Raw genomic sequence first — 57,671 nt, 5'->3', positions numbered from 1 at the left:
CAGGACGAAGTCGGCTCCGTCCTTGAGCCGCAGTGCGTCGTCCGCGCGCCCGGCGCGGACGACCTGGTGGCCCAGACGGGCCAGCGCGGCGGTCAGGGCGGCCGCCAGCCGGTTGTCGTCTTCGACCAGGAGAACGTGCATGGGCGTAAGGGTAAGCGGCGGGCGGAGGGGTCACACAGAGGTCGTCTGCGGCTTCCCGGAGGGGGACCGGTCACCGGTCCGGCCCCGGGTGAGCGCGGTGTCCCGGGTCTCCCGCATGGTCAGGTAGACGACGAGCGAAACGGTGGCGCAGGCCGAGACATACCAGTAGAAACCGGACTCCATTCCGCTCTTCTTGAACCACAGCGCCACATACTCGGCGGTGCCCCCGAACAGCGCGTTGGCCAGCGCGTACGGCAGGGCCACCCCGAGGGCCCGGACATGGGTGGGGAACAGCTCGGCCTTCACCACGGCGTTGATGGAGGTGTAGCCGGTGACGATGACCAGAGCCGCCAGCGACAGCACCAGCGCACCGCCGAAGGTGTCGGCGTGGGACAGCGCGGTCATCAGGGGAACGGTGCCCAGCATGGAACCGATCCCAAAACTGATCAGCAGCGGCCGTCGCCCGATCCGGTCCGAAAGCGACCCGGCCACCGGCTGAAGCAGCATAAACAGGAACAGGGCACAGAAGCTCACCAGGGAGGCGTCGGACTTGCTCAGCCCGGCCGTGTTCGACAGGTACTTGGTGAGGTAGGTCGTGTAGGTGTAGTACGCGACCGTGCCGCCCATGGTCAGCGCGATGACAAGAGCGGCCTCCTTGCGGTGGCGCAGCAGCTCGCGGACGGTTCCGCGCTCGGCGCCGCGGTGGCTGTCCTCCTCGGTGTACGCCTCGGTCTCCAGCAGATTGCGCCGCAGCCAGAAGACGACGGCCGCGGCCACGGCACCGACGATGAACGGGATGCGCCAGCCCCAGGAGTGCAGCCCGTCCTCGGACATGGTGCGCTGGAGCACGATCTGGAGGCCGAGCCCGATCAGCTGTCCCGCCGTCATCGACACGTACTGGAAGCTGGAGACGAAGCCCCGGCGGCCCGGCTGGGACGCCTCGGTCAGATAGGTGGCGCTGGCCGCGTACTCACCGCCGACCGACAGCCCTTGCAGCAGCCGGGCCACCAGCAGCACGACCGCGCCGAAGTACCCGACCTGGTCGTAGGTGGGCGCGATGGCGATGAGCAGCGCGCTGGCCGACATCAGGGTCACGGTGAGGGTCAGCGCGGCCTTGCGTCCGCGCCGGTCGGCGAACCGGCCCAGCAGCCAGCCGCCGACCGGGCGCATGAAGAAGCCGACGGCGAAGATACCGGCGGTGTTGAGGAGTTGGGCGGTCTCGTTGCCTTTGGGGAAGAAGGCGCCGGCGAAGTAGGTGGCGAAGCTGGCGTAGACGAACCAGTCGAACCACTCGACGAGATTTCCGATCGAACCGCCGAGTACGGCTCGCCAGGATGTGCGGGCATGCTGCCGGGGAGCGCTGTCGGTCACGTGGCCTCCTAGTGAGCGGTGTCCGGCGGGCCCACGGGAAGGGCAACGCCGCCGCTCGTAGCGTCGGCAGCGGGGACCGCGGCGTACAGCTCCGGGACCGAGAGCTAACGTCCGGTTAACACGGCGGGCCGTCCAGGACCTGTCCTGCCGATCTTCGCGGGCCCGCGACGCGAAGATCGACAGGGCAGGGCCCGGTGCCGCGTCAGCCGAGGCTCGCCCGCTCGCCGCCCTGGCACGCTCCCCCGGCTACCGCTGGGAGGTGCCCCCTCTCGCTGCGCTGGCCGAAAGCCCGAGCAGGCCCCTCCGAGGGCTTCCCCGCCGCCTTGCGATCGCACGCACCACGACGCCTCGCCACCGGGGCGAACCTGGGCTGACGCGGCACTAGTAGGTGTTCCAGCGCTGCTCGGTGTCGGTGGTGAGCGGGGCGAAGGAGAGGAAGCCGGCCGCCTTGTCGTGGGGGACAATGGCGTGGTCCGAGGCGAGCTGGGGGCGCAGCCGTCCCCGCTCGTCGAAGAAGAACAGCAGATCGAGGGTGCGTTCGCAGTCCCGGATGCCGATTCCCCGGGAGATCCGGCCACGGGTGTCCAGGCAGAAGCCGGGTTCGGCGCGGTTGCGCAGCAGCCCGTCCGGGTCGAGCCGCCACTCCTGGGTGGCGGCGTCGGAACGGCATGCGGTGGTGATGACATCGGCGTCGTTGAAGAACGCCCCCTGGACATCCAGGCACTCTCCGGTCGCGGCATTGACGATGGGCATGAAGGGACCGGTGGGGATGGGCGAGGGGGATTCGGTGACGGGGTCGGACGGAGGGGTCCGAGAGGGCGTGGGCCCGGCGCTCCGCGACGGGGAGGGGGAGGAGGTCGCGGGCGGAAGGGAGGGCGCGGTGGGCGAAGGGGCCTGGGCCCGCCCCGGGCCGGAGCCGCCGGATCTCTCATGGGCGTACGCGGCGATCCCGGTGATGACCGCCGCCATCACCACACCGCTGCACACGGTCAGTGAGGCGGCGCGGGCGAGGGGACGCTGGAACGCCCGCCGGGCCGGGACGGGCGGTGGGGTCGCGGACCGCTCCGGCTCCGCGGTCCCGGTGGCTACGGGGACCAGGACGGTGGTGGCGGAAGCCGGGGTGTCCGGGAGATAGCGGTCGCTCGCCCACCCCAGCAGGGCCGCGGCCATCAGCGGCCGGGGCCGCTTCTCCAGGCCGACGAGTCCCGAGAGCACGGCGGCACAGCCGGGGCAGTCCGTGAGATGGCCGGGGAGGTTCTTGGTGCCCAGGGGGTCCGTGCGGCCGATGGCCGCCTCCAGGATCCGGCCGAATCCCCGGCACTCCTCGTCGGCGTCGCACTCCAGATGGAGGCGCAGGCATGTCTCGCGGTAGCTCTCCCGGGCCCGGTTGACCAGGCGCGGAATCTCCGCGGGCCTCCGGCCGGTGCAGCGGGCCACCGTGGCGTCGTCCTCCCGTTCGACCAGGGTGTGCCACAGCAGGGTCCGGGTGGCGGGCGGCAGCGCGGAGAAGCCGCGCACCAGGGGGAAGTGGCCGGGCTCGCCACCGTTGCCTTCCGCGAGATGGGCCACGTACGCGGGGTCGAGCCGGTCGCGGGAGCCGCCGGTCGCCCACTCACCGGCGGCCTCCTGAACGAGTGTCAGCAGACGATGGCGCCACGGAGCGTCGGGTTCGTGGGTCCGGAAGATCTGGAGCAACGCCAAAGCGAAGGCATGATCGGCCAGTTGGTCGGCCGACCACTCGTCACGACAGCAGAGGCGGGCGTAGTCCAGCACCCGGGGCAGATGGCGGCGGCGCAGTTCCTGCGCCGCCGGATGGGTGGGCGCACCGGCCCGGATGAACTCGACGAGCCGGGTGTCGGACAACTCGGCGTAAGTGGGGGGTGGTTCGGCAGAAGACAAGGGGGATCACCGGATCCATCGATCACGGGCAGGCGGGGTGCACTTATCGTGATCGATGGTCACGGAGACCGACAGTGTGTCTGTAGGTAACGTAGGGAAATTGCGCAGGATGCAACAGAGCCGGACAGGAACCATCCCCGTGCCGTCTCAGCCGTGTGGCTGGAGCATCGCCTCACCGCAGTCGGGCAGGCTCGGCGGCTCTCCCTTCCCGCTCGAGAGCTGACGGGGGATCTGGCGGGTCAGATGGAGGGGACGCCCGGGCGTCCCGGCCGCCCCGACGGTACCGATCGCCAGCCCCGGGCCGGCCGCCCCGACCACCTCGGAGTCCCCGGCCGTGTCGGCGACTTCGGCGGCTTCGTCCGTCCTGCCCGCCTCGTCCGTCCCCACCGTGTCCGTCGCCCCGACCGTGTCCGTCCGCTCGGCTTCCTCCCGCTCCCCGGCCACCTCGGCCACTCCGGCAACCTCGACCAGCTCGGCCACTTCGACCGCTTCGGTCTTCCCGGTGAACCCGGCCGCCCCGGCCCGCTCCGCTTCCGCCTCCGCGCCGTGCACCGTCAGCATCACCAGTCCGGTGCTCGCGACGAGCGCCGCCACCAGGGCCAGCAGGGTGCCCGGGGTGCCGAACCGGAAGTGTTCGCCCAGCGCGGCGATGCCCACGGCCGTGGCGACCACCGGATTGACCACGGTTGCCGTCGCCAGCGGCGAGGCCAGCCCGGCGCCGCGGTAGGACGCCTGGGACAGCAGCACCCCGCCCGACGCCAGCAGACCGATCATGACGAGGCTGGGCAGGGCGTCACCCAGCGAGTCCCAGTTCCACTCCACCGCCACGTTCTTGGTGAACACCGACGAGATGCCGAAGGCCGTGCCCGCCGCCGTGGCCAGCAGCACACTGCGGACACCGGGCAGCCTGATCCACCGCGCGGTCCCGGCCAGCAGCGCGATGGCGCCGACCGTCGCCACGGTCACGGCGATCCGCTCCTGGTCCGCCAGCGACTGCGCCCGTGCTGAACCGGTCAGCGAGAGCAGTCCGGCCAGCCCGGCGGTCGCCAGCACCGCGCCCCGCCAGCCCGCGGCGCCCACCCGGCGGCGTACGAACACCGCCGCCATCGGGAGCGCGAAGACGATGGTGAGGGCGCCCAGCGGCTGCACCACGCTCAACGGCCCGTAGGCCAGGGCGATCACATGGAGGACCGCCCCCGTCCCGTTCAGGGTCACCGCGGCCCACCAACTCCCGCGCCGCAGAGGTGCGGACGGGAAGCGCGGCGTCGTGGCCGCGACATACTCCTGGAGTATGGCTCCGGCGGCGTAGCACACCGCGGAGGCCAGGGCCAGCAGCACAGACAGCGCAAGGGAGGTCACGTCGTGGCCCCCTGGGCCGATCGGTCGTCGTCCATACCCTCCACCTTGGCGGGTGGAGGCCGCTCCCGTCGTCGTCCTTGAGCACAGACTTCCGCGTACTACCTGCGTAGTACGGAGCGCCACCAATGGGGGGCTTGTGCGGCCGCCGTGCGGGCCCGCTGGAGTAGTTCGTTCTGCGGCTCTGCGGGGCGGTAGACGGTCAGGGCCCCGGGCCGCTTGTCGAGCACCAGCGTCTGGGCGGGGGTGGGGGCCACCTCACCGTCGTAGGCGAGGGAGTCCACATCGTGCAGAGCCGACAGCCGCAGTGTGCGCACCCGGGCCGTCGAGTAGATGTGGGAGCGGCCCAGGGTGCCGGTGAGCGCGGCGATCAGCAGCCGGGTACGGGCGAGCCGCTGATCCCCGTCGATCGCCCGGACGTCCAGCAGCCCGTCGTCGAGCTGATCGCGGTAGGCGGGCGCGAAACCGTCGGGGGAGTAGCCGCCGTTGCCGACGAACAGCACCCACAGCCGTCGCTGGTGCCCGTTGACCTCGATCTCCATCGGCTTCGCGGTACGCAGCACCCGGGTGAGCGCGACGGCGGCCGCGGGCCACTTGCCCATCCGGTCCTGGAGGCTCTCCCGGATCCGCACCAGCTCGGGGTAGAAGCCGATGCTGAAGGTGTTGACGAAGTGCTTGGTCTCACCACCGCCCGCGAGCGGTGTGGCCCGGGCGAGGTCGACGGCCACGGCGTCGCCCTCGGTCACCGCGTGCGCGGTGTCCTCGAACGCCGGTACGCCCACGTCCAGGGCGAAGTGGTCGAGGGTGCCGCCCGCGAACACCGCCAGCGGCAGTCCGCGCTCGGCGGCGAGGGTGGCCGCGGCGTTGACACTGCCGTCGCCGCCGCAGATGCCCAGCGCCCCGGCCCGCTCGGCGACCCGCCGCCCGGCCTGCTGGAGCAGGGTCATGAAGTCGTCCTCGGGGCCGCATTCCAGGATCTCGGCGGCGGGCAGCAGCACCCGAAGCTGCTCGGCCACGCTGAGGCCGCCCGCCGCGGAGGCCGCGCCCGCCCGCTGGTTGACCACCAGGACCAGTCCCTCGCCCTTGGGCAGCGCGGGGGCGGAGACCCGGGGCCGGGCCTGCGCCGGGATCTCGGGGCGCGGCGGCCAGTAGCGGCAGGTGAGCGCGGCGGCGCCGACCCCGATCGCTACACCCGCCAGTACATCGCTCGGGTAGTGCACCCCCACGTACACCCGGGAGGCGGCGACCGCGGCGGCCAGCGGGGCGACCAGGAAGCCGTACCGGGAGGACTCGATGGCCACCCCGGTGGCGAACGCGGCGGCGGAGGCCGAGTGGCCCGAGGGGAAGGAGCTCGTCCACGGCTGCTTCTGCAGCCGCCGCACCAGAGGGACGCTGTCCATCACCGGACGGCGCCGTTCCACGGTCCACTTGACCACCAGGTTCGAGGCGAGCGACGCCGCTGCGAGCGAGCCGACCCCGCGCAACGCGGCCCGCCGCGCGGTGCGTCCGCCGACCGCCGCCAGGACACCGGCGGTACCGAACCACAGCCGTCCGTGGTTGGCCGCCCGGCTGAGCCGGGGCAGTGTGGGGTGCGCGCCGCGCAGCCGTCCGGCCGCGACCCGGGCGAACAGCCGGCGGTCGAGTTCACTGATGCGTCTCATGCGACATGGGTATCCCGGAACCGCCGTCGGCACGCGTCATCGGCTGCCGAGTGTGATCAAACCCGCGGTCGTCGGGCTCCCGGGTCCGGCCGCCGACGATGAGGCCGACGCCGTGCCCGAAGCGGTCCTCGAAGCCGCCGAAGTGCGGTACGGCCGCGGCGATTGCGGGATAGCGCTCGGGGGTGGCCGCCCGCCGCAGCGGCTCCGGGCTCCCGGCGCCGTCCGCCGCCTGTTCCCCCTGGACCAGGCCGAGGGTGAAGTCCACCAGGGCCCGGGTCCGCCACGCCGCTTCCGCCGGATCGTGGCCCCCGGCCAGGAACGCGCCCGTCAGGGCGTCGGCGAACCGGAGGGTGTTGTCCTCGGCCACATGCGTACCGGCCACCACCCGCGCCCCGTCCCGGTGGGAGAGCAGCGCCGAGCGATACCGTCCGGCCAGGGCGCGCGCCCGGTCCTCCCACGGTTCCGGAAGCGGGTCGCCGTACAGCGGTCGAGCATCGCATCGGCCATCAGCGCCCGGCCGTGGCGCCGGGGTGCGGTGTCCGGCCCGGCGGTGTAGCGTCCGCCGCACCGCATCCCCGGGGTGCTCCGGTGTGCGGCGGACGGTGTTGTCGATCTTCGCGGTCAGAGCGTGGGGTCGGTGGTGCGCACGCTCCGACGCGAGGCAGGCCGGCCGGGTGTCGCCCCGGGCCCCCGCCTGGGGTCCGTCACCCGTTCGGCGGCCTTGTGTCCGGACCCTTGGCATCCAGCTCAGCACGATTGGCGTCCCGCGGCCACCGGACGTACGGCCCCCGGGGGGCGGTGTCCATTCCTTGTCCACTCCGTGGAAATCGACGCGCGGAGCGTTCCCTTGCTGGTTAACCTGGCGACAGATCCGGTTCAGCCGACACAGGGAGTGTGCGGTGACCCCCGAACAGACACAGAGCGACGAGGCGCACGCAGAGGATGACGGGCGGTGCGCAGAGCCCTCGGAAGTGGGCAGTCTGGAGGTGTGGGCACGCTCCGCGCCGATCCGTCTCGCCGGTTACGAGGACGATCTGGCCGAGCCCCACATCCTCCAGAGCGTCGACTGAGGACTTTGCGGTCAATCGCTTCAATCTCGAATAATTCGGACGGCCATCTTTCAGTCGAATTCGGCAAGATCGAAGAGGGTGGCTCATTTCGGGCCACCCCGCCGGAGGAAGAGCTCCTCCTAATGGTATAGGCCAATGGCGCTACAGGTCATCACGGGGTGTCCGAATCTCACGGGTCTCTCGCATCTGTGAACCCGGCTGTTGGATGGTGTGTCCCAGAACGTTGATAACCGGCCAGGGCCGGTCCGTTCGATGACGGCTCATACGGTGATACGGCAGTCCATCCCCCCGGACATGCCGCACCATATGGTCTGCGCGGTTTCGGCTTCGGCCGCGCGGCCGGTGAGGACGGTGGTGTCCTCGACGGGCGATTCGGTACGGCGGTCGGGGAGGGGAGCCCCGACAGCGACCGGGGAGGGGAGCCCCGGCCGCGGTGAAGCCGTTTCTTGAGGATCACTCAACTCATCATGCATTCCGCGTGAACACCTGCCACACCGTGGCCTGTTCACGTGTGTCAATCACCGGTCGGCTACCGCGCCCTGCGCGGCTGCCCCTGGGGGGAGTTCACCATGGGTCGGATGCCCCGGCCTGCCGCGGAATGCGCCGCGGCGGTCCTGCTGTCGGCAATGGCACCGGCGATCGGCGCGAACGCCGAACCGACACCGAGGATCGACCTGCGGGTGCTGGTCCTGGACGACAAGGGCCCGGCCACCGCGGCGCTCACCGCCGAACTCAAGGGTTCGGGCACGCCCTGCACCACCGTCGACCTCACCGCCTCCAAGCGGTCGCGGATCGACGCCGCGTTCCTCAGCGACACCGCCGACGGGCGGCCGCGCGCCACGTACCAGGCAGTGGTAGTGCCCAATGACAATCCTTTCGGCGACGGCTCCGCCGAGAGGGCCGCCCTCGTCGCCTACGAGAAGCGCTTCGGCATCCGTCAGGTGGACGCCTACACCTACGCCCGTCCGGCCGTCGGCCTGGGTCACCCCCAGAACCCCGGTTACCTCGGCTCGCTGGACGGGCACACCGCGAAGGTGACGGCCGCCGGTGGCTCCGGCCCCTTCGGCTACCTCGGCGGCAGTGTGCCCTTCGAGGACAACGACCCCGATGCGGCCGAGAGCTACGGCTATCTTTCGGTCCCACTGGAGAACCAGGCCGACGGCGCCACCTTCACCCCGTACGTCGAGGTCCCGATCCCGGACAGCTCCGCCTGCGGTTCGCTGGTCGGCGACTACGCCCACGGCGGCCGCCGGGAGCTGGTCGTCGCCTTCGTCTACAACCAGTACCAGTACCAGAGCCAGTTCCGGCTGCTGGCCCGCGGCACCGTGGGGTGGGCCACCCAGGGCATCCACCTGGGCGCCGACCGCACCGAGCTGATCACCGGTGAGCACTCGGGTCTGAAGACCCTGCCGCAGCAGCCCTCCGACCACCCCAATCCGCCGTCCGCCCTCACCCTCACCGGGGTGACCTCGCTGGCCAGCGACGCCTCCCGGGAGCAGGAGCAGCGCACCCTCGGCCCCGCCACCACCGTGCCGCGCCACCCGATGAACATCTTCTACAACGCCGGACGCGCCGCCGAGCAGGTCGACGAGGACAACTGGGTCCCGCCGCCTTCCCGCCCGTCGCGCCGGAACCGGAGCTGCCCACCCTCAGCCGGGCCGGCCGGGTCGACCCACGTGCGGCACCCGGCCCGTTCCTGCTGCGCGGCGCGGTGTTCGCGCTGCCCGGTCTCGGCTACGCCGTGGGCGCGCCCTTTCTCACCGCCCTGACCGTACCGCTGTACCTCACCCACACCCTCTGGCCCACCGCGCCGCCCCTGGGCGCGGTCCGGCTGCTCGCCGTGCTCGCGCTCGGCGCCACCCTGTGGACCGGGCCGCTGCTCCAGGCGTTCGGCTCCGCGTGGACACCGGCGCTGGTGTGTCCGGCCGCCGCCGCGGCGGAAACCACCGCGCCGCTCGGGGAGGTCTCCCGGCCACCGGTGGTCCAGCTCGCGGTCTGCGGTGCGGCCTGGGCCGTACTGCTCGCCGCCGCCACCGCGCTGCTCGGCCGGATGACCACGCACCGCTGACCCGGCGCGCTCCGCCACCTGGTCCGTATCGCACCACCGCATCACACCACCGCACCTCAACAGCGATCTCATCTCACCGCACCGGCAGGGGAGTTCCCGCATGTCCCAGAACAGCTTCGCCACCGCCACCGCCACCGCCACCGCCACCGTCGCCGTCACCGGAGCGGAGGGTTTCATCGGCTCACACCTCGTCGAGGCGCTCGTGGCCACCGGCCACCGGGTGCGCGCGATGGTGCAGTACAACTCCTTCTCGTCCTTCGGCTGGCTGGAGACGCTGCCCAACGAGGTGATGGCCAACGTCGAAGTGGTCCTCGGAGACGTCCGCGACCCGGGATCGGTGAACGGACTCCTCCGGGGCACCGAGGCCGTCTATCATCTCGCCGCCCTGATCGCGATCCCGTACTCCTACCGGGCCCCGCACAGCTATGTCGAAACCAATGTGACCGGCACCCTCAACGTGCTGGAGGCGGTGCGCCACCTGGAGATCCCGCGGCTGGTGCACACCTCCACCAGTGAGACCTACGGAACCGCGCGGACCGTCCCGATCACCGAGGACCACCCCGTCAACACCCGGTCCCCGTACGCCGCTTCCAAGGCCGGAGGGGACCGACTGGCCGACAGCTACCACGCCAGTTTCGGCACCCCCGTGGTCACCCTGCGGCCGTTCAACACCTTCGGCCCGCGCCAGTCCATGCGCGCCGTGATCCCCACCGTCATCGGCCAGGTGGCGGCCGGGCGGACCACCATCACCCTCGGGGACCTGCGCCCCACCCGCGACTTCACCTTCGTCAAGGACACCGCGGCCGCCTTCCTCGCCGTCGGCACCGCCCCCGCAGCCGATGTGGTCGGCCACACCTTCAACGCGGGCACCGGCGGCGAGATCTCCGTCGGAGATCTGAGCGTCCTCGTCGGCAAGCTGATGGACACCGTGCTCGACGTCCGCGAGGACGCCCAGCGGGTACGGCCCGCCGACTCCGAGGTGATGCGACTGGTGTGCGACGCGTCCCGGCTGCGCGCCGCCACCGGCTGGACCCCCGCGCACACGCTCGAGGACGGCCTGGAGCACACCATCGCCTTCTTCCGCGACCCGGCGAACCTCGCCCGCTACAAGACGGACCTCTACAACGTCTGATCCCTCACCGCGGCATCACCCCTGAGCCATCCCACCGTCACTTCGGCCTGGCCGGAACCCTCGCCGTCCTCGACTCCCCGCTGGACGCCGTGGTGGTGCGGGTGTTCAAGCCGCTGGGCCCCGGCTCGCCCACCGCGGGACTGCCCGGACGGCTCGCCGCCGAACTGCGCCGGGCCGTGCCCCAGGGCCCGGAGGGCACGGTCCGAGTCGGCGATCTGTCCGCCCACCGCGAGCCCTCGCCGAGGGGCTGGTGCGGGAGAGCGGCTTCCGCGGACGGCCGGAGGAGAACGGCGACGGCTCGGGCCGCTCGGCCGCGGTCTCCTGGCAACAAGCGGACATCGCCGCCGCCGGGCGGGTGATCGGCTGGCAGCCCCGGCACACCTTCGCCGATTCGCTGGCCGGGCTGTGGGCGGCCAGCGCGGACCCGGCCGGGGCCCCCGCGCTGTGACCCACCCCCAGCGGCGGCTGCTGGTGCCGCTGTACGTCCACCCGGCGGTCGATCCGCACCCGTGGCGGGTGCTGGAACAGGCCGCCGGGCGGCTGTACGGCGTGATCCTCAACCTGGCCGACGGGCCGGGCCGCCGTCCCGACCCGGTGGTCGCCGCGGCGGCCGCACCGGTAATCGCCGCGGCGGCCGCACGGCTGCCCGCGGCGGGCGCGGCGCTGCTCGGCTACGTCGACACCGCGTACGGCCACCGCCGGACCGGGCCGGTGACGGCCGACGTCCGCCGGTACCGCCACTGGTACGGCGTGGACGGGGTGTTCCTCGACCGGACCGCGTCCCACGCCGCCCGACTTCCCCGGCCACCGGCGGCAGGTCCGGGCCGCCCGGATGCTCGGTGCCCGGACGGCCGTCCTCAACCCCGGCACCCATCCCGACCCCGGCTATGCCGTCCTCGGCGATCTGCTGGTCACCTTCGGGGGAGGCTGGGACACCTGTCGGCACACCGAGGTGCCCGGCTGGACCGCGGCGCATCCACCGGAGCGCTTGTGCCAGGTGGTGTACGCCGCGCCCCGCGGCCGGGGCGGCCGGGTGGCCGATACCGCGCGCGGGCGCGGCGCCGCCGTGCGCTGCGCGGTGCCGGGCCACGGCGCCAACCCCTGGCAGTCCGCCCCCGACGGACTGGAGAACGCCCCCGGCCACGGAGGGTGACCTGGGAGAAGGCATCACCGGTACCGGCAAACTGGCGGTTAAGTCAGATGTTTCCAGGCTCCGGGGCGGACTGGTGCGCCCTAGGCCTCCCATGGCAGGATGCCTCACGCGGCGTTGTCCGCCTTAACCAACCGTGAGTGCGTACCGCCGTGAACAGTTACAAAAGGGGGAGCGAATGGCCGTCGGGGACGACAGGTCACCGGATGACGCCGGCAGCCGGCTGGCGGACCGGCTCAACTACCTGTTCGCGACCATGCACCCGCCGGGCGCTCCCTACACCAACGCCCATGTCGCCGAGGAGATCAGCGGAAGCGAGGAGTACGGCAAGGCGGGACTGACCGAGCAGTATCTGTCGATGCTGCGCAACGGCAAGCGCACCAACCCGAGTCCGGACCTGCTGCGCGCACTGGCCAAGTTCTTCGCCGTGCCCGTCGGTTATCTGCTCGGCGACCTGTCGCCGTCGCAGGCGGAGCGGGTGGAGGAAGAGGTGCGGTTCCTGGTCGCGATGCGCGACAAGCGGGTCCGCGGCATCGCGCTGCGCTCCATGGGCCTCCCGCCGGAGGTCCAGGACAGCCTCACCGCCATCATCTCCCAGTTCCGGCAGCAGATGAACCTTCCGCCGGAACCGGCCGGACCCGAGGGACCCGCGGATCCGGACGGCGGGGCACCGCGTGACCGACGGTGACCGGCGGCCACTGTTCCGCTTCTGGCGGCGGACCGGAATCGAGGATGGTACAGGCATGCGAGTGGGCCGGATACGACGGCGGTGCAAGCGGCTCATCAAGGAGCTCGGGCTGCCCGCCTCGACCGATCTGCCGGGTCTGTGCGCGATCGTGACGGAACGGGTCGGACGCCCCGTCCATCTGGTGCCGATGAGCCTGGGCGGTGTGGTCTCGGGCATGACGGCCGCCACCGACGACGGGCTCTGGATCTTCTACGAGCTCAGGACGTCCCCGTGGCACCAGATCCACATCGTGCTGCACGAGATCGGCCATCTGCTGCTCGGACATGAGCAGGACCCGGCCGTCACCGAGGACGCGCTGCGCCTGTGGACCCCGTCCGTCGATGTCACCACCGCCATGCGGCGTCTGGGCATGACCCCGGGCTTCGCCCGCCACCACGCCTACGACAACCTCACCGAGCGCGAAACCGAGGTCCTGGGCACCCTGCTGATGGAGCGTGTGGTGCCCAGTTCGTCCGACCACGGACTGCCGCTCCGGGGGCGGGCCGCCGAACTGGCCGCCGCCCTCGGCCCGGCGCTGCGCCATGTGCGCGACGCGGACGGCACCCGGCCACCGCGGGAAGCCCCCGGCACCGGCGGCGGTGGGGCCCGTGTTTGACCTGGTGTACCTGTGCTTCGGCGCCGCCGCATGGGCACTGGCCGGATACAAGGCCCGCGCCTGGTTCCGCGACCGCGGCAACGCCGACCTGGGCCTCGCCTGTGTGATGACCGCCGCCGTGGCCAACGTCTTCCTGCTCTCTGCGCCCCGTGTCTACCGCTGGTTCGACCGGCTGGTGGGCGTGGCCAATCTGGCCATGGTCCTCCTCTACTCCTCGGTGGTGGTGTTCGCCACCGGCGCCCTGGTGCTGCTGCTGCGCTGGACGGGGTCGGCGATCCGGCCCCGTACCGTGGTGGCCGCGGTGGGCGCGGTGTGGGCCGTGGCGGTCACGGGCTTCGCCGTCGGCCGCCCGGACGCCGTGGAGCACCCCCGGGACTTCAGCACCGCCTATGCGCATGAGCCCGGAGTGGTCCTCTTCCTGGTGCTGTATTTGGCCATTTTCGGAAGTGGACTCGCGGGTCTTGGCGTCCTGTGCCCGCGCTATGCCGCGACCCTGCGCGGCTCCTGGCTCGCCCGGGGGCTGCGAGTGCTCGCCGCCGGGTGCTGGCTGGGCCTGGTGTACTGTGCCTGCAAGCTGATCGGCTTTGTCTTCTCCTGGGCGGGCCGCGATCTGTACTGGCTCTCCAACGGCGTGGCCCCGCTCACCGCTTCGGTCGCCGCCCTGCTCGTACTGGCCGGGTTCGCCATTCCGGCCGGGGGCCCCCGCGCCTCCGCGTGGCGCCGGTTCCGGCGGCTGCGGCCGCTGTGGCGGGAAGTCACCGCCCAGGCGCCCGAGGTCGCCATGGGCCACTCGCGCTGGGCCGGCTGGTGGCCACTGGCCGATCTGGAGTGGCGGGCCAACCGGCAGATGGCGGAGATCCGTGACGTCCAGCGCGGCGTACGACGCCATGTGGAGGCCGACGTTCTCGAGATCGCCCGTGTCAAGGGCCGGGCCGCGCGGTTCGACGATTGGCAACTTGCTGCCGTAGTGGAAGCAGCGGCGCTGAGACGCGGTTTGCTGAATCAAGCGCGCGGACACCTACCGGTGTCCGCCGCGGACAGCGTGGTGGTGACGACGAAAACCGAACTGGCCGACGAGCACGAGCACTTGGCCCGGGTCGCCGATGTCTACCGGCTGCCACTGGTGGACGAGGTGCTCGCGGAGCTGGGGGAGGGGACCGCCGCACCGCGGCGGTGACGCAGGGGGATCGAAGACGAGGTGGCCCTGGACGGGGGTCGGGGCCGCCCGTGGCGCAGGCGGCGCCGGGGAGATTCAGTCCCGGCGCCGCCTCCAGGCCAGCGCCGCGCCGTACACCCTCCCCACCGGCCGGGCCGCACCGTGGCCTTGGGCCCGGCCCGGACCGCACGATCCACAGACGATCTAGAGTCGGGAGCCATGACCGCGAACTCCACCCCCCGCGACACCACCGGGCTGCTGACCGATCCGTACGCCACCTGCGCCGCCCTCCGGGAGGAGGGCCCGGTCCACCGGATCAGCGGGCCCGACGGCAATCCGGCCTGGTTGGTCACCCGCTACGAGGACGTCCGGCGGGCGTTCGCCGACCCCCGGCTCTCGCTGGACAAGAGCAACGCCCTGCCCGGCAACTTCCGCGGCTTCGCCCTGCCGCCCGCCCTCGACGCCAACCTCCTCAACATGGACCCGCCGGACCACACCCGGGTCCGCCGACTGGTGGTCAAGGCGTTCACCGCGGGCCGGGTCGAGGCGATGCGGGAGGGGGTACGGCGGCTGGCGGACGAATTGCTGGACGCCGTGGAGTCCGCCGGACGCGCCGATCTGATCGCGGACTACGCCGGGCCGCTGCCCATCGTGGTGATCTGCGATCTGCTGGGTGTGCCGCAGCGCGACCGGCACGACTTCCGGGCCTGGACCGACACCCTGATCACCCCCGATCCCAACCGTCCGGAGCAGGCGAAGGAGGCGATCGGCAACATGCTGCGCTTCTACACCGGACTGATCGCCGCCAAGCGCGAGGAGCCCGGGGACGATCTGCTCTCCGGTCTGATCGCGGCCCGCGACGACGGCGAGGGCGGCCCCGGCGGGACGGACCGGCTGAGTGAGGACGAACTGACCTCACTCGCCTTTCTCCTCCTCTTCGCCGGATACGAAAATGTGGTCCATCTCATCGGGAATTCTGTATCCGGTCTGCTCGACCGCCCCGAACCGCTGCGCGCACTGCGCGAGAAACCGGACGGGATCCCGGCCGCGGTCGAGGAATTCGCCCGCCACGACGGACCGGCCCCGCTCTCGATCCGCCGCTTCCCGCTCGAGGACATCGAGATCGGCGGAGTGACCGTTCCCGCGGGGGAGACGGTGCTGCTCTCCATCGCCTCCGCCAACCGTGATCCCCACCACTTCGAGGATCCGGATCACTTCAATCCACATGTTGTCCGGTCCGGGCACCTTGCGTTCGGCCACGGCATCCACTACTGCCTCGGTGCGCCGCTGGCCCGGATGGAGGCCGAAGTGGCGCTGGAGGCCCTGTTGAGGCGCTTTCCGGGGCTGCGACTCGATGTTTCGAAGGAGGAGCTGCGATGGCGGCCATCGATCCGCACACGTGGCCTGATCTCGCTGCCCGTCGCATGGTGAGCGGGAAAGCGAACACGTTTGTGATGCATGACCCGGGCCCGATGCGGTAAAAAGGTCATCGAGCCCGCCCGGTGTGCATCCCCCGTCGCACCGGGCGGGTCTCGGTTCGCGCGGAGCCATCCCGCGGTGGGCTGGATATAGAGAGCAAGCTCACAGCCGATTCCTCTGCTCTGGCTTTAGAAGATCGCACTAGCCTCCGCTGTCATGACGGTCCTGCCTGACGGCCTTCCCCTAGCCGACGAATTCCCGGATGTGACGCGTGACGAATGGCGCCACCTCGTCGAAGGAGTGCTGCGTAAAAGCGGCACCTCGGACGCCGTAGGCGAACAGGCCGAAGCGGCCCTCGCGACCGCGCTCGAGGACGGGATCTCCGTCCGCCCGCTCTACACCGCCGAAGACGCCCCCCAGGACGCGGGTTTCCCCGGCTTCGCCCCGTTCGTCCGCGGCGGACGTCCCGAGGGCTCCGCGGTCTCCGGCTGGGACGTTCGCCAGCGCCACACCGACGCAGACCCGGCCCGCACCAACCGGGCCGTGCTGACCGACCTGGAGAACGGCGTCAGCTCGGTGTGGCTGGCGGTCGGCGAGGCCGGAGTGCCCGTCGAGGCGCTGCCCGAGGCGCTGAACGGCGTCTATCTCGACCTGGCCCCCGTGGTCCTCGACGCGGGCGCCGACTTCGAGGCCGCCGCCCGCGCCCTGCTGCGGCTCTACGGCGACCGCGAGGTCCCGCCGCACGCGGCGCTCGGCAATCTCGGCGCCGACCCGCTGGGCCTGGTGGCCCGCACCGGCCGGGACGCCGACCTGCCGGGGCACCTGGCCGCCGCCGCCGGCCTTGCGGCCCTCAGCCACCGCGACCACCCCGGCGTCCGGGCCCTCACCGTGGACGCGCTGCCGTACCACGAGGCCGGTGGCTCCGCCGCCCAGGAACTCGGCTGCTCGCTCGCCACGGGCGTGGCCTATCTGCGGACCCTGACCGCCGCCGGGCTGAGCGCCGAAGCCGCCTGCGGGGAACTGGAGTTCCGCTACGCGGCCACCGCCGACCAGTTCCTGACCATCGCCAAACTGCGCGCCGCCCGGCGGCTGTGGGCCCGGGTCGCGCAGGTGTGCGGCGCGGTCCCGGAGGCGGCCGCCCAGCGCCAGCACGCGGTGACCTCCCCGGTGATGATGACCCGGCGCGACCCCTGGGTGAACATGCTCCGCACCACCGTGGCGAGCCTGGCCGCCGGGGTCGGCGGCGCCGACGCCGTCACCGTGCTGCCCTTCGACAGCGCCATCGGCCGGCCCGACGACTTCGCCCGCCGCGTCGCCCGCAACACCTCCACCATCCTGCTCGAGGAATCGCACCTCGCCCGGGTGATCGACCCCGGCGGCGGCTCCTGGTACATCGAGCGGCTCACCGACGACGTGGCCCGCGCCGCCTGGGCCTGGTTCCAGGAGATCGAGCGCGCCGGCGGCCTCGCCGCCGCCCTCGCCTCCGGCCTGGTGCGCGACCGGCTGGCCGACACCTGGGCCCGCCGCTCCCGCGCCCTCGCCCGCCGCAAGGAGCCGATCACCGGCGTCAGCGAGTTCCCGAACCTCGCCGAGCAGCCCGTGGAGCGCGAGACCGCCCCCGCGACCCCCGGCGGCGGACTGCCGCGGGTGCGCCGCGACGAGGCGTACGAGGCGCTGCGCGCCCGGTCCGACGCCCACCAGGCCGCCGAGGGCACCCGGCCCCGGGTCTTCCTGGCCGCGCTCGGCCCCGCGGCCGCGCACACCGCGCGCGCCACCTTCGCCGCCAACCTCTTCCAGGCGGGCGGTGTCGAGGCGGTCACCGCGACGGGGGAGACGGTCTCCGTGACCGCCGAGACCGTCGCCGACGCCTTCGCCGCCAGCGGCGCCCGCGTGGCGTGCCTGTGCTCCAGCGACACGCTGTACGCGGAGGAGGCCGCGGGCGTCGCCGAGCGGCTGAAGGCCGCCGGTGCGCTCCAGGTGTATCTGGCCGGGCGGCCCGGGGATCGACAGGATGAGTACGAGCAAGCCGGGGTGGACGGATTCGTCTTCGCGGGCTGCGACGCGGTCGAGGTCCTCTCCTCGGCCCTGGACATCATGGGGGTGGCGTGATGACGGGCGGTCCGCAGGAAGCCGGAAAGATTCCGGACTTCTCGGGAATCGAGCTCGAAGCGCCCGGTGAGCACCACGCGGGCGGAACCGACGACTGGGCCGCCGCGCTGAGCGACAACGTCGGCAAGGGCGTTGAGGACCTGGTGTGGGACACCCCGGAGGGCATCGGGGTCAAACCGCTGTACACCGCCGAGGACCTGACCGGCCTGGACTTCCTGGGCACCTACCCCGGTGCCGCGCCCTATCTGCGCGGCCCGTACCCGACGATGTACGTCAACCAGCCCTGGACGATCCGGCAGTACGCGGGCTTCTCCACCGCCGAGGAGTCCAACGCCTTCTACCGCCGTAACCTGGCGGCCGGTCAGAAGGGCCTGTCGGTCGCGTTCGACCTGCCCACCCACCGCGGCTACGACAGCGATCACCCCCGGGTGACCGGCGACGTCGGCATGGCGGGCGTGGCCATCGACTCCATCTACGACATGCGTCAGCTCTTCGACGGCATCCCGCTGGACCGGATGAGCGTGTCGATGACGATGAACGGCGCGGTGCTGCCCGTGCTCGCGCTGTACATCGTGGCCGCCGAGGAGCAGGGAGTGCCGCCGGAGAAGCTGGCGGGGACCATCCAGAACGACATTCTCAAGGAGTTCATGGTCCGCAACACCTACATCTATCCGCCGCAGCCGTCGATGCGGATCATCTCCGACATCTTCGCGTTCACCTCGCAGCGGATGCCCCGCTACAACTCCATCTCCATCTCCGGCTACCACATCCAGGAGGCCGGAGCCACGGCCGATCTGGAGCTGGCGTACACCCTGGCCGACGGTGTGGAGTACCTGCGGGCCGGACTGGAGGCCGGGATGGACGTGGACGCGTTCGCACCGCGGCTGTCGTTCTTCTGGGCCATCGGCATGAACTTCTTCATGGAGATCGCCAAGTTGCGGGCGGCCCGGCTGCTGTGGGCCAAGCTGGTCAAGCAGTTCGACCCCAAGAACCCCAAGTCGCTGAGTCTGCGCACCCATTCGCAGACCTCCGGCTGGTCGCTCACCGCCCAGGACGTGTTCAACAACGTGGCGCGCACCTGCGTCGAGGCGATGGCCGCCACCCAGGGCCACACCCAGTCGCTGCACACCAACGCCCTGGACGAGGCGCTCGCGCTGCCCACCGACTTCTCCGCGCGCATCGCCCGTAACACCCAGATCCTGCTCCAGCAGGAGTCGGGCACCTGCCGGGTGATCGACCCCTGGGGCGGCAGCGCCTACGTCGAGAAGCTCACCCACGACCTGGCGCGGCGGGCCTGGCAGCACATCGAGGAGGTCGAGGCGGCCGGCGGGATGGCCAAGGCCATCGACGCGGGCATTCCCAAGCTGCGGGTCGAGGAGGCCGCGGCCCGCACCCAGGCGCGTATCGACTCCGGCCGCCAGCCGGTGATCGGCGTCAACAAGTACCGGGTGGACAGTGATGAGCAGATCGAGGTCCTCAAGGTCGACAACACCTCGGTGCGCGCCCAGCAGATCGACAAGCTGCGGCGGCTGCGCGCCGAGCGGGACGAGGCGGTGTGCCAGGACGCGCTGCGGCGGCTGACCGCCGCCGCCGAGTCCGGCCCGGGCACCGGTCTGGAGGGCAATCTGCTGGCCCTCGCCGTCGACGCGGCCCGCGCCAAGGCCACCGTGGGCGAGATCTCCGACGCACTGGAGAAGGTCTACGGGCGCCACTCGGGCCAGATCCGTACGATCTCCGGTGTGTACCGAGACGAGGCCGGACCGTCGTCCGGCGTGGACCGCACCCGCAAGCTGGTGGAGGAGTTCGAGCGCGCCGAAGGCCGCCGCCCCCGCATCCTGGTCGCCAAGATGGGCCAGGACGGGCACGACCGCGGCCAGAAGGTGATCGCCACCGCCTTCGCCGACCTCGGCTTCGACGTCGACGTCGGCCCGCTGTTCCAGACCCCGGAGGAGGTCGCGCGGCAGGCGGTGGAGGCCGATGTGCACATCGTCGGCGTCTCCTCGCTCGCGGCCGGCCACCTCACCCTGGTGCCCGCGCTGCGCGAGCAGCTGGCCGAGGCGGGGCGCGAGGACATCACCATCGTCGTGGGCGGGGTCATCCCGCCGCAGGACGTCCAGACCCTGCACGAGGCCGGGGCCGCCGCCGTCTTCCTGCCGGGCACGGTCATCCCCGACGCCGCCCACGACCTGGTCAGGTCGCTCGCCGCCGACCTCGGCCACGAGCTGTAGGCCCATGCGGTCAGTCAAGCGACCGGCGATCGACATCGACACCTACGCCAAGGGGGTGCTCGACGGATCGCGCGCGTACATCGCCCGCGCGATCACCCTCGTCGAGTCCACCCGGCCCGACCACCGCGATCTCGCCCAGCGGCTGCTGATCGAGCTGCTGCCGTACACCGGCGGGGCGCGGCGGGTCGGTATCAGCGGGGTGCCCGGGGTGGGCAAGTCCACCTTCATCGACGCCCTGGGCACCATGCTCACCGGACTCGGCCACCGGGTCGCGGTGCTCGCCGTCGACCCGTCCTCCAGCCGTACCGGCGGCTCCATCCTGGGCGACAAGACCCGGATGGAGCGGCTGTCCGTCGACCCGAACGCCTTCGTCCGCCCCTCGCCGAGCGCCGGAACGCTCGGCGGGGTCGCCCGCGCCACCCGCGAGTCCATGGTGGTCATGGAGGCCGCGGGCTATGACGTGGTGCTGGTGGAGACGGTCGGGGTCGGCCAGTCCGAGACCGCCGTGGCCAACATGGTCGACTCCTTCCTGCTGCTCTCCCTGGCCCGCACCGGCGATCAGCTCCAGGGCATCAAGAAGGGCGTACTGGAGCTGGCCGACGTCGTCACCATCAACAAGGCCGACGGACCGCACGCCCGCGACGCCAAGTCCGCGGCCCGTGAACTGGCGGGCGCGCTCCGGCTGTTGCAGCCCCCGGACGCACCCTGGAACCCGCCCGTCCTGACCTGTAGCGCCCGTGAGAACACCGGTCTTGATGTGGTGTGGGAGCGCCTGGAACAGCACCGGCGGGTGCTGGAGGCCACCGGTGCGCTGGACACCAAGCGCCGCGACCAGCAGGTCGACTGGACCTGGTCGATGGTGCGCGACCAGCTGCTGGCCCGGCTGCACGCCCACCCCGGGGTACGCCGCCTCGGACCGCTGCTGGAACAGGAGGTCCGCGACGGCACGCTGACCGCGACACTGGCCGCGGACCGGCTGCTGGAGACGTTCCGGGCGACGGACGACACTTGACCCGTGAGCGGCGAAGGCGACGAAGGCGACGAAGGAACCCCTCCGAACGGCGACGCGGCGGCGGCGATGCCGCGCGAGGCCGCCGCGGTGGGTCCGTTCTTCGCCCTGCGCACCGGGGGTGTCGCGGTCGGCGACGCCGGACCGGGCGCCGAGGGGTACGTACCCCTCGGCGCGGTCTACCGGACCGTCGGCGGCCGGGCCGCGCCCCCGCTGCTCTCCCGGCTCGACACCGTCTCCGCCACCCTGCGCACCGACGAGCGCCGGGTCGCGGCCTCCCTGGTCTTCCAGGGGCTCGCGGCCCGGCTGTGGTCCCTCGCACTGGCCCCGGCCGCGCTCCACGGCCGGGTGCCGGATCTGCGTCCCGACACCCTGTGGTGGAACCCGGCGCGGATGGCGCCCGACGATCTGTGGCACCCCGGCCCCTGGCGGGTGCACGGCGAACCCGCCGGGCTCGCCGGACAGCTGAGCCACACCGGGTATGCGCATCTGCTGCCGCTGCACCACGCCATCCGCGCCGCCTGCCCGGTCTCCGGACGGCTGCTGTGGGGCAACGCGGCCTCGGCGCTGGCCGGTTCGCTGCGGGTGCTGCACGACTGGTGCCGGACCCGGGGCCGGGAGGACGCGGCGGACCGTGCCACCGCGCTGGTCAGCGCCCTGCTCCGGACCCCGCCCCTGAAGGCCGCCGGCACCCTGACCACCGCACCGCTCGCCTTCCGGCGCCGCACCTGCTGCCTCTACTACCGGGTGCCGGGCGGCGGGTTGTGCGGCGACTGCGCGCTCAGCCGCCTCCCGCGATCCGAACGCGGCGCAGGTCACAGCGGCGGGGGCTGATCGGGCGACCACGCGGTCGGTACGGTGAGCGGGTGCCGATGAACGAGAACGTGTTCTCATCCTGGGCGGCCTGGCGCCGCCGTACCGCGTCCCGTCTGGTCCACCGCGGGTCGCGCTGGGTGCGGCGGGTGGGCGCGGTGACCCGGGACCGCCCCGGACCGTACCGCTTCGGTGCCATCGGCATCGGCACCCGGCTGGCCTTCCCCCAGGGCACCGTCTTCGGAGAGCCGTGGATCCACCTCGGCGACCACTGCATCATCGGCGAGCAGGTGACCCTCACCGCGGGCATGATGCCCGGCCTCGACCTCGGTCCGGATCCCGTACTGCGGCTGGGCAACGGGGTGGTGCTGGGCCGGGGCAGCCATGTGATCGCCTCCCGGACCGTGGAGTTCGGAGACGATGTGTTCTGCGGTCCGTACGTCTACGTGACCAGCGACAACCACTCCTATGACGACCCCCACCAGCCCATCGGACGGCAGTGGCCCCGCTCCGCGCCGGTGTCCATCGGCACCGGAAGCTGGCTGGGCGCCGGGGCGGTGATCCTCCCGGGGGCACGACTCGGCCGCAATGTGGTGGTGGCGGCGGGCGCGATCGTCCGCGGCGAGGTGCCCGACCACGCGGTGGTCGCCGGAGCGCCCGCCCGGCTCATCCGGCGCTGGGCCCCCGACGCGGGCTGGCAGCCGCCGCTGCGCACACCCCCGCCGAAACCGGTCCCCGCGGGGATGACGGCCGAGCAACTGATGGCGCTCGCCGCGCTGGAGCCGGACGACGAGCCGGACGACGAGCCGGCCGGCGAACCGGAGCCGGAGCGGCAGCGGCCGGAGCAGATGCCGGGGCAACGGGTGGCAGACGGCTGACCGGACCCGGGGGCAGGATGCGTCGTAGCAGGTCAGTAGAGTTCCGCTGTGCGCCGTCCCGCCGCACATCTCGCCGTCCGTCCCCTCCGGACTCCCCGAACGACGTGAGGTAGCGCCGTGAGCCCCGCCCGACTCCCCGTGACCGTCGTCGGCATCGGTGCCGACGGCTGGGACGGCCTCACCACCGCGGGACAGGACGCGCTGCGGGCGGCCGAAGTGGTCATCGGCGGCCCCCGTCAGCTGGCGCTGCTGCCACCGGAGTGCCGCGCCGAGCGGCTGCCCTGGCCGTCACCGCTGCGCCCCGCCGTCCCCGGGCTGTTCGCCGCGCACGCCGAGCGCCGGATCTGTGTACTCGCCAGCGGCGACCCGATGTTCTTCGGGATCGGCCGCACCCTGGCCGAGGAACTGGGCGCCGACCGGCTGCGGGTGCTGCCCCATCCGTCGTCCGTCTCGTACGCGTGTGCCCGGCTCGGCCGGCCGCTGGAGGAGACCGAGGTGATCAGCCTCGTGGGCCGCCCGTCGGCCGCCCTGGCCCGGTCCCTGTACCCGGGGCGGCCGCTGCTGGTGCTCAGCGCGGGCGCGGACACCCCGGCCGAGGTCGCCGGGCTGCTCCGGGACCGCGGCTTCGGCCCGAGCCGGATGCGGGTGCTGGAGCAACTCGGCGGCGAGCGCGAACGCACCGTGGAGGGAACGGCCGACACCTGGGCCCATCCGCCCGGTGACCCCCTCAACGTCATCGCCGTCGACTGCGTCCCCGCGGCCGGGACACCGCGGCTCTCGGTGGTCCCGGGGCTGCCGGACACGGCGTACGAACACGACGGCCAGCTGACCAAGCGTCATGTGCGGGCGGCCACCCTCGCCGCGCTCGCCCCCGCCCCCGGTGAACTGCTCTGGGACATCGGCGGCGGCTCCGGCTCCATCGCCGTGGAGTGGCTGCGCGCCCACCGCACCTGCCGGGCGTTCTCCGTCGAACGCGACCCGGTACGGGCCGAGCGCATCGGCCGCAACGCCGCCGCGCTCGGTGTGCCGGGCCTCGGTGTGGTCACCGGCACCGCTCCCGACGCCCTGGCCGGGCTGCCCACCCCCGACGCGGTGTTCATCGGCGGCGGTGCCACCGCGCCCGGACTGCTGGCGGCGTGCTGGTCGGCGCTGCCACCGGGCGGACGGCTGGTCGCCAACACCGTGACGCTCGAATCCGAGGCCCTGCTCGCCGACTGGTACCGCCGCCACGGCGGGGAACTGGTCCGGATCGCCGTCGCCCACGCCGTCCCGGTCGGCGGTTTCACCGGATGGCGGCAGGCCATGCCGGTCACCCAGTGGTCCGCGGTCAAACCGGTCGGCCGGCCGGCCGCATCCGCTCCAGGAGAGACACGATGACGGTGCACTTCATCGGCGCGGGCCCCGGCGCCGCCGACCTGATCACGCTGCGCGGCGCCCGTATCCTGGCCCGCTGCCGGGTGTGTCTGTACGCGGGCAGCCTCGTACCGCGCGAACTGCTCGCCGAATGCCCGCCGGACGCGCGCCTCGTCGACACCTCCCGGCTCGACCTGGACCGGATCACCGCCGAGCTGGTGACGGCCCATGAGGCGGGTGAGGACGTGGCCCGGCTGCACTCCGGTGATCCGTCGGTCTTCAGCGCCGTCGCCGAGCAGATGCGCCGTCTCGACGCGGCCGGTGTGCCCTACGAGGTGGTGCCCGGTGTACCCGCGTTCGCGGCCGCCGCGGCCGCGCTGAAGCGGGAGCTGACCGTGCCGACGGTCGGCCAGACCGTCATCCTCACCCGTATCGCCCAGCAGGCCACCCCCATGCCCGAGGGGGAGGACCTCGCGACCCTCGGCCGCAGCCGCGCCCTGCTGGTGCTGCACCTCGCCGCGCGCTACGTGGACCGTGTGGTGGCCGAACTCCTTCCGCACTACGGCACCGACTGCCCGGCCGCGGTGGTCGCCATGGCCAGCCGCCCGGACGAGCTGGTGCTGCGCGGCACACTGGGCGAGATCGCCGACCGGGTGAAGGCGGCGGGTGTGGTCCGTACGGCCGTCATCATGGTGGGCCGCACCCTGGGCGCCGAGCAGTTCCGCGACAGCCACCTCTACTCCCCGGAGCGCGAGCGCCCGCACGAGTCGTGCGACGCCGACCGCGGCTGACGCCCGTTGACGCACTTCGCCGCGGGCCGATGAGTTCCGGGCGGCCCGGCGGTCTCCCCTTCCGTAGCCTCAAGGCGAGGCGAGCGAGGAAGAGGAGCCAGTCCCGTGCGTATCGTGATCACTGAATTCATGAGTCTGGACGGCGTCGTACAGGCGCCCGGGGGCCCGGACGAGGACACCGACGGCGGCTTCGCCCACGGCGGCTGGACGCACCCGTACTTCGACCCGGAGGTGGTCGGCGGTGCCTTCGACGACGCGCTGGCCAAGGCCGAGGCGCTGCTGTTCGGCCGCCGCACCTGGCAGGTGATGGCCGCCGCATGGCCCGAGCGGAAGGACGACCCGTTCGCCGACCGGATGAACGCCATTCCGAAGTACGTGGTGTCCACCACGCTCGGCGACAAGGAGCTGACGTGGCAGAACACCAGCCTTGTCCCCGGTGACCACGGCGTGGCGCGCATCCGCGAGCTGCGCGCGAGCGAGGGTGGCGATCTGCTGGTGATGGGCAGCTCCACGCTCGCCCGCACCCTGCTGCACGAGGACATGGTCGACGAGCTCCGGCTCATCCTCATGCCGGTGATCCTCGGCGGCGGTAAAACGATCTTCCCCGGCGACGGTGCGCGGCGCCCGCTCGAACTGGTCTCCACGGTCACCAGCACCACGGGGGTGCAGGTGTGCACCTTCCGGCCCGCCGCGGAGGGACGGCCCGCCACGTCCTGAGCCCACCGCTGCCGCACGGCGCACAGCTCACCTGCACCCTTCGGCGGGCCGGGGTTCGGCTCAGCCGTCGCGTGGGCCGCGTTCGGCGGCGCGGCCCACGACCCTGCCCGCGCGGTCGATGCAGATGACGTCCACCGCGACCGGCGCGCCGCGCAGCACACCGAGCGCGGTGTCCCGGGCCGCCACGGCCACCAGATCGCCGAGCCGCACTCCACGGGCCGCGCACAACTGGAGCGCTTCCAGACCGGTGTTGGCCGTGGCCACCGCCGCCGACAGCTCCTCGTCCGCACCACCCCGGCGGGCCAGCTCCGCCAGGAAGCCCTTGTCCACCTGGGAGCGCGCGGAGTGCAGATCCAGGTGGCCGGCCGCCAGTTTGGAGAGCTTGGCGAAGCCGCCGGCGACCGTCAGCCGGTCCACCGGGTGGCGGCGCAGATACTTGAGCACCGCCCCGGCGAAGTCGCCCATGTCCAGCAGCGCGTCCTCCGGCAGCCCGTGCACCGCCACCGCCACCTTCTCCGAGGTCGAGCCGGTGCAGCCCGCCACATGCCGCCGCCCCGCCGCCCGGGCGACATCCACTCCGCGCCGGATGCTGTCGATCCACGCGGAGCAGGAGTACGGCACCACGATGCCCGTCGTCCCCAGGATGGACAGACCGCCGAGGATGCCGAGACGCGGATTCCACGTACTGCGGGCGATCTCCTCGCCGTGGTCCACCGAGATCTCCACCTCGACATCACCGGTCCCGCCGCACCGGGCCGCGACCGACGCGATGTGGTCGCGCATCATCTGGCGCGGCACCGGGTTGATGGCCGGTTCGCCGACCTCGAGCGGCAGTCCGGGGCGGGTGACGGTGCCCACCCCCGGCCCGGCCCGGAAGACCACCCCGGCGCCGGGCGGCAGCGCCCGTACCGTGGATCGGACCAGCGCGCCGTGGGTCACATCGGGGTCGTCCCCGGCGTCCTTCACCACCGCGGCCGTCGCCCGCCCCCCGGCCAGTTCCTCGGCCGCCAGCGCGAACGCGGGCCGCTGCCCCTTCGGCAGCTCGATCGTCACCGGGTCCGGGAACTCACCGGTGAGCAGCGCGGTGTACGCGGCGGTGGTGGCGGCCGTCGCGCACGCCCCGGTGGTCCAGCCGTGGCGCAGCCCGGTCCGCTCCAGCTGCGCGCTGCGGCCACCGGCCTGCTGGGCCTCAGCCACGGCCCACCCGCCGCGCATACGATGACGGGCGCACGCACGACCGCACGCACGACCGCACACACCGCCGCACGTACGGCCCCGCGCAGGACGGAAGGCACCCGATGAACAGCGCTCCGGCGCGCCACGTACTCATCCTCGGCGGCACCACCGAGGCCCGCCGCCTCGCCGAAGAGCTGGACGGCGATCCCGCGCTGTGTGTCACCAGCTCCCTCGCGGGACGGGTCGCCGAGCCGCGGCTGCCCGCGGGGCGGGTGCGGATCGGCGGGTTCGGGGGTGCCGGGGGCATGGCCCGCTGGCTCCGTGAACACCAGGTGGACGCGCTCATCGACGCCACCCATCCTTTCGCCGACACCATCAGTCTCAACGCGGCCCGGGCCGCCGCGTCCGTCCATGTTCCCCTGCTCGCGCTGCGCCGTCCCGGCTGGGTGGCGGGCCCGGGGGACCGCTGGCACCCGGCGGCGTCCCTGGCCGAGGCCGCACGGCTGCTGCCCGGGCTCGGGGAGCGGGTCTTCCTCACCACCGGACGGATGGGGCTGGCCGCCTTCGCCGAGCTGTCCGGGCAGTGGTTCCTGATCCGTTCGGTCGACGCCCCGGAACCGCCCGTCCCGCCACGCGCCGAGGTGATCCTTGACCGGGGGCCCTTCACACTCGAGGGCGAGGCGGAGCTGCTGCGCCGCCACCGTATCGATGTGGTGGTGACCAAGGACAGCGGGGGCCACGCCACCGCCGCCAAGCTCACCGCGGCACGCGAGGCCGGGCTCCCCGTGGTCGTGGTCCGTCGTCCGCCCGCCCCGGACGGCGTCGCGGTGGCCGGGGCACCGGACGAGGCCATCGCCTGGCTGCGCACGACCCTCGCCCGACCCGCGCGGGCCGGGCCGGGGACCCGGCCCGCCACCGGTCAGTCCTCCGGGTAGCGCCTCGGGGTCCAGACGATCTCGGTGCCGTCGCCGCGGCGCACCGTGCGGGTCCGGGACGAGCCGATCAGCAGGATGGTGCGCATGTCCACCTGGGCCGGGTCCAGGTCGGCCAGGCGCACGATACGGACCCGCTCCTCCGGACCGCCCACGTCGCGGCCCAGCACCACCGGCGTGTCGGGCGCGCGATGCTCCAGGAGGAGTTCGCGCGCCTTGCCGACCTGCCACACCCGGCTGCGCGAACCGGGGTTGTACAGGGCGAGCACCAGGTCGGCCGCGGCCGCCGCGCGCAGCCGTTCGGCGATGACCTCCCACGGCTTGAGCCGGTCGGACAGTGAGACCACCGCGTAGTCGTGGCCGAGCGGCGCGCCCGCGCGGGCGGCGGCCGCGTGGGCGGCCGTCATCCCGGGGAGCACCCGCACCGGCACCTCGCGGTAGGGGTCCTCGGACGCGGCCTCCAGCACGGCGGTGGCCATGGCGAACACACCGGGGTCACCCGACGACACCACAGCGACCCGCCGTCCGCGCCGGGCCAGCTCCAGGGCGAATTCGGCGCGCTCGGCCTCCACCTTGTTGTCGGAGGCGTGCCGCCGCTGACCGGGTCGTACCGGCACCCGGTCCAGATAGGTGGTGTAGCCGACCAGGTCCTCGGCGGCGGCCAGTTCACCGCGGGCCTCGGGGGTGAGCCACAGCGGACCCGCCGGACCGAGGCCGACCACCACGACCTCACCCGGCCCGGCCGCGCCCGCCTCGCCGGCCCCGCCTGCCTCCTCCGCCACGGACGTCGCGGCGCCGACGCGGCTCGGCAGCACCGCCACCGAGAAGTACGGCACCGTCGCGGGGTCGACCTCGGCCAGCGGCGCGGTGCGCTCCGCGCCCATCGTGGCCCGCTCGACGTACCGCGCGTCCGCCAGCCGCCCCGAGCGCTCCAGGGCCCGCCGTACCGTCGGGAAGGTGCGGCCGAGCTTCATCACGGCCGCGGCGTCCGCCGTGGCGAGCCGCGCCGTCAACTCCTCCTCCGGCAGGGTGCCGGGGAGGACCGTCAGCACCTCCTCGCCCTCCACCAGCGGGGCCCCGATCCGCGCCGCCGCCGCGCTCACCGAGGTGACCCCGGGGATCACCTCGGTGGGGTAGCGGTCGGCCAGGCGCTTGTGCATGTGCATATAGGAGCCGTAGAAGAGCGGATCGCCCTCCGCGAGCACCGCGACCGTGCGCCCCGCGTCCAGATGGGCCGCGAGCCGGGCCGCCGCGTCGGCGTAGAACTCCTCCATCGCGCCCCGGTAGCCGCCCGGGTGATCGGTGGTCCCGGTGGTGACCGGGTAGACCAGCCGCTCCTCGATGTGGTCGGGCCGCAGATGCCGTTCGGCGATGGAACGCGCGATGCTCCGGCCGTGCCGGGCGCTGTGGTACGCCACGACATCGGCCTCGGCGATGACCTCCACGGCCCGTACCGTCATCAGGGACGGGTCGCCGGGGCCGAGCCCCACACCGTAGAGCCGGCCCTTCTGCTGCTCGCTCACTCTGCCTCGCTCGCTATCGCGTTGATCGCGGCCGCGGCCATGGCGCTGCCGCCGCGTCGGCCGCGCACCACCAGGTGGTCAAGCGCCGCCGGATGTTCCGCCAGCGCCTCCTTGGACTCGGCCGCGCCGATGAAACCGACCGGCACACCGATGACGGCGGCCGGGCGGGGCGCGCCGGCCCCACCCTCTTCGATCATCTCCAGCAGCCGGAAGAGCGCGGTGGGAGCGTTGCCGACCGCCACGACCGCACCCTCCAGCCGGTCCCGCCACAGCTCCAGCGCGGCGGCGCTGCGCGTGGTGCCCATCCGCCGCGCCAACTCCGGTACGGACGGGTCCGACAGGGTGCACACCACCTCGTTGTCGGCGGGCAGCCGCTTGCGGGTGACCCCGCTGGCGACCATCTGCGCGTCGCACAGGACCGGCGCACCGGCGCGCAGCGCGGCGCGGGCACGGGAGACCACCTCGGGCGAGTACACGAGGTCCTGGACCAGGTCGACCATGCCGCAGGCGTGGATCATCCGCACCGCGACCTGGCTGACATCGGCGGGGAGACCACCGAGATCCGCCTCGGCGCGGATGGTGGCAAAGGAGGCGCGGTAGATGGCCGCCCCGTCCTTCTCGTAGTCGAACACTGTGCCCTCGATCATCTCGTTCCGCGGGCCGCCGCCACGGCGTCGGCCACCTGCTCTGCTGTCACGTCCACGCCTTCCGGGCCCTCGGGCGCCCCCGCCGTTTCCGGTTCGCCCCGTACGGTGATCCGGTAGCCTGCGCCGGTCGCCAGCGCGTCCACCCAGCGGCCGCCGGGATGGCCGCAGCGCCGCTCACAGCCCGAGAAGTACACCGGCAGCGGAACGGTACGGGGCCCGCCGCTCACCGGACGCGCCACCGTCCGCCCGGCGTCGGCGCGCACGTCGGCCAGCGACTTCGCGCAGCCGGGCAGCCCGGTGCATGCGCCGACCCCCAGCCACGGTGAGTCCGGGTCGGTCACCAGCCCGGCTTCGGCGAGTTCGGCCGCCGCGGCCCGGCCGCCCTCCGGGGTGAACCCCGGGAGCACCACGCCGCGCCAGGGTGTCACACGCAGCTCATCCGACCCGCCCCGGGAGGCGAGCGCGGCGAGCAGCCGCCACTGCGCGGCGCTCATCCGGCCGAGCGGTACGGCCACGGACACCGCGTGGCGTCCGTCCGGCCCGGCCACCGGCCCCGGTGCGGGGGGCCCGACCGGGCCCGGCGCGGGTGGGCCGTGTCCCGTGTCCGGTCCGACGCCGGTTACCGTGTCCGGTCCGGCGACGACGCCCGTGGCCGGTCCGAGTGCGATGCCCGTGGCCGGTCCGAGTGCGATGCCCGCGTCGGCGAGTCGCGCCGCCAATCCCTCGGCCGTCACGGCGTGTTGCCGTGGGAGCTCCGGCACCCGCCAGGCCCGGATGCCGCTTTCCTCCGCTCGCGTCAGGAATTCCAGGGCCGCCAGCGCGGCGGCGCGCGGCGCGTCCCCGGCCACCGCGACCCGCACCACGGGGCCGGTCCCACCCGCGGGGCCTGCGGGTCCCATCCGCAGCACGGCCCCGCCGTCCGGTGTTGCGATCAATGTCACATCCGCGCCCAGTGCGGCCACATCGCCCCGGCCGTCGTCCAGCGCGAACAGAAACCGCCCCGACAATCCCGACAATCCCGTCGGTTCCGTCGACTCGCCGGGCCCTGCCGCACACAGCAGCGCGTCCAACTCCCGTGCCCACCCGGGCACATCGGCGTACCCGGTGCCGTCCAGGCCGCTCAGCGGTGACGCCACGATGTTGCGCACCCGGTCATGTGCGTCCGACGGCAGCAGTCCGGCCGTCCGCAGCCGCTCCGCCAGCGGCGCGCCGCACTCCGCGGCCAGGCCCCGCAGCTGGAGATTCCCCCGTGAGGTGAGGTCCATCCGGCCGTCGCCCAGCTCCTCCGCCACCCCCGCCAGCACGTCGGCCTGACGTCCCGTCAACAGGCCGCCGGGCAGCCGGACACGGGCCAGTGCGCCATCGTGCGCCGGGTGAAGCCGCAGTGCGCCGGGGCATGCGTCATCGCGCCCACCGCGGTCCGCGGAGACCGCGCGGTCCCCGGCGGAGCGGGCCCGGACACCGGCGGCGGGCGTTTGATCCCCAGGTGGGACGGTTGTCGGGGGGAGGGGCATGGCCGCGAGCATACCGACGATTCCCCGGCCCTCTCCGTCCCGTGGCAGGTCAGCAACGCTTACTATGCTCTGCGGCGGGTCGTCCCGGCCCGCCGGACGCAACTGACGGCGTCAGGGGAGGAAGCCGGTGCGATTCCGGCGCGGTCCCGCCACTGTGAGCACGGCAGCAGCCGCGCGAGCCAGGAACTCCCGCCGTCTTCAACCCGCCCGGGGCGCGGACCCCGAGGAAGGCGCTGAGCCATGATTCTGCTGCTGTCGACGTCCGACACCGACCTGCTCAGTGCCCGTGCCGCCACGGGCCCGGTGCCGTACCGCCTGGCCAACCCGGCCCGGCTCGCCCTCGACGACCTTCCCGGCCTTCTCGAGGGCGTCGAGCTCGTCGTCGTACGGCTGCTCGGCGGCGTCCGCGCCTGGCAGGAGGGGCTCGACACCCTGCTCGCGGGCGACCGCCCCGTCGTTGTCCTCACCGGTGAACAGGCCCCCGACGCCCAGCTCATGGAGGCGTCCACGGTCCCGGTCGGCATCGCCGCCGAGGCCCACGCCTACCTCGCCCACGGCGGCCCCGGCAACCTGGCCCAGCTGGCCCGATTCCTCTCCGACACCGTGCTGCTCACCGGCCATGGCTTCGAACCGCCCGCACCCGCGCCCACCTGGGGCCCGCTGGAGCGCACCGCGCGCACGGCCACCGGCCCCACCATCGCGGTGCTCTACTACCGCGCGCACCACATGAGCGGCAACACGGCCTTCGTCGAAGCCCTGTGCCAGGCCGTGGAGGATGCCGGGGGCCGCCCGCTCCCGCTGTTCGTCGCCTCGCTGCGCGCCCCCGAGACCGAGCTGATCGAGGCCCTCGGCGCGGCCGACGCGGTCGTCACCACCGTGCTCGCGGCCGGCGGCACCCGGCCCGCCGACGCCTCCGCCGGCGGCGACGACGAGGCGTGGGACGCGGGCGCGCTCGCCGGGCTCGACGTCCCCGTGCTCCAGGCGCTGTGCCTGACCGGTTCGCGCACCGCCTGGGAGGAGAACGACGAGGGGCTCTCACCGCTGGACGCCGCGACCCAGGTCGCCGTCCCCGAGTTCGACGGCCGCCTGATCACCGTCCCGTTCTCCTTCAAGGAGGTCGACGAGGACGGCCTGCCGGTCTACGCCGCCGACCCCGAGCGCGCCGCGCGTGTCGCCGGAATCGCGGTACGACACGCCCGGCTGCGCCACATACCCGCGGCCGACAAGCGCCTTGCGCTGGTGCTCTCCGCCTACCCGACCAAGCACTCCCGGATCGGCAACGCCGTCGGCCTCGACACCCCCGCCAGCGCCGTCGCCCTGCTGCGGCGGCTGCGGGCCGAGGGGTACGACCTCGGCCCCGAGGAAGGGCCGGACGCCGTCCCGGGCCTGATCTCCGGTGACGGCGACGAACTGATCCGCGCCCTCATCGACGCGGGCGGCCACGACCAGGAGTGGCTGACCGAGGAGCAGCTCGCCGCCAATCCGGTCCGCGTCCCCGCCGCCGACTACCGCCGCTGGTACGCCACCCTGCCCAAGGAGCTGCGCGACGCGGTCGAGGAGCACTGGGGCCCGCCGCCCGGCGAGATGTTCGTCGACACCAGCCGCAACCCGGACGGCGACATCGTCCTGGCCGCGCTGCGTCACGGCAACCTCCTGATCGTCATCCAGCCGCCGCGCGGCTTCGGCGAGAACCCCATCGCCATCTACCACGACCCCGATCTGCCGCCCTCCCACCACTACCTGGCCGCCTATCGGTGGATGGCCACCCCGCGGGCCGACGGCGGCTTCGGCGCCGACGCCATGGTGCACCTGGGCAAGCACGGCAACCTGGAGTGGCTGCCGGGGAAGAACGCGGGCCTGTCCGCCGCCTGCGGCCCCGACGCCGCACTCGGCGATCTGCCGCTGATCTACCCGTTCCTGGTGAACGACCCGGGCGAGGGCACCCAGGCCAAGCGCCGGGTCCACGCGACCCTGGTCGACCATCTGGTGCCGCCGATGGCCCGCGCCGACTCCTACGGCGACATCGCGCGCCTGGAGCAGCTGCTCGACGAGTACGCCGCCATCTCCTCGATGGACCCGGCCAAGCTGCCCGCCATCCGCGCCCAGATCTGGACCCTGATCCAGGCCGCCAAGCTGGACCACGACCTCGGGCTCGAGGACCGCCCCGACGACGACGGCTTCGACGACTTCCTGCTCCATGTCGACGGCTGGCTGTGCGAGGTCAAGGACGCCCAGATCCGCGACGGCCTGCATGTCCTCGGCTCCGCCCCGACCGGCCCCGAGCGCGTCAACCTGGTGCTGGCCATCCTGCGCGCCCGCCAGATCTGGGGCGGCACCACGGCGCTCCCCGGGCTGCGCGAGGCGCTCGGCCTGGACGAGGCAGCCGCCACCCGCACCGGTGCGGACGAGGCCGAGGAGCGCGCCCGGGCGCTGGTCCAGGCGATGGAGGACGCGGACTGGGCCCCGGACGCGGTCGAGAAGGCTGTCCTCGGACTGCCCGACGAGCAGCGCGCCGCGGTCACCCCGATCCTCGACTTCGCCGCCCGCGAGGTGGTGCCCAGGCTGGCCGCCACCACCGACGAGATCGACCACGCCGTGCACGCGCTCGGCGGCGGCTTCGTCCCGGCGGGCCCGTCCGGCTCCCCGCTGCGCGGCCTGGTCAATGTGCTGCCGACCGGCCGCAACTTCTACTCCGTCGACCCCAAGGCCGTGCCCAGCCGACTGGCCTGGGAGACCGGCCAGGCGCTCGCCGACTCGCTCCTGGAGCGCTACCGCGCCGACAACGACGGCCAGTGGCCGACCTCCGTCGGGCTGTCGCTGTGGGGCACGAGCGCGATGCGCACCTCCGGCGACGACGTGGCCGAGGCGCTGGCGCTGCTGGGCATCCGCCCGGTGTGGGACGACGCCTCGCGGCGGGTGACCGGGCTCGAGCCCGTCGCGATCGAGCAGCTGGGCCGTCCGCGGATCGATGTCACCCTGCGCATCAGCGGCTTCTTCCGGGACGCCTTCCCGCATGTGGTCGGGCTGCTGGACGACGCCGTCCGGCTCGCCGCCTCCCTCGACGAGGCCGACGAGGACAACTACGTACGGGCACACACCCGGGCCGACCTCGCGACCCACGGCGACGAGCGCCGCGCCACCACCCGTATCTTCGGCTCCCGCCCCGGCACCTACGGGGCCGGGCTGCTCCAGCTGATCGACAGCCGTGACTGGCGCACCGACGCCGACCTCGCCGAGGTGTACACGGTGTGGGGCGGCTACGCCTACGGGCGCGGGCTGGAAGGGCGTCCGGCCCGCGAGGAGATGGAGAGCGCCTACCGCCGGATCGCGGTCGCGGCGAAGAACACCGACACCCGCGAGCACGACATCGCCGACTCCGACGACTACTTCCAGTACCACGGCGGCATGGTGGCCACCGTGCGCGCGCTCAAGGGCAGCGCGCCCGCCGCGTACATCGGCGACTCCACCCGTCCCGAGACGGTCCGTACCCGCACCCTCCACGAGGAGACGTCCCGGGTCTTCCGCGCCCGGGTGGTCAACCCCCGCTGGATCGAAGCGATGCGCCGGCACGGCTACAAGGGTGCGTTCGAACTGGCCGCGACCGTCGACTACCTCTTCGGCTACGACGCCACCACCGGGGTGGTCGCCGACTGGATGTACGACAAGCTGGCGCAGAGCTATCTGCTCGACCCGGAGAACCGCGCCTTCCTGGAGGAGGCCAACCCCTGGGCGCTGCACGGCATGGCCGAGCGGCTGCTCGAGGCCGAGAGCCGCGGCCTGTGGGCGGAGCCCGACCCGGAGGTGCTGGAGCGGGTGCGCGAGCTCTACCTCGAGACCGAGGGCGGTCTCGAGGGCGGCGACGACTGAGCCGTGCGCGGGGCGGCCGAGCCGTGTCCGCGGAGGACCGCGGGGGTGCCCGGCGGGACCGCGTCAGGCACGGCGGGGGCCGGTTCACGGGGACCGGCCCCCGCCGTGCGGCGGATGCGGCCCGGGGCGGTGCGCCCGGGGTGGCTCAGTTGCCCGACGGCCGGGCGGCCGCACGGACCCGGTCCGGCCAGGGCGGGCAGTTGACCAACTCGGCCCACTCGCGGTCGTAGCGCCCGGGGATCGCCCGGCCCGCGGACGCCCACCGCTCGACCAGCGCCGCATAGATCGGTACGGATGTCGACTGGTGAACGGTCTGATGAACCGTTCCTCCGCCTTCGGTGCTACGGTCCAGCGCTCTGCTCGGCTGCGGCAGAGAACGGCGTCGCATCGTCGTCGTCATGTTCGGCCAACGCGTCACGTCCCGTCGAGTCACCTTCCCCGGGCCGAGCTCACCCGCACCGGCGTGGCTTCGTACATGTCAGCGAGTCCCGGGCCCCGGGCCGACACCGGGCCCGGACCGACATTGAAAAGCGTTGCCGCATTCAAAAGGGAGAATATGGATGAGCCTTAAACTCTTTTGATAACCGTCTCCATTGCAGCCTTTGGTGAATTCCCTTCCGTGCTGTTTCAATTGCGCTGTCCCGAAGGCGATCCGAGGAGGAGCGGGTGGGCGCTCATACGCATGGGCACGGCGAGGGCCACGAGGGGCACGCACACGGGGTGGCGGAGAACGCCGACCGTCGCTGGCTGTCCCTCGCTCTGGCGCTGATCACCTCATTCATGCTGGTGGAGGTGGTGGTCGGGGTGATCGCACGCTCGGTGGCACTGCTCTCCGACGCCGCCCACATGCTCACCGACGCCGCCTCGATCGTGCTCGCGCTCATCGCGATCCGCCTCTCCGCCCGGCCCGCGCGCGGCGGTTACACCTATGGGCTCAAGCGGTCGGAAATCCTTTCCGCGCAGGCCAATGGTCTTTCTCTGCTGCTGCTCGGTCTGCTGCTCGGATATGAGGCGGTGGAACGGCTTGTCGACCCGCCCGAGGTGACCGGCCGACTCACCCTGATCACCGCACTGGTCGGGGTCGTGGTGAACATCGGGGCGGCCTGGTGCATGTCACAGGCGAATCGCTCCTCCCTCAACGTGGAGGGTGCCTTCCAGCATGTGCTGAACGATCTCTACGCCTTCATCGCCACCGCCGTCTCCGGACTCGTCGTGGTGACGACCGGTTTCGCCCGCGCCGACGCGATCGCCGCCCTCGTGGTGGTCGCCCTGATGCTCAAGGCCGGGGTGGGACTGGTACGGGCCTCCGGCCGGGTGCTCCTGGAGGCGGCGCCCGCCGGGGTCGAGCCGGACGAGGTGGGCAACCGGCTGGTGTCCCGCACCGAGGTGGTCGAGGTGCACGACCTGCATGTCTGGCAGATCACCTCGGGGGAGGTCTCGCTCTCCGCCCATGTGCTGGTCGCGCCGCGCGGCGACTGCCACGCGGTGCGGCAGGGCCTCGAAGAGGTGCTGGACCGGGAGTACGGCATCACCCACACCACCCTCCAGGTCGACCACGTCGACGAGCACACCTCCCCGCCCCGGACGGACGGTGGCCACTACGACACGGCGGCCCCGCGGATGGAGCACTGCCTCACCGCCCACGGCCCGGTGCACCGGGCCGCGCCGTAGGACCACCGCCGGTACGAACCGGCGGACCGGACCCGGCCCGTGCCTTGCCGGTGGTCGGCGGTCCGGCCGGTGGTCAGCGGTCCCGCCGGTGGGTGCGGTCGGCCGGGTCCACGTTCTCCAGCCGGACCGGCGGCAGGAACTCGGTCAGCAGGGTGCGGTGCCACCAGTCCCCACTGGCGCGCCGCTCCTGCCGGGTGGTGAAGCGGTACACATACAGCCGGGCGCGCACATGGGAGGGCGGGGCGTCGGGGAACGGGCAGAACCGCAGCAGCTTCAGCGTCGCCCGGTCGTTCACCAGCAGTTTGGCCACCAGCGGGGAGAACCACGAGCCGGCGTAGGCCGGTGAGATCCCGGCGAACCACATCATCCAGTCCAGCCGCAGGTGGTACGGGGCGTACTGGCGCGGCATCCGCCGCACATCGCCCGGCTTGCCCCGGAACTCGTACTCCTGCCACACCGTGGCCGGGGTGATCACCGGCTCGTCGGTGCCCTCGATCACCACTTCCTGCCGGCTGCGGTTGACACTGCCGAAGGCCCCGTAGGTGTTGACCAGGTGGAGCGAGTTGAAGGAGTAGTTCATCAGCTGACGGCCGGAGAGCAGATTGCGGGCGGGCCAGTAGCTGAGCACCACCACCAGCGCGGTGGCGGCCAGTACCACCCCCTGGTACCAGGCCGGGGGAGCGGCCGGGGCGGGTGGCTCGGGCAGCGGCAGCACCTCGGCCGCGAGCCGTCCGTCGACCGCGGAGAGGGCCAGCAGGATCGTCAGCCAGTTGAGCCAGGAGAAGTTTCCGGAGGCCACCAGCCACAGCTGGGTCACCACGACGATCCCGGCGGCCACACTGGCGACGGGCTGCGGGGTGAACAGCGCCAGCGGGACCACCAGCTGCGCCATATGGTTGGCCGCCACCTCCGCACGGTGCAGCGGCTTCGGCAGATGGTGGAAGTACCAGCTCAGCGGCCCGGGCATGGGCTGGGTCTCATGGTGGTAGTACAGACAGGTCAGCTGCCGCCAGCACCGGTCGCCCCGGATCTTGATCAGCCCGGCACCGAACTCGACCCGGAACAGCAGCCAGCGCAGCAGCCACAGTACGAGCACGGGCGGCGCGGTCTCCGCGTTGCCCAGGAAGACGGCGAGGAATCCCGTCTCCAGCAGCAGCGACTCCCAGCCGAAGCCGTACCACACCTGCCCCACATTGACGATCGACAGATACAGCAGCCACAGCACCAGCCAGGCCGCCATCGCCGCCCCCAGCGGCACCCGGTCCGCGGCGCCCGCCAGCACCGCCGCCGAGAGCGCCACGCCCAGCCAGCCGCAGATGGTGAAGAAGCGGTCGGAGTAGTGCAGATGGAAGAGGCTGGGCGACTCCCGGAACGTCACCCGGGCCACGAACCGCGGCACCGGCGTCAGCCCCCGCGCACCGAGCAGCGCGCGTCCCTGGCCGACCGCCACCAGAAAGGCGGTCAGATAGACGGCGGCCAGCCCCCGTTGGAAGACCAGACGGCTCAGCCAGTAGTCGGTTGAGGTGAACCACTCCATGGGGGCCGCTCCTCGGGCCTGTCGCTGCCTCGGCCTGCGTGTATCCGTACCACCTCCCACGGGTGCCCGCGGGGTGCCGGGGGCATGACTGCGCGGGAGTTCATTCGGTAGGGGGCTTAGGGGTGACGGGGTTAGGGGTTATCCGCGCCCGCTGCGGTCCGTAGCGTCGGTGCCCGGCAGCCATCCGGCGGCACACCACCCGTGTGGTGTGCCGCGGACTGCCCCACCCCCCACTCAGTGACCACAGCGACGGCGACGGCGGCGGAGACCCCGGAACGGATGCTCGCCAAGGCCGGTATCCGTGGCCGCCGTTGCGCCACCGCTCACGAGGCCGCCTCCGGTCCGGCCGTCCAGGCGGCGCGGTCGCCCGGGGCCGCGCTCATCGGGTGGCAGGGCGACGGCTCCCGCGGGTCGTGAGACATCACACCGCGGCCGGCGCCCAGGACGTGAAAGGACCATCGGCATGGCACAGCACTTTCCCACCGTCGCGGTGTTCGGCCTCGGCACCACCGGCTCCCATCTCGTGGATCTGCTGGCCCGCGGCGGCCGTCAGGTCATCGCCGTGGAGGTGGACGACACGGCGCTGCGGCGCGGCCGCGAGCGGGTGACCGCCACCGGGGACGGTGTCGAGTTCACCACCGACCCGGCCCACGCCGTACGGGCCGGGCTGGTGATCGAGGCGCTTCCCGAACGACTCGAGGCCAAGCGCGGTCTGTTCGCCCGCCTCGACGCCGACTGCCCGCCGCACACCGTCTTCGCCACCACGACCACCGGACTGTCGGTGACCGAGATCGCCTTCGCCACGGGGCGCACCGACCGTACGGTGGGCCTGCATCTGTTCCCGCTGGACCCCGGGCGCGAGGGTGCCGCCGTGGAGGTGGTCGGCACCCCGCTCACCGGGGCCGCGCTACTGGCCGACCTCGGTGAGCTGATACGTGACCTGGGGTGCCTCCCGGTGCCGGTGGCCGACCGGGCGGGTTTCATCGGGGGCGCGCTGACCATGGCGTACCTCAACGGCGCCGTCACCATGTACGAGCGGCGCTACGCCTCGCGCGACAGCATCGACACCGCCATGACCCTCGGCTGCGGACTGCCGCGCGGACCGCTGGCCCATCTGGACGACATGGGTCTGGACACCGCGCACGACACACTGGAGGCGCTGTACCGGCGGACCGGCGATCCGCGCTACGTGCCCGCACCCACCCTGACCCATATGGTGGCCGCCGGTCTCGTCGGCCGGAAGGCGGGCCGCGGCTTCTACGCGTACGGGGCGGGCGGCGCGGCTCCGATCGGCGCGCGGAGTGATCACACCCCGTCCGCGCCGGCCCGCCCGGTGCACCGGATCGGTGTGGTGGGATCGGGGACGATGGCCGTCGGGATCGCGGAGGTGTGCGCGCGGTCGGGCCGTCCGACGGTGCTGGTGGCCCGCGGTGAGCTGCGGGCGAAGGAGGCCAGAGCCGCCGTGGAGCGGTCGTTGGAGCGCGGGGTACGGCGCGGCAAGCTGGCGCCGGAGGTGCTCGGCGCGTCGATGGACCGGCTGTCGACCGGCTGCGCGATGGACGCGCTGGGCGCATGCGATCTGGTCATCGAGGCGGTGGCGGAGGACATCGACGTGAAGCGTGCGGTCTTCGCCGGACTGGACGCGGTGTGTGCGCCGGGCGCGGTGCTGGCCACCTCGACCTCGAGCCTGCCCGTCATCGAGTGCGCGATGGCCACCGGCCGGCCCGAGGACGTCGTCGGGATGCACTTCTTCAACCCGGCTCCGGTGATGAAGCTGGTCGAGGTGGCGCACACGGTGCTGACCTCCGCGGAGGCGCTGGGCACCGCCCACGCGGTCGCCGCGGCGCTGGGCAAACGCGCGGTGGACTGCCCGGACCGCGCCGGTTTCATCGTCAACGCCCTGCTCTTCCCGTATCTCAACAGCGCGGTGGAGATGCTCCAGGAGGGCTGGGCCTCGGCGGAGGAGATCGACACGGTGATGACCGCCGGACAGGGCTACCCCATGGGGCCGCTGAGGTTGCTGGACGTGATCGGGCTGGATGTGTCCGTGGCCATCCAGCGCGCTCTGCACCGCACCTTCCGGGCGCCGGAGTTGACTCCGGCCCGCCATCTGGAGCGGTTGGTCGAAGCCGGTCACCTGGGGCGCAAGGGCGGCAAGGGGCTTCACCTCCACGACGACTGAGCCTGCCGGCTGAGACCCGGCCGGCCCGGTCCGCGCACGCTCCCCGGGCGTGCCACTGACCCGGCCGACCCTGCGTCGGCGCGTCCCGCGGGCATCCCGCGGACGCGCCGACTTCGGTATGTCCGGGAACGGTGGCACGGCCATGGAACATGCCACTGGAATAGTCCTTCGGCGATCTCCAGGTCAGGAATTCAGCGATACCGGAATTGCGGAGCCGGTCGCACTCTCATTTATGGCAAGGGAATTCCGGGCGAATCGTTTCTTGTTACCACTGGCAACGGACCTAAGAAGCTCATTACTGAGCAAAACGGGCAAATGAATGTTCGAACGATGATCCTCCGGCGCGCCCTATCCGTGATCGAGCGCCGATGGGGTCAAGAAGGGGGCCGAATGTTCAGGGGTCGCCCTAGGGGGTCTCGTGTATGCTGGCCATCTCTTGTAAATGCCCACGTGAGCGGGGGTGACGCTCGGTTGACAAGACCTCTGGGGACTCCGGTGGCATTGATGTGCGCCGGGGTGGAGTGATCCGTCGGTACCGATATCCGGCGGCCATCGGACGCTCCGTCCAGAATTAGTAATTCGTTAACGGTGATTTTACGTGCGGCCATGGTGGCGTGGTCGGCAGGCGTATAGCTTGCTAGGAGGCGTTGAGCTGTCGTGTGCAATGCTTCGCGTCGCATTCGGGGGTGCGAGCAGTGGTCTTTTCGTTTGCCAGAGCTAGGCAATTCGACGCGCAATTCGAAAGGCTTCGGAGGATCTTTTCCCGGTGCCTGTCCGGTGAGACGGGCATTGTCCTGGTCGAGGGCGCCGTGGGATGCGGCAAGACCCATGCCCTCGAAGCCGTCACGGCTCATGCCGTAAAGGCCGGGGCCCTCGTCCTCACGGCGTACGGCTCGTCGGCCGACCCCGCGCCGCTCGGCACCCTGCGCCAGCTCCTCGACTCCCCGCGGCTGCCCAAGGCCACGGCCGACCGGCTGCGCCGAGCCCTTGACCACGGCGCCCTCGGCGCCGCGCGCCACCTCGAAACCGCAGGCAGCGCCACTCCCGGCGTCCCGCTGACCCAGGTCCAGGGAGCACGCGAGTTCCGCGCCGCGCTCTATGAACTCGCCACCCGCGAGCCCGTGGTGATCTGTGTCGACGAGCTCCAGCTCGTCGACGGACTGTCGCTCCAGTACCTGCTGTACCTCGCCACCCGCTCCCACTCCGCGAAGCTGCTCATGGTGTTCGCGCAGGCGACGGACAGTGAACAAAAAGACGCCGTCTTCAATACCGAGCTGCTCCGTCAGCCCAATTTCCAGCGGGTGCGCCTGGAACGGCTGTCCTGGGAGGAGACCGCACGGTTGCTCACCACCCGCCTCGGACTCCCGGATTCAACTGATGTGTCCTCCACGTGGTATGACGTCAGCGGCGGTAATCCGTTGTTGCTACGCGCGCTGATGGACGATTACCGCACCGCGGGAGCGCCTCCACGGCCAAGTCGCGCAGTAGAGCCCGTGGTCGGGGATATGTTCGTCCAGGCCGTACTCACCTGTGTCTACCGCAGCGGACACACCGTCTCCCGGCTCGCCGAGGGCATCGCCGTACTCGGCGCTTCCGCCTCCGCCGACCTGCTCGCCCGGCTGCTGAGCCTCGGCCCCGTCGGCATCCAGCGCGGGGTGGCCGCCCTCACCGCCGCCGGTCTCATCGACGGACTCGCCTTCCGCCACCCCTCGGTCGAGGCGGCCGTGCTGGAGGACATGGACCCCGACCTCCGGCTGGACATGAACCGCCGTGCCGCCGTACTGCTGCACCAGGGCGGCGGGGCGACCCTCGCCGTCGCCCGCCACCTCCTCGCCGCCCAGTCCGCCGACGAACCGTGGGCCGTCCCGCTGCTGCGGGACGCCGCACAGCAGGCACTCGCCGAGGACGACGCGAAGCTGGCGGTGGCCTGCCTGGAACTGGCCTACGCCGCCTGCGACGACGAGGAGTTGCGGGCCGGCATCAGGATCGGGACCGCCGGCATCATGTGGCGGCTCAACCCCTCGGCCTCCGAACGGCTGCTGGAGGAGCCCCTCGCAGCACTGCGCGCCGAGCGCCTCCCGGCCTCCCACATCGGGCGGCTGATCGAGCTGCTGCTCGCCCACGGCCGGATCGAGGAGGCACGCGGCGCCATCGGCCGGCTCAACGCCGCCATGAGCGGCACGGCACCCACCAACCTCTCCCAGTTCCGGATGACCGCCCGGTGGGCCCAGGACTCCGGCGCCCAGGGCACCGGTACCCCGGAGCGCACCGCTGAGAGCGCCACGCGGCAGGGCACGGAGGGCGGGGCGTTCCGCGCGCCGTCCCGCTCCCGCGCGCCGTCGTCACTGTCCACCATCACGGCCGCGTTCACCGGATTCTTCGGTGGTGGGGAGCGCGAGGAATCACCGGTCGCCGCCGCCGAGAAGGTGCTCGAGGTCTCCCCGCTGGCCGACGCCACCTTCGAGTCCATCGTCAACTCGGTGAACGCGCTGGTGTACGCGGGCCGTCCGGACAAAGCCGCACCCTGGTGCGACTCGCTGATGGACGAGGCCGAGCGGCGCCGGTCGCCGGGCTGGCGGGCCATCTTCGCCTCGATCCGCGCCGAGATCGCGCTGCGGCAGGGCAATCTGATCGAGTCCGCCGCGTACGCCACCACCGCACTGGACATCGTGCCCGGCCGGGACGGCAGCGTCTTCATCGGCGGCCCACTGGCCAGCCAGATCCTCGCATACACGGCGATGGGCAAGTACGACGCGGCGGCGCGCCAGCTCAGCCGACCCGTCCCCGAGGCGCTGTTCCGTTCCATCTACGGACTCGGCTACACCCGCGCCCGGGGCCGCTACTACCTGGCCACCAACCGTTTCAACGCGGCGCTCGGCGAATTCCTGATGGCGGGCAAGCTCGCCCAGCACTGGGACCTCGACCAGCCCGCGATGCTGCCCTGGCGCTCCGACGCCGCCGAAGCGTGGCTGGAGCTGGGGGAGCGGGAGAAGGCCGCGACGCTGGTCTCCGAACAGCTCTCCCGGATCGGCATGGGCGACCCCCGGGTCCGCGGCGTCTCCCTGCGTTTACTGGCCGCGGCCGGAGACCACGAGCACCGCTCCCGGCTGCTCGGCCAGGCGGTGGAGGAACTCCAGTGCTCGGGCGACCGCCTGGAGCTGGCGCGCGCCCTCGACGACCTCGGCGGCGCCCTGCGCACCTCGGGCGACCACGGCAGGGCCAACGCCATCACGGGCCGGGCCTGGCAGATGGCCAAGGAGTGCGGCGCCGAGGAACTGTGCGCCCGGATCCGTCTCGACTCCGGCCTGGAGGCCGGGGACCCCAGGCCGGTGGTCCAGACCGTACGCGGGCCGCTCGGCGCGAAGACGACGGTGCCCCCGTCCCTGGGCTCGAAGCTCAGCGAATCCGAGGCACGGGTCGCCGCCCTCGCGGTGGACGGCTCCACCAACCGCGAAATAGCCGCCAGCCTGTACATCACCATCAGCACGGTCGAACAGCATTTGACGCGGGTCTACCGGAAGCTGAATATCAGAAGCCGTCAGGAGCTGCCGTCCGCGCTGCGCGCGGAAGTCGATGAAATCGCCTGACCTCAGAGCCGCCGCCGGACATGTCCCGGCGGTGCGCCGAGAGGTGGAACAGGGGTGGCCGCAGCACACGGCCACCCCTGTTCCACGACCACCCCTCAATACCCCCCTATCACCCCGGCAGGCCTGGAGCGGCGGCATGCGGCGTTGATAGCTTCGGGCCGCATGAAGGGCATAGTCCTCGCCGGAGGCAGCGGCACCCGACTGCATCCCCTGACCCACGCGGTGTCGAAGCAGATCCTCCCCGTCTACAACAAACCCCTGGTCTACTATCCGCTGTCGGTGCTGATGCTCGGCGGCGTCAGGGAAATCCTGGTCATCTCGACCCCGCTCCATGTGGGATTGTTCCGGGCACTCCTCGGCGACGGCACCCAATTGGGCCTCACCATCGAATACGCCGAACAGGCCGAGGCCAACGGCATCGCCGAGGCGTTCATCATCGGAGCCGAGTTCATCGGCGACGATCCGGTGGCGCTTGTCCTCGGCGACAACATCTTCCACGGCCCCGGCTTCTCCAAGATGCTCCACCACGAAGCAAGTACCGTCGAAGGCTGTGTGCTCTTCGGCTACGGGGTCAAGGATCCCGAACGCTACGGCGTCGGCGAAATGGACGAACAGGGCCGGCTGATCTCCCTGGAGGAGAAACCGGCCCGTCCCAAGTCCAATCTGGCGATCACCGGTCTCTATCTGTACGACAACGACGTCGTGGACATCGCCAAGAACGTCCAGCCCTCCGCGCGCGGAGAATTGGAGATCACCGACGTCAACCGCGTCTATCTCGAACGGGGAAAGGCCCGGCTGGTCAGTCTGGGGCGCGGATTCGCCTGGCTGGACACCGGAACCCATGACTCGCTGCTCCAGGCCGGCCAGTATGTACAACTCCTGGAACAGCGCCAGGGAGTGCGGATCGCCTGCCTCGAAGAGATCGCCTTCCGTATGGGCTTCATCGACGCCACGGCCTGCCATGAACTCGGCGAGCGGCTGAGCAAGACGGACTACGGACAATATCTCATGGATATCGCGGCCAATCACCGCTGAAGGGGTCTTTAGTGCGCATAGTTGTGACCGGCGGCGCGGGCTTCATCGGCTCCCACTTCGTCCGCCGGACGCTGACCGGGGCGTACCCGGAGTTTGCGGATGCCCAGGTGGTGGTGGTCGACAAGCTCACCTACGCGGGGAACGAGGCCAACCTGGCGGAGGTCGCCGACAGCCCCCGACTCCACTTCGTCCGCGGTGACATCTGCGACGGAGAACTGGTCCGAGAACTGCTGCACGGCACCGATCTCGTGGTCCACTTCGCCGCCGAATCACATGTCGACCGCTCGATATCCGGGGCCGAGGAATTCGTGCGGACCAATGTGATGGGAACCCACACGCTGCTCAACGCGGCGGCCAGCGCAGAAGTGCGCAAACTTGTCCACGTGTCCACGGACGAGGTCTACGGATCCATCGACAGCGGTTCCTGGACCGAGGACCGCCCGCTGGAGCCCAACTCGCCCTACTCCGCCTCCAAAGCATCGTCCGATCTCCTCGCCAGGGCATTCCACCGCACCCATGGACTTCCTGTCTGTGTGACCCGCTGCTCCAACAACTACGGCCCGTACCAGTACCCCGAGAAGGTCATTCCGCTGTTCATCACCAACCTCATGGACGGCAGACCGGTACCTCTGTACGGCGACGGTGGAAATGTCCGTGACTGGCTCCACGTCGACGACCACTGCCGAGGCGTCGCCCTGGTCGCCGGAAAGGGTGAACCGGGCGAGGTGTACAACATCGGCGGCGGCACCGAACTGACCAACCGCCAGCTCACCGAACAACTCCTCGAACTACTCGGGGCCGACTGGTCGATGGTCGAGAACGTGCCCGACCGAAAGGGCCACGACCGCCGCTACTCGGTCGACATCACCAAGATCTCGCGACAACTCGGCTACCAGCCCGAGGTGTCCTTCGAAGAGGGTCTCGCGGAAACCGCCACGTGGTACATGGAGCACCGCGATTGGTGGGAACCCCTCAAGGAGCGCTGACCGCGGGACCCGGATTCCCCATTGATGTCCTGGGCCACCCCTATCCACAGGTTAGGGGTGGGAACGTTAGGGGTGGTTGGGGCCACCGGCATGCCGATACCGTCGACTTCTGGATCATGGTCAGCCCATTCCGTCCGTTCTCAAATCCTGAGAGAAGAGTCTGAGGTCGTGATGTCGGAGAACTCCGTGGCGCGTGACGAGCACATCGCGGTCATCGGTATGGCCTGCCGTATGCCGGGCGCGTCGACCCCGGACGAGTTCTGGCAGTTGCTGCGCAATGGTGAGAGCGCCATCACGGAGATCCCGGAAGACCGTCACGCCGCACAACTCCGGGACGCCGGTATTCGCCGCGGCGGTTTCGTCCGGGCGGTGGACACCTTCGATCCGGAGTTCTTCGGAATATCCCCCCGCGAGGCCCTGGCGATGGACCCCCAGCAGCGGCTGGCCCTCGAACTGTGCTGGGAGGCGCTGGAGTCCGCCGGAGTCGTCCCCGCCCGGCTCCAGGGGAGCCGCACCGGTGTCTTCGTCGGAGCCGTCGCCGACGACTACGCGGCGCTGACCCACCGGCGGGAGCAGGCCGCCATCACCCAGCACACCCTGACCGGACTCAACCGCGGCCTCATCGCCAACCGCGTCTCCTACGCCCTCGGACTGCGCGGCCCCAGCGTCGCCGTGGACACCGGGCAGTCCTCCTCCCTGGCCGCCGTCCACCTCGCCTGCGAGAGCCTGCGGCGGGGTGAGACCGAGACCGCCCTCGCGGGTGGCGTCCAGCTCAACCTCGCCCCCGACAGCTTCCTCGCCGCGTCCCGGTTCGGCGCCCTCTCCCCGGACGGCAGCTGCTTCACCTTCGACGCCCGCGCCAACGGCTATGTACGCGGCGAGGGCGGCGGCCTGGTCCTGCTCAAGCGACTGTCCGACGCGGTCCGCGACGGGGACCCCGTCCGGTGTGTCATCCGCGGCTCCGAGGCCAACAACGACGGCGGCGGCGACAGCCTCACCACCCCCGCCGCCCAGGGTCAGGCCACCCTGCTGCGCACCGCCTACGAGCGCGCCGGAGTCCACCCCTCCCAGGTCCAGTACGTCGAACTCCACGGCACCGGTACCAAGGTCGGCGACCCGGTCGAGGCGCGGGCGCTGGGCGAGGTCCTGGGCACCGGCCGGCCCGCCGGGTCGCCCCTGCTGGTGGGATCCGTCAAGACCAATGTGGGTCACCTGGAGGGTGCGGCCGGAATCACCGGTCTCCTCAAGACGGTGCTCGCGCTGGTCCACGGTGAGCTGCCGCCGAGCCTCAACTACGAGTCCCGGAACCCCGCGATACCCCTCGACGAACTGAACCTGCGGGTCCAGACCGGCCTGGCGGAGTGGACCCCGGCCGAGGGCACCCCGCGCCGCGCGGGCGTCAGTTCGTTCGGCATGGGCGGCACCAATGTGCATGTGGTGCTGGAGGAGGGCCCGGTGGCGGGGCCCGCTGAACCGGCCGTGCGGCCGTCGGTGGTCACGGACGTGGTGCCGTGGGTGGTGTCGGGTCGTGGTGAGGGGGCGTTGCGGGCGCAGGCGGAGCGGTTGCGGGCGTATGTGGTGGCGCGGCCGGAGCTGTCGCCGGTGGATATCGGCTACTCACTGGCGCTGAGCCGTTCCGCGTTCAGCCATCGCGCCACGGTGGTCGGCTCCGACCGGGAGGAACTGCTGCGTGGGCTGGCGGACCTGGCCTCGGGTGTGGTGCCGGGGGCCGCGGCCGTGGACGGAGCGACCGCGTTTCTGTTCACGGGTCAGGGTGCGCAGCGGTTGGGGATGGGGCGTGAGTTGTATGGCGTTTTCCCGGTGTTCGCTGAGGCGTTTGATGAGGTGTGTGGGGAGCTGGATCGTCATCTGGATGGTTCGGTGCGGGAGGTGGTGTTCGGCCAGGATGCCGGGGTGCTGGATCGGACGGTGTTCACGCAGTCGGGGTTGTTCGCCTTCGAGGTGGCGTTGTTCCGGCTGGTGCAGTCCTGGGGTGTGGGTGCGGACTTCCTGGTCGGGCATTCGGTGGGGGAGCTGGTGGCGGCGTGTGTGGCGGGGGTGTTCTCGTTGGAGGATGCCTGTGTTCTGGTGGCGGCTCGGGGCCGGTTGATGCAGGCGTTGCCGGAGGGTGGCGCGATGGTGTCCCTCCAGGCTGCGGAGGCCGAGGTGCTGCCGCATCTGGAAGGTCTTGAGGGCCGGGTGAGTGTGGCCGCGGTCAACGGGCCCGCCGCGACGGTCATCTCCGGTGATGAGACCACCGTGTTGGAGATTGCGGAGGCGGTGGGTGTCAGGAGCAGGCGGCTGCGGGTGTCGCATGCGTTCCACTCGCCGCTGATGGAGCCGATGCTCGCCGAGTTCGCCACGGTCGCGCACAGCATCGGCTATGGGGCACCTGCGGTCCCGGTCGTGTCGAATGTGACCGGTGAGCCGGCGGGTGGGGAGTTGTGTTCGCCGGAGTACTGGGTGCGTCATGTCCGGCGGGCGGTGCGTTTCGCCGACGGTATCCGCACCCTGCAGGCCCAGGGCGTGAGCCGTTTTGTGGAGCTGGGTCCGGCCGGTGTGCTCTCCGGTATGGGTCAGGAATCCGTGGCCGGGACCGAGGCCGTGTTCGTTCCGTTGCTGCGCAAGGACCGTGGTGAGGTCGAGGCGCTGCACTCCGGGATCGGCCGGGTGCATGCTCATGGTGGTCCGGTCGACTGGGAGCGGGTGTTCGCCGGCCGTGGCGCCCGTCGCGTCGAGCTGCCCACCTACGCCTTCCAACGTCAGCGCTACTGGCTGGACGCGCCGCTGCCCGAGGCCGAGGCCGCACGCGCCGGTGAACCACTGTCGTGGCGGGAGGAGTTCGTGGCCCTCACGGACCCCGCGGAGCGCGAGCGGGTGGCGCTCGACCTGGTCCGTACCCACACCGCCCGGGTGTTGGGCCACCGAGGGCCCGGGGTTGTCGACACGGACAAGGTCTTCAAGGACCTGGGCTTCGACTCGCTCATGTCCGTCGAGCTGTGCGACCTCCTCGGTGCCGCCACCGGACTGCGGTTCCCGGGCAGCCTCCTCTTCGACCACCCCACCCCGCTCGCGCTGTCCCGCCACGTCCAGGACGTCGTGACCGGTTCCCCGGCAGCGGCCGTCACCGTCACCCGCCGTGCCGCCGCCGGTGCCGACGACCCGATCGCGATCGTGGCGATGAGCTGCCGGCTGCCCGGTGGTGTCCGTACCCCCGAGGAGTTGTGGCGCCTGGTCAGTGAGGGCCGGGACGCCATCGCGGGGTTCCCCACCAGCCGCGGCTGGGACCTGGAGGGCCTCTACGACCCGGATCCGGCGCGCCATGGCACCAGCTATGTCCGCGAGGGCGGATTCCTCTACGAAGCCGACCGCTTCGACCCGGCGTTCTTCGGCATCAGCCCGCGCGAGGCCCAGGCGATGGACCCGCAGCAGCGACTGCTGCTGGAGACCGCGTGGGAGGCGTTCGAGCGGGCCGGTATCGACCCGGCCTCGGTGAAGGGCAGCGGCTCCGGAGTGTTCGTCGGCGCCATGCCCCAGGACTACGGCCCGCGGATGGACGAGGCGTCGGAGGGGTTCGAGGGCTATCTGCTGACCGGCGGCACCACCAGCGTGGCGTCCGGCCGTATCGCGTACACCCTCGGTCTGGAGGGCCCGGCGGTCACCGTCGACACCGCATGCTCGTCGTCGCTGGTGGCCCTGCACATGGCCTGCCAGTCGCTGCGCCAGGGCGAGTGCTCGCTCGCACTGGCCGGAGGCGCCACGGTGATGTCCAGCCCCGGCATCTTCGTCGAGCTGAGCCGTCAGAAGGCGCTGTCGCCCGACGGCCGCTGCAAGGCGTTCTCGTCGGACGCGGACGGCACCGGCTGGGGCGAGGGCGTGGGCATGGTGCTGCTGGAACGGCTGTCGGACGCGCGGGCCAACGGCCACCAGGTGCTGGCGCTGGTACGCGGCTCCGCCACCAACCAGGACGGCGCGAGCAACGGTCTGACCGCGCCGAGCGGACCGTCCCAGCAGCGGGTGATCCGGCAGGCACTGGCCGACGCCGGACTCTCCGGCGACGAGGTGGACGCGGTCGAGGCGCATGGCACCGGCACCTCGCTCGGCGACCCGATCGAGGCCGGGGCGCTGTTGGCCACCTACGGTCAGGGCCGCCCGGCGGACCGTCCCCTGTGGCTGGGTTCGCTGAAGTCCAACGTCGGCCATCCGCAGGCGGCGGCGGGCGTGGCCGGTGTCATCAAGATGGTGATGGCCCTGCGGCACGGTGTGCTGCCCCGGACGCTGCATGTGCGCGAGCCCTCACCGCACGTCGACTGGTCGTCGGGGGCGGTGGAACTGCTGACCGAGGCCCGGGACTGGCCGTGTGCCGAGCGGCCGCGCCGGGCGGGTGTGTCGTCGTTCGGCATCAGTGGTACCAACGCACACGCCATCCTGGAGCAGGCACCGGCCGACACCGCGGCGCCGGGCGTCCCGGAGCTCGCCCCCGCCCCCGCCACCGTTCTGCCGTGGGTGCTGTCGGGCCGGACCGAACAGGCGTTGCGGGACCGTGCCGCCCAGCTGCGCGACCACCTCGCCGACCGCCCCGACCTCGACCTCGTGGAGCTGGGCGGTGCCCTCGCCCTGGCCCGGACGGCCTTCGACCACCGCGGTGTGGTGGTCGGCCGGGACCGGCGACAGCTGCTCGACGGGCTCGACGCGCTGGCGCAGGGCACCCCGGCGGCGAACGTGGTCGAGGGCACGGCGGGCGGCGGCGGCCGCAAGGCGGTGTTCGTCTTCCCCGGCCAGGGCTCCCAGTGGCTCGGCATGGCACTCGCCCTGTGGGACTCCTCGCCGGTCTTCGCCGAGCAACTGGAGGCGTGCGCCGACGCCCTGGGCCCCTTCCTGGACTGGTCGTTGCGCGAGGTGCTGCGCGGTGAGCCGGACGCGCCCTCGCTGTCCCGTATCGATGTGGTCCAGCCCGCGCTGTTCGCGGTGATGGTGTCCCTGGCCGCGCTGTGGCGCTCGTACGGGGTCGAACCGGCCGCCGTGGTGGGCCATTCGCAGGGCGAGATCGCCGCCGCGTACGTGGCGGGCGGGCTCTCGCTGGAGGACGCCGCCCGGGTCGTGGCCCGGCGCAGCCAGGCGTGGTACGAGCTGAGCGGCAAGGGCGGCATGCTGTCGGTGCTGGCCTCGGCCGGGACGGTGGCCGGGCGTCTGGAGCCCTGGAGCGAGCGGCTGGGCATCGCCGCCGTGAACAGCCCCGGCACGGTGACGGTCTCGGGCGACCCCGAGGCGCTGGACGCCTTCATGGCCGAGCTGGCGGCCGACGGTGTGAAGTCCCGCAGGGTTCCCGGTGTGGACACCGCGGGACACTCCCCGCAAGTCGACGCGTTGCGTGAGCGGCTGCTGCGCGACATGGCGGGTGTCGCGCCGATGCCGTCCCGGGTCGCGTACTACTCCACGGTGACCGGCGGGCCGCTGGACACCACCGAGCTGGACACCGGCTACTGGTACCGGAACATGCGCGAGCCCGTGAACTTCGAACGGGCCAGCCGGGCGCTGCTGGCCGACGGCCACACGGTGTTCGTCGAGTGCGGCCCGCACCCCATGCTCGCCATGTCGCTCCAGCAGACCATCGAGGACACCGGGGCGGATGCCGCCGTCATCGGCACCCTGCGCCGTGAGGAGGGCGACACCCAGCGCTTCGCCACCTCCTTCGCCGAGGCGTACGTCCAGGGCGTCGAACCCTTCTGGGACCGGGTGTTCACCCTTCCCACGGCCACCGGCGGACGGGGCGCACCCGGCGCGGACCTGCCGACGTATCCGTTCCAGCGGCAGCGCTACTGGCTGGACAAGCCGGTGGCGGCCAGCGATGTGGCCGCGGCCGGACTCGAGACGGCCGAACACCCCCTGCTGGGCGCCGCGGTGGCGCTGGCGGGCACGGACGGCCATCTGTTCACCGGCCGGATCTCCGCGCAGACCTATGCGTGGCCGGCCGACGGCACCGTCCCCGGCCTGGCCGTTCTGCCGGGCAGCGCCTTTGCCGAACTGGCACTGCGCGCGGGTGACCAGGTGGGATGCGACCGGGTCGAGCACCTGTCGCTGGACGCGCCCCTGGTGCTGCCCGAGAAGGGCGCGGTGGTCCTCCAGGTGCGTATCGGAGCCCCGGACGGCGAGGGGGCGCGGACACTCGGTGTCCACGCCCGCGCCGAGGACGCGGATCCCGACGAGCCGTGGATCCGGTGTGCCACAGCCGTCCTCGGGACCGGTGCCGCGGCCCCGGCCTTCGACCTCGCGGTGTGGCCCCCGGCCGACGCGGTCCCGGTCGAGGCGGCGGGCGGTGCCGTCGCGATGTGGCGGCTCGGCGAGGACCTCTGCGCCGAGGTCGGACTGACCGAGGACGAGCAGGCCGACGCCGGGCGTTACGGCCTCCACCCGGCACTGCTGGAGACGGCGGTCGCGGCGCTGGACATCCCCGGTGACGGCGGGGAGGCGCGGCTCACGTCCGCCTGGAGCGGACTGACCCTGTACGCCACCGGCGCCACGGCACTGCGGGTACGCATCACACCGGCCGGGCACGGCGGGTACGCGCTCACCGCGGCCGATCCGGACGGCCGACCCGTGGCCTCGGTCGACCGGCTGGTGCCGCGCACGGTGACCGCGGAGGAGCTGAGCGGTGGCGGCCACGCGTACCACCCCTCGCTGTTCCGGCTGGAGTGGCCCGCGGTGGGGACCCCGGACACCTCCACAGAGCCCCCGCTGAGCTGGGTCGTTTTCGGCGACGACACGCTGGGGATCGGCCCGGCCGTGGGCGCGGTGCCCTACGACGGCACCGCGGCGGCGCCCGATGTGGTGCTGGTGCCCTGCGGTCCGGGGGAGCGGGACGGCGAGGTGGCCGTGGCGGCCCGCACGGCCACCCACCGGGCGCTGGACCTGATCCAGAAGTGGACATCCGATGAGCGACCGGCCGCCGGCAGGCTGGTGTTCGTCACCCGGGGCGCCGTCGCCGCCGTACCCGGCGAAGAGGTCCCGGACGTGGCCCACGCCGCCGTATGGGGCCTGGTGCGTTCGGCGCAGTCGGAGAACCCCGGCCGGTTCGTCCTGGCCGACCTCGACGCACGCCCGGAGTCGGCGGCCGCGCTCGCGAACGCCGTGGCGTCGGGCGAACCGCAGTTCGCGCTGCGCGAAGGCCGGATGAGGGTGCCCCGGCTGGGCCGGGTGGCCGTAACCCCGGACGCACACACCGATGACAACCGGCGGCTGGACCCGGAGGGCACGGTACTCATCACCGGCGCCACCGGCACCCTCGGCGGACTGGTCGCCCGCCACCTGGTGACCGAGCACGGCATCCGGCATCTGCTGCTCCTCAGCCGACGGGGACCCGCCGCCAAGGGCATCTCCGAACTGCGAGCGGACATAGGCGAGTTGGGGGCAACGGCCACCGTTGTCGCCTGTGACGCGGCCGACCGTCAGGCGCTCGCCGACGTTCTCGCCGCGATCCCCGCCGACCACCCGCTCACCGCCGTGATCCATGCGGCAGGCGTACTCGACGACGGTGTCGTGGACGCCCTGACCCCCGAACGCGTCGACCGGGTGATGCGGCCCAAGACCGACGCCGCACAGCATCTGCACGAGCTCACCGCCGGGCTCGACCTGGCCGCGTTTGTGCTGTACTCCTCGGTCGTCGCCACCATCGGCAACGCGGGCCAGGCCAACTACGCCGCCGCCAACGCCTTCCTCGACGCACTTGCCCAGCACCGCAGGGCCCGCGGTCTGGCCGCCCAGTCCCTCGCCTGGGGCCTGTGGGAACAGCGCAGCGGTATGAGCGGCCACATGGCCGACACCGATGTGCAGCGCATGGCCCGCTCCGGTATCCGCCCGCTGCCCAGCGCGGAGGGCATGGAACTGTTCGACACCGCACGGGCGGTGGGTGACGCCACCCTGGTGCCCGTCCGGCTCGACCTGTCCCATCTGCGCCGCCGGGCCGCCAGCGGTACCCCGGAACAGCCCGCCGTCCCCGCCTGGTTGCGCGGTCTGGTCAGGACACCCGCACGCCGTGTCGTACGGGTCACGGGATCGGCCGGGGACACCGGCGAGGGCGAGGGCTCCTTCGGCAGGCACCTGGCCGGGCTGGCACCAGCCGAGCGCGAGCCGTTTCTGCTGGACCTGGTCCGCGAACACGCCGCGTCCGTCCTCGGGCTCGCGTCCTCCGACGACATCGAGGCGAACCGGGCCTTCCGGGAAGTCGGCTTCGACTCCCTCACCGCCGTCGAACTGCGCAACCGGCTCAACGCCGCCACCGGACTGCGACTGCCGACCACCCTCCTCTTCGACCACCCCACCCCCGCGGTCCTCGTCGGCCACCTTCGGCGCGAGGCCCTGGGCGAGGAGGAGCGCACCGAGGCCGTGGTGGCCACCGCCGTACGCCCCGCCGACGACGACCCCATCGCCATCGTGGCCATGAGCTGCCGGCTGCCGGGCGGTGTCCGCGGCCCGGAGGACCTGTGGGAACTGGTCGCCGACGGCCGGGACGTCATCTCGACGTTCCCGACCGACCGCGGCTGGAACGTCGAGGAGCTGTACGACCCCAACCCCGACACCCCCGGCAAGAGCTATGCGAAGGAAGGCGGCTTCCTCTACGACGCCTACCACTTCGACCCCGAGTTCTTCGGGATCTCCCCCCGCGAGGCCCTGGCCATGGACCCGCAGCAGCGGCTGCTGCTGGAGACCTCGTGGGAAGCACTGGAACGGGCGGGCATCGACCCCCACACCACCAGGGGCAGCTCGGCGGGCGTGTTCATCGGCAGCACCGGACAGGACTACGCCGCGCATCTGCGCGAGATCCCTGAGGACATGGAGGGCTACCTGCTGACCGGCAAGGCCGCCAGCGTGGTGTCCGGCCGGATCGCCTACTCCCTCGGCTGGGAGGGCCCGGCGCTCACCATCGACACCGCCTGCTCGTCGTCGCTGGTCGCCATCCACCAGGCGGCGCAGGCACTGCGCCAGGGCGAATGCGCGATGGCGCTGGCAGGCGGCACGACGATGATGTCCACGCCCAGCCTGTTCATCGAGTTCAGCCGCCAGCGTGGCCTGGCACCCGACGGACGCTCCAAGGCGTTCTCCTCCGACACCGACGGCACCAGCTGGGGCGAGGGCGTCAGCATGGTGCTGCTGGAGCGGCTGTCGGACGCACGGGCGAACGGGCATCCGGTGCTGGCCCTCGTACGGGGCTCCGCCGTCAACCAGGACGGGGCCAGCAACGGCCTCACCGCCCCCAACGGACCGTCCCAGCAGCGGGTCATCCGGCAAGCGCTCGCCAACGCCGGACTCACGGCCGCCGAGGTGGACGCCGTGGAAGCACACGGCACCGGCACCCGTCTCGGCGACCCGATCGAGGCCCAGGCCATCCTGGCGACCTACGGCCAGGGGCGGGACACGGACCGGCCGCTGTGGCTCGGCGCGCTCAAGTCCAACATCGGCCACACGCAGGGCGCGGCGGGCGGCGCCGGTGTCATCAAGATGGTCATGGCGCTGCGCAACGGTCTGCTGCCCAGGACCCTGCACATCAAGGCACCGACACCCCATGTGGACTGGACGGCGGGCGAGGTCGAGCTGCTGACGGAGGCCAGGGAGTGGCCGCGGTCGGAACGGGCGCGCCGCGCCGGTGTCTCGGCCTTCGGCATCAGTGGCACCAACGCCCATCTGATCCTGGAGGAGGCACCCGACGAGCCCACCGAACCGGCCGAGGGGCCGTCGGTGGTCACGGACGTGGTGCCGTGGGTGGTGTCGGGTCGTGGTGAGGGGGCGTTGCGGGCGCAGGCGGAGCGGTTGCGGGCGTATGTGGTGGCGCGGCCGGAGCTGTCGCCGGTGGATATCGGCTACTCACTGGCGCTGAGCCGTTCCGCGTTCTCCCACCGGGCCACGGTGGTCGGCTCCGACCGTGAGGCGCTACTCAGCGGCTTGGACCAGATCGCCTCCGGTGTCACTGCCGGCACGGCGACTGACGAGGAGGGTCGGACGGCTTTCCTGTTCACGGGTCAGGGTGCGCAGCGGTTGGGGATGGGGCGTGAGTTGTATGGCGTTTTCCCGGTGTTCGCTGAGGCGTTTGATGAGGTGTGTGGGGAGCTGGATCGTCATCTGGATGGTTCGGTGCGGGAGGTGGTGTTCGGCCAGGATGCCGGGGTGCTGGATCGGACGGTGTTCACGCAGTCGGGGTTGTTCGCCTTCGAGGTGGCGTTGTTCCGGCTGGTGCAGTCCTGGGGTGTGGGTGCGGACTTCCTGGTCGGGCATTCGGTGGGGGAGCTGGTGGCGGCGTGTGTGGCGGGGGTGTTCTCGTTGGAGGATGCCTGTGTTCTGGTGGCGGCTCGGGGCCGGTTGATGCAGGCGTTGCCGGAGGGTGGCGCGATGGTGTCCCTCCAGGCCGCGGAGGCCGAGGTGCTGCCGCATCTGGAAGGTCTTGAGGGCCGGGTGAGTGTGGCCGCGGTCAACGGGCCCGCCGCGACGGTCATCTCCGGTGATGAGACCACCGTGTTGGAGATTGCGGAGGCGGTGGGTGTCAGGAGCAGGCGGCTGCGGGTGTCGCATGCGTTCCACTCGCCGCTGATGGAGCCGATGCTCGCCGAGTTCGCCACGGTCGCGCACAGCATCGGCTATGGGGCACCTGCGGTCCCGGTCGTGTCGAATGTGACCGGTGAGCCGGCGGGTGGGGAGTTGTGTTCGCCGGAGTACTGGGTGCGTCATGTCCGGCGGGCGGTGCGTTTCGCCGACGGTATCCGCACCCTGCAGGCCCAGGGCGTGAGCCGTTTTGTGGAGCTGGGTCCGGCCGGTGTGCTCTCCGGTATGGGTCAGGAATCCGTGGCCGGGACCGAGGCCGTGTTCGTTCCGTTGCTGCGCAAGGACCGTGGTGAGGTCGAGGCGCTGCACTCCGGGATCGGCCGGGTGCATGCTCATGGTGGTCCGGTCGACTGGGAGCGGGTGTTCGCCGGCCGTGGCGCCCGTCGCGTCGAGCTGCCCACCTACGCCTTCCAACGTCAGCGCTACTGGTTCGAAGCCCCTTCCACGCCTCTGTCCCGGACCGGTTCCCCGGCGGACACGGCCTCGGTGGAGGCGCGCTTCTGGGACGCGGTTGAACGCGAGGACCTGGACACCCTGACGGCCACCCTGGAGATCGACGAGCAGACACAGCTCGGTGATCTGCTGCCCGCCCTCTCCTCCTGGCGCCGCGGCCAGAGTGACCGGGCCACCATCGACTCCTGGCGCTACCGCATCACCTGGTCCCCGGTGGCCGACGAGCCGCGAACAGCCCTCTCCGGCACCTGGTTCGTGGCCGTTCCCGCGGGCCGGCGCGACACCACCCGGGTGGCCGCCGTACTGC

Annotated in this window: 38 protein-coding genes, 2 pseudogenes and 1 riboswitch (2 of these 41 cut by a window edge); of the genes and pseudogenes, 28 read left to right on the top strand and 12 right to left on the bottom strand. The window is 72.1% G+C overall.

The genetic code is table 11. From position 1 onward, the window contains the following. The 6 genes from HUT19_RS04330 to HUT19_RS04305 form a co-directional block, all read right to left on the bottom strand. Nucleotides 1-141, bottom strand: the 5' end (the start) of a protein-coding gene (locus HUT19_RS04330; protein ID WP_176179154.1) for a response regulator transcription factor. It extends 540 nt beyond the left edge of the window; only the first 141 of its 681 coding nucleotides appear in the window; the start codon lies at nucleotides 139-141; the stop codon falls past the left edge of the window. Nucleotides 142-171: 30 nt separating this feature from the next. Next, on the bottom strand, nucleotides 172-1,512 hold the full coding sequence (locus HUT19_RS04325) for an MFS transporter (RefSeq protein WP_176179153.1): 1,341 nt from the start codon (nucleotides 1,510-1,512) through the stop codon (nucleotides 172-174). A gap of 381 nt (nucleotides 1,513-1,893) precedes the next feature. Next, nucleotides 1,894-3,375: an RICIN domain-containing protein gene (locus HUT19_RS43905; protein ID WP_176179152.1), complete on the bottom strand. Its 1,482-nt coding sequence runs from the start codon at nucleotides 3,373-3,375 to the stop codon at nucleotides 1,894-1,896. 183 nt (nucleotides 3,376-3,558) lie between these two features. Next, nucleotides 3,559-4,770: a DMT family transporter gene (locus HUT19_RS04315; RefSeq protein ID WP_176179151.1), complete on the bottom strand. Its 1,212-nt coding sequence runs from the start codon at nucleotides 4,768-4,770 to the stop codon at nucleotides 3,559-3,561. A 98-nt stretch (nucleotides 4,771-4,868) separates the two neighbouring features. Further along, entirely contained in the window at nucleotides 4,869-6,428 is a 1,560-nt protein-coding gene (locus tag HUT19_RS04310) for a bifunctional phosphatase PAP2/diacylglycerol kinase family protein (RefSeq protein WP_176179150.1), read from the bottom strand. Next, complete coding sequence (locus HUT19_RS04305) at nucleotides 6,412-6,996, bottom strand: TetR/AcrR family transcriptional regulator C-terminal domain-containing protein (protein ID WP_254885435.1); 585 nt, start codon at nucleotides 6,994-6,996, stop codon at nucleotides 6,412-6,414. The genes HUT19_RS04310 and HUT19_RS04305 overlap by 17 nt, the downstream gene beginning before the upstream one ends. Before the next feature lie 331 nt (nucleotides 6,997-7,327). On the opposite strand from HUT19_RS04305, the gene HUT19_RS04300 reads away from it, so the two are divergent. From HUT19_RS04300 to HUT19_RS04215, 19 genes and pseudogenes are all read left to right on the top strand, one after another. Beyond that, nucleotides 7,328-7,498 carry a hypothetical protein gene (locus HUT19_RS04300; RefSeq protein ID WP_176179149.1) on the top strand — a complete coding sequence of 57 codons (171 nt, stop codon included), beginning with the start codon at nucleotides 7,328-7,330 and terminating at the stop codon, nucleotides 7,496-7,498. 626 nt (nucleotides 7,499-8,124) lie between these two features. Beyond that, nucleotides 8,125-9,102 (top strand): annotated as a pseudogene (locus tag HUT19_RS04295) (hypothetical protein); the annotation flags it as partial. A 137-nt stretch (nucleotides 9,103-9,239) separates the two neighbouring features. Next, on the top strand, nucleotides 9,240-9,566 hold the full coding sequence (locus tag HUT19_RS04290; protein WP_176179147.1) for a hypothetical protein: 327 nt from the start codon (nucleotides 9,240-9,242) through the stop codon (nucleotides 9,564-9,566). A 100-nt stretch (nucleotides 9,567-9,666) separates the two neighbouring features. Further along, a complete protein-coding gene (locus HUT19_RS04285; RefSeq protein WP_176179146.1) occupies nucleotides 9,667-10,698 on the top strand; it encodes a GDP-mannose 4,6-dehydratase in 1,032 nt (343 codons plus the stop codon). A 250-nt stretch (nucleotides 10,699-10,948) separates the two neighbouring features. Then, on the top strand, nucleotides 10,949-11,146 hold the full coding sequence (locus tag HUT19_RS04280; protein ID WP_176179145.1) for a hypothetical protein: 198 nt from the start codon (nucleotides 10,949-10,951) through the stop codon (nucleotides 11,144-11,146). After that, nucleotides 11,104-11,424, top strand: a pseudogene (locus HUT19_RS42790) (spherulation-specific family 4 protein); the annotation flags it as partial. The gene HUT19_RS04280 and the pseudogene HUT19_RS42790, both read left to right, overlap by 43 nt. A 106-nt stretch (nucleotides 11,425-11,530) precedes the next feature. Next, nucleotides 11,531-11,851, top strand: a complete 321-nt coding sequence (locus HUT19_RS42785) for a spherulation-specific family 4 protein (RefSeq protein WP_254886299.1) — start codon at nucleotides 11,531-11,533, stop codon at nucleotides 11,849-11,851. Between the two features lie 175 nt (nucleotides 11,852-12,026). Continuing rightward, nucleotides 12,027-12,536: a helix-turn-helix domain-containing protein gene (locus HUT19_RS04270; protein WP_176179144.1), complete on the top strand. Its 510-nt coding sequence runs from the start codon at nucleotides 12,027-12,029 to the stop codon at nucleotides 12,534-12,536. A gap of 55 nt (nucleotides 12,537-12,591) precedes the next feature. Further along, on the top strand, nucleotides 12,592-13,191 hold the full coding sequence (locus HUT19_RS04265) for an ImmA/IrrE family metallo-endopeptidase (RefSeq protein WP_254885434.1): 600 nt from the start codon (nucleotides 12,592-12,594) through the stop codon (nucleotides 13,189-13,191). After that, a complete protein-coding gene (locus HUT19_RS04260) occupies nucleotides 13,184-14,368 on the top strand; it encodes an MAB_1171c family putative transporter (RefSeq protein WP_176179143.1) in 1,185 nt (394 codons plus the stop codon). Before HUT19_RS04265 ends, HUT19_RS04260 begins: the two co-directional genes overlap by 8 nt. Nucleotides 14,369-14,566: 198 nt before the next feature. Continuing rightward, the gene (locus HUT19_RS04255) at nucleotides 14,567-15,778 is read left to right on the top strand and encodes a cytochrome P450 (RefSeq protein ID WP_176179142.1); all 1,212 of its coding nucleotides are present in this window, start codon (nucleotides 14,567-14,569) and stop codon (nucleotides 15,776-15,778) included. 204 nt (nucleotides 15,779-15,982) lie between these two features. Further along, nucleotides 15,983-17,875: a methylmalonyl-CoA mutase small subunit gene (mutA, locus tag HUT19_RS04250; RefSeq protein ID WP_176179141.1), complete on the top strand. Its 1,893-nt coding sequence runs from the start codon at nucleotides 15,983-15,985 to the stop codon at nucleotides 17,873-17,875. After that, entirely contained in the window at nucleotides 17,875-20,103 is a 2,229-nt protein-coding gene (scpA, locus tag HUT19_RS04245) for a methylmalonyl-CoA mutase (RefSeq protein WP_176179140.1), read from the top strand. Before mutA ends, scpA begins: the two co-directional genes overlap by 1 nt. A gap of 4 nt (nucleotides 20,104-20,107) precedes the next feature. After that, entirely contained in the window at nucleotides 20,108-21,115 is a 1,008-nt protein-coding gene (gene meaB, locus HUT19_RS04240) for a methylmalonyl Co-A mutase-associated GTPase MeaB (RefSeq protein WP_176179139.1), read from the top strand. A 3-nt stretch (nucleotides 21,116-21,118) separates the two neighbouring features. Then, nucleotides 21,119-21,946: a (2Fe-2S)-binding protein gene (locus HUT19_RS04235; RefSeq protein ID WP_254885433.1), complete on the top strand. Its 828-nt coding sequence runs from the start codon at nucleotides 21,119-21,121 to the stop codon at nucleotides 21,944-21,946. Between the two features lie 38 nt (nucleotides 21,947-21,984). Continuing rightward, entirely contained in the window at nucleotides 21,985-22,803 is an 819-nt protein-coding gene (locus tag HUT19_RS04230) for a DapH/DapD/GlmU-related protein (protein WP_176179138.1), read from the top strand. A 117-nt stretch (nucleotides 22,804-22,920) separates the two neighbouring features. Further along, the gene (gene cbiE, locus HUT19_RS04225; RefSeq protein WP_176179137.1) at nucleotides 22,921-24,180 is read left to right on the top strand and encodes a precorrin-6y C5,15-methyltransferase (decarboxylating) subunit CbiE; all 1,260 of its coding nucleotides are present in this window, start codon (nucleotides 22,921-22,923) and stop codon (nucleotides 24,178-24,180) included. Continuing rightward, a complete protein-coding gene (gene cobM, locus HUT19_RS04220; RefSeq protein WP_176179136.1) occupies nucleotides 24,177-24,947 on the top strand; it encodes a precorrin-4 C(11)-methyltransferase in 771 nt (256 codons plus the stop codon). Before cbiE ends, cobM begins: the two co-directional genes overlap by 4 nt. Before the next feature lie 105 nt (nucleotides 24,948-25,052). Continuing rightward, on the top strand, nucleotides 25,053-25,664 hold the full coding sequence (locus HUT19_RS04215; RefSeq protein WP_176179135.1) for a dihydrofolate reductase family protein: 612 nt from the start codon (nucleotides 25,053-25,055) through the stop codon (nucleotides 25,662-25,664). 60 nt (nucleotides 25,665-25,724) lie between these two features. Here HUT19_RS04215 and HUT19_RS04210 read toward each other — a convergent pair whose 3' ends face one another. After that, nucleotides 25,725-26,861, bottom strand: coding sequence for a cobalt-precorrin-5B (C(1))-methyltransferase (locus HUT19_RS04210; RefSeq protein ID WP_254885432.1), 1,137 nt, complete (start codon nucleotides 26,859-26,861; stop codon nucleotides 25,725-25,727). Between the two features lie 101 nt (nucleotides 26,862-26,962). On the opposite strand from HUT19_RS04210, the gene HUT19_RS04205 reads away from it, so the two are divergent. After that, nucleotides 26,963-27,775 (top strand): cobalt-precorrin-6A reductase, encoded by an 813-nt coding sequence (locus HUT19_RS04205; RefSeq protein ID WP_176179133.1) that lies wholly within the window; start codon nucleotides 26,963-26,965, stop codon nucleotides 27,773-27,775. Here the strand turns inward: HUT19_RS04205 and HUT19_RS04200 are convergent. The 3 genes from HUT19_RS04200 to cobG are packed head-to-tail and all read right to left on the bottom strand — an operon-like array spanning nucleotide 27,760 to nucleotide 31,456. Continuing rightward, nucleotides 27,760-29,295, bottom strand: a complete 1,536-nt coding sequence (locus tag HUT19_RS04200; RefSeq protein ID WP_176179132.1) for a precorrin-2 C(20)-methyltransferase — start codon at nucleotides 29,293-29,295, stop codon at nucleotides 27,760-27,762. The genes HUT19_RS04205 and HUT19_RS04200 overlap by 16 nt on opposite strands. After that, nucleotides 29,292-29,942: a precorrin-8X methylmutase gene (locus HUT19_RS04195; protein ID WP_176179131.1), complete on the bottom strand. Its 651-nt coding sequence runs from the start codon at nucleotides 29,940-29,942 to the stop codon at nucleotides 29,292-29,294. The genes HUT19_RS04200 and HUT19_RS04195 overlap by 4 nt, the downstream gene beginning before the upstream one ends. Next, nucleotides 29,939-31,456: a precorrin-3B synthase gene (cobG, locus tag HUT19_RS04190; RefSeq protein WP_254885431.1), complete on the bottom strand. Its 1,518-nt coding sequence runs from the start codon at nucleotides 31,454-31,456 to the stop codon at nucleotides 29,939-29,941. Before cobG ends, HUT19_RS04195 begins: the two co-directional genes overlap by 4 nt. Nucleotides 31,457-31,514: 58 nt before the next feature. Beyond that, nucleotides 31,515-31,665, top strand: a riboswitch (cobalamin riboswitch). 31 nt (nucleotides 31,666-31,696) lie between these two features. Between cobG and cobN the strand changes: the two genes are divergently transcribed. Beyond that, nucleotides 31,697-35,323, top strand: coding sequence for a cobaltochelatase subunit CobN (gene cobN / locus HUT19_RS04185; RefSeq protein WP_176179129.1), 3,627 nt, complete (start codon nucleotides 31,697-31,699; stop codon nucleotides 35,321-35,323). Between the two features lie 145 nt (nucleotides 35,324-35,468). Here cobN and HUT19_RS04180 read toward each other — a convergent pair whose 3' ends face one another. Next, nucleotides 35,469-35,711 (bottom strand): hypothetical protein, encoded by a 243-nt coding sequence (locus HUT19_RS04180; protein ID WP_176179128.1) that lies wholly within the window; start codon nucleotides 35,709-35,711, stop codon nucleotides 35,469-35,471. 278 nt (nucleotides 35,712-35,989) lie between these two features. On the opposite strand from HUT19_RS04180, the gene HUT19_RS04175 reads away from it, so the two are divergent. Next, nucleotides 35,990-36,994, top strand: a complete 1,005-nt coding sequence (locus tag HUT19_RS04175; protein WP_254885430.1) for a cation diffusion facilitator family transporter — start codon at nucleotides 35,990-35,992, stop codon at nucleotides 36,992-36,994. A 73-nt stretch (nucleotides 36,995-37,067) separates the two neighbouring features. Here HUT19_RS04175 and HUT19_RS04170 read toward each other — a convergent pair whose 3' ends face one another. After that, a complete protein-coding gene (locus HUT19_RS04170; RefSeq protein WP_176179127.1) occupies nucleotides 37,068-38,531 on the bottom strand; it encodes a lipase maturation factor family protein in 1,464 nt (487 codons plus the stop codon). Nucleotides 38,532-38,768: 237 nt separating this feature from the next. Here HUT19_RS04170 and HUT19_RS04165 point away from each other — a divergent pair, with 237 nt between their 5' ends. The 6 genes from HUT19_RS04165 to HUT19_RS42780 all read left to right on the top strand — a co-directional run. After that, nucleotides 38,769-38,948, top strand: a complete 180-nt coding sequence (locus HUT19_RS04165; protein ID WP_176179126.1) for a hypothetical protein — start codon at nucleotides 38,769-38,771, stop codon at nucleotides 38,946-38,948. Nucleotides 38,949-38,994: 46 nt separating this feature from the next. Continuing rightward, on the top strand, nucleotides 38,995-40,713 hold the full coding sequence (locus HUT19_RS04160) for a 3-hydroxyacyl-CoA dehydrogenase family protein (RefSeq protein ID WP_176179125.1): 1,719 nt from the start codon (nucleotides 38,995-38,997) through the stop codon (nucleotides 40,711-40,713). Between the two features lie 659 nt (nucleotides 40,714-41,372). Next, nucleotides 41,373-44,300, top strand: coding sequence for an AAA family ATPase (locus HUT19_RS04155; protein WP_368661680.1), 2,928 nt, complete (start codon nucleotides 41,373-41,375; stop codon nucleotides 44,298-44,300). A gap of 162 nt (nucleotides 44,301-44,462) precedes the next feature. Next, entirely contained in the window at nucleotides 44,463-45,335 is an 873-nt protein-coding gene (gene rfbA, locus HUT19_RS04150) for a glucose-1-phosphate thymidylyltransferase RfbA (protein WP_176179123.1), read from the top strand. A gap of 11 nt (nucleotides 45,336-45,346) precedes the next feature. After that, nucleotides 45,347-46,321 carry a dTDP-glucose 4,6-dehydratase gene (gene rfbB, locus HUT19_RS04145; RefSeq protein WP_176179122.1) on the top strand — a complete coding sequence of 325 codons (975 nt, stop codon included), beginning with the start codon at nucleotides 45,347-45,349 and terminating at the stop codon, nucleotides 46,319-46,321. A 171-nt stretch (nucleotides 46,322-46,492) separates the two neighbouring features. After that, on the top strand, nucleotides 46,493-57,671 hold the 5' portion of the coding sequence (locus HUT19_RS42780) for a type I polyketide synthase (protein WP_176179121.1). The gene runs 1,925 nt beyond the window's last position; the window shows 11,179 of its 13,104 coding nt (coding positions 1-11,179); its start codon is at nucleotides 46,493-46,495; the stop codon falls past the right edge of the window.

It is taken from the genome of Streptomyces sp. NA02950, from assembly GCF_013364155.1.
Lineage (GTDB): Bacteria > Actinomycetota > Actinomycetes > Streptomycetales > Streptomycetaceae > Streptomyces.
This window is presented reverse-complemented; position numbering and strand designations above follow the sequence as displayed.

Bases quoted from the DNA above. Each gene is read 5' to 3' on its own strand.
- HUT19_RS42785 (WP_254886299.1), top strand. From the start codon at position 11,531: ATGCTCGGTGCCCGGACGGCCGTCCTCAACCCCGGCACCCATCCCGAC.
- HUT19_RS04205 (WP_176179133.1), top strand. From the start codon at position 26,963: ATGAACAGCGCTCCGGCGCGCCACGTACTCATCCTCGGCGGCACCACC.
- mutA (WP_176179141.1), top strand. From the start codon at position 15,983: ATGACGGTCCTGCCTGACGGCCTTCCCCTAGCCGACGAATTCCCGGAT.
- rfbA (WP_176179123.1), top strand. From the start codon at position 44,463: ATGAAGGGCATAGTCCTCGCCGGAGGCAGCGGCACCCGACTGCATCCC.
- cobG (WP_254885431.1), bottom strand. From the start codon at position 31,456: ATGCCCCTCCCCCCGACAACCGTCCCACCTGGGGATCAAACGCCCGCC.
- HUT19_RS04255 (WP_176179142.1), top strand. From the start codon at position 14,567: ATGACCGCGAACTCCACCCCCCGCGACACCACCGGGCTGCTGACCGAT.
- HUT19_RS04310 (WP_176179150.1), bottom strand. From the start codon at position 6,428: ATGAGACGCATCAGTGAACTCGACCGCCGGCTGTTCGCCCGGGTCGCG.
- HUT19_RS04180 (WP_176179128.1), bottom strand. From the start codon at position 35,711: ATGCGACGCCGTTCTCTGCCGCAGCCGAGCAGAGCGCTGGACCGTAGC.
- cobM (WP_176179136.1), top strand. From the start codon at position 24,177: ATGACGGTGCACTTCATCGGCGCGGGCCCCGGCGCCGCCGACCTGATC.
- HUT19_RS04170 (WP_176179127.1), bottom strand. From the start codon at position 38,531: ATGGAGTGGTTCACCTCAACCGACTACTGGCTGAGCCGTCTGGTCTTC.
- scpA (WP_176179140.1), top strand. From the start codon at position 17,875: ATGACGGGCGGTCCGCAGGAAGCCGGAAAGATTCCGGACTTCTCGGGA.
- HUT19_RS04160 (WP_176179125.1), top strand. From the start codon at position 38,995: ATGGCACAGCACTTTCCCACCGTCGCGGTGTTCGGCCTCGGCACCACC.
- HUT19_RS04285 (WP_176179146.1), top strand. From the start codon at position 9,667: ATGTCCCAGAACAGCTTCGCCACCGCCACCGCCACCGCCACCGCCACC.
- HUT19_RS04265 (WP_254885434.1), top strand. From the start codon at position 12,592: ATGCGAGTGGGCCGGATACGACGGCGGTGCAAGCGGCTCATCAAGGAG.
- HUT19_RS04230 (WP_176179138.1), top strand. From the start codon at position 21,985: ATGAACGAGAACGTGTTCTCATCCTGGGCGGCCTGGCGCCGCCGTACC.
- HUT19_RS04195 (WP_176179131.1), bottom strand. From the start codon at position 29,942: ATGATCGAGGGCACAGTGTTCGACTACGAGAAGGACGGGGCGGCCATC.
- meaB (WP_176179139.1), top strand. From the start codon at position 20,108: ATGCGGTCAGTCAAGCGACCGGCGATCGACATCGACACCTACGCCAAG.
- HUT19_RS04270 (WP_176179144.1), top strand. From the start codon at position 12,027: ATGGCCGTCGGGGACGACAGGTCACCGGATGACGCCGGCAGCCGGCTG.
- cobN (WP_176179129.1), top strand. From the start codon at position 31,697: ATGATTCTGCTGCTGTCGACGTCCGACACCGACCTGCTCAGTGCCCGT.